At 66.9% G+C, this 57,409-nt stretch carries 48 protein-coding genes and 1 tRNA gene; 22 read left to right on the plus strand and 27 right to left on the minus strand.

What is annotated here, in order from left to right:
* Both KOF26_RS13035 and KOF26_RS13040 read right to left on the minus strand, forming a co-directional pair.
* A partial coding sequence (locus tag KOF26_RS13035) for a pyridoxal-phosphate dependent enzyme (protein ID WP_216325673.1) occupies positions 1-301 on the minus strand: 301 nt, incomplete at its 3' end.
* A gap of 3 nt (positions 302-304) precedes the next feature.
* A complete protein-coding gene (locus tag KOF26_RS13040) occupies positions 305-571 on the minus strand; it encodes a DUF6356 family protein (RefSeq protein ID WP_216325675.1) in 267 nt (88 codons plus the stop codon).
* Between the two features lie 145 nt (positions 572-716).
* Here KOF26_RS13040 and KOF26_RS13045 point away from each other — a divergent pair, with 145 nt between their 5' ends.
* Genes KOF26_RS13045 through KOF26_RS13055 form a run of 3 tightly spaced genes read left to right on the plus strand, consistent with a single transcriptional unit; the run spans position 717 to position 9,015 of the window.
* Positions 717-2,744, plus strand: a complete 2,028-nt coding sequence (locus KOF26_RS13045) for a M13 family metallopeptidase (protein WP_216325678.1) — start codon at positions 717-719, stop codon at positions 2,742-2,744.
* A gap of 59 nt (positions 2,745-2,803) precedes the next feature.
* Positions 2,804-4,849 carry an autotransporter assembly complex protein TamA gene (locus KOF26_RS13050; protein WP_253201431.1) on the plus strand — a complete coding sequence of 682 codons (2,046 nt, stop codon included), beginning with the start codon at positions 2,804-2,806 and terminating at the stop codon, positions 4,847-4,849.
* Positions 4,849-9,015, plus strand: coding sequence for a translocation/assembly module TamB domain-containing protein (locus KOF26_RS13055; protein WP_216325681.1), 4,167 nt, complete (start codon positions 4,849-4,851; stop codon positions 9,013-9,015). Before KOF26_RS13050 ends, KOF26_RS13055 begins: the two co-directional genes overlap by 1 nt.
* A 30-nt stretch (positions 9,016-9,045) precedes the next feature.
* Here the strand turns inward: KOF26_RS13055 and KOF26_RS13060 are convergent, their stop codons facing one another.
* Both KOF26_RS13060 and KOF26_RS13065 read right to left on the minus strand, forming a co-directional pair.
* Positions 9,046-9,795 (minus strand): Crp/Fnr family transcriptional regulator, encoded by a 750-nt coding sequence (locus tag KOF26_RS13060; protein ID WP_253201432.1) that lies wholly within the window; start codon positions 9,793-9,795, stop codon positions 9,046-9,048.
* Between the two features lie 20 nt (positions 9,796-9,815).
* On the minus strand, positions 9,816-11,213 hold the full coding sequence (locus KOF26_RS13065; protein WP_216325683.1) for a helix-turn-helix domain-containing protein: 1,398 nt from the start codon (positions 11,211-11,213) through the stop codon (positions 9,816-9,818).
* Between the two features lie 113 nt (positions 11,214-11,326).
* Here KOF26_RS13065 and KOF26_RS13070 point away from each other — a divergent pair, with 113 nt between their 5' ends.
* Genes KOF26_RS13070 through KOF26_RS13095 form a run of 6 tightly spaced genes read left to right on the plus strand, consistent with a single transcriptional unit; the run spans position 11,327 to position 19,572 of the window.
* Entirely contained in the window at positions 11,327-12,853 is a 1,527-nt protein-coding gene (locus tag KOF26_RS13070; protein WP_216325687.1) for an acyl-CoA carboxylase subunit beta, read from the plus strand.
* A gap of 19 nt (positions 12,854-12,872) precedes the next feature.
* Positions 12,873-14,057 carry an acetyl-CoA C-acyltransferase gene (locus KOF26_RS13075; RefSeq protein WP_216325691.1) on the plus strand — a complete coding sequence of 395 codons (1,185 nt, stop codon included), beginning with the start codon at positions 12,873-12,875 and terminating at the stop codon, positions 14,055-14,057.
* Complete coding sequence (gene mce / locus KOF26_RS13080; protein ID WP_216325694.1) at positions 14,057-14,479, plus strand: methylmalonyl-CoA epimerase; 423 nt, start codon at positions 14,057-14,059, stop codon at positions 14,477-14,479. Before KOF26_RS13075 ends, mce begins: the two co-directional genes overlap by 1 nt.
* On the plus strand, positions 14,466-16,601 hold the full coding sequence (gene scpA / locus KOF26_RS13085) for a methylmalonyl-CoA mutase (protein WP_216325697.1): 2,136 nt from the start codon (positions 14,466-14,468) through the stop codon (positions 16,599-16,601). The genes mce and scpA overlap by 14 nt, the downstream gene beginning before the upstream one ends.
* Entirely contained in the window at positions 16,601-17,590 is a 990-nt protein-coding gene (gene bioB / locus KOF26_RS13090) for a biotin synthase BioB (RefSeq protein WP_216325700.1), read from the plus strand. The genes scpA and bioB overlap by 1 nt, the downstream gene beginning before the upstream one ends.
* Before the next feature lie 11 nt (positions 17,591-17,601).
* Positions 17,602-19,572, plus strand: a complete 1,971-nt coding sequence (locus KOF26_RS13095) for an acetyl-CoA carboxylase biotin carboxylase subunit (RefSeq protein WP_216325702.1) — start codon at positions 17,602-17,604, stop codon at positions 19,570-19,572.
* A gap of 76 nt (positions 19,573-19,648) precedes the next feature.
* On the opposite strand, the gene KOF26_RS13100 is transcribed toward KOF26_RS13095, so the two are convergent.
* On the minus strand, positions 19,649-20,275 hold the full coding sequence (locus KOF26_RS13100; protein WP_216325706.1) for a LysE family translocator: 627 nt from the start codon (positions 20,273-20,275) through the stop codon (positions 19,649-19,651).
* An 83-nt stretch (positions 20,276-20,358) separates the two neighbouring features.
* On the opposite strand from KOF26_RS13100, the gene KOF26_RS13105 reads away from it, so the two are divergent.
* The 4 genes from KOF26_RS13105 to KOF26_RS13120 are packed head-to-tail and all read left to right on the plus strand — an operon-like array spanning position 20,359 to position 25,061.
* Entirely contained in the window at positions 20,359-22,620 is a 2,262-nt protein-coding gene (locus tag KOF26_RS13105; protein ID WP_216325709.1) for a ribonuclease R family protein, read from the plus strand.
* A 44-nt stretch (positions 22,621-22,664) separates the two neighbouring features.
* Positions 22,665-23,201 carry a sigma-70 family RNA polymerase sigma factor gene (locus KOF26_RS13110; protein WP_216325712.1) on the plus strand — a complete coding sequence of 179 codons (537 nt, stop codon included), beginning with the start codon at positions 22,665-22,667 and terminating at the stop codon, positions 23,199-23,201.
* Complete coding sequence (locus tag KOF26_RS13115; protein WP_216325715.1) at positions 23,194-23,949, plus strand: anti-sigma factor family protein; 756 nt, start codon at positions 23,194-23,196, stop codon at positions 23,947-23,949. Before KOF26_RS13110 ends, KOF26_RS13115 begins: the two co-directional genes overlap by 8 nt.
* Positions 23,950-23,978: 29 nt before the next feature.
* A complete protein-coding gene (locus tag KOF26_RS13120; protein WP_216325718.1) occupies positions 23,979-25,061 on the plus strand; it encodes a 2OG-Fe(II) oxygenase in 1,083 nt (360 codons plus the stop codon).
* Here the strand turns inward: KOF26_RS13120 and KOF26_RS13125 are convergent.
* The 3 genes from KOF26_RS13125 to KOF26_RS13135 all read right to left on the minus strand — a co-directional run bounded on the left by KOF26_RS13125 (position 25,058) and on the right by KOF26_RS13135 (position 28,506).
* Positions 25,058-25,798, minus strand: a complete 741-nt coding sequence (locus KOF26_RS13125; RefSeq protein ID WP_216326295.1) for a phosphocholine cytidylyltransferase family protein — start codon at positions 25,796-25,798, stop codon at positions 25,058-25,060. The two genes, KOF26_RS13120 and KOF26_RS13125, sit on opposite strands and share 4 nt — an antisense overlap.
* A 47-nt stretch (positions 25,799-25,845) precedes the next feature.
* Positions 25,846-27,480 carry an FAD-dependent oxidoreductase gene (locus KOF26_RS13130; RefSeq protein ID WP_216325721.1) on the minus strand — a complete coding sequence of 545 codons (1,635 nt, stop codon included), beginning with the start codon at positions 27,478-27,480 and terminating at the stop codon, positions 25,846-25,848.
* 180 nt (positions 27,481-27,660) lie between these two features.
* Positions 27,661-28,506, minus strand: a complete 846-nt coding sequence (locus tag KOF26_RS13135) for a dienelactone hydrolase family protein (RefSeq protein ID WP_216325723.1) — start codon at positions 28,504-28,506, stop codon at positions 27,661-27,663.
* A 148-nt stretch (positions 28,507-28,654) separates the two neighbouring features.
* On the opposite strand from KOF26_RS13135, the gene KOF26_RS13140 reads away from it, so the two are divergent.
* Positions 28,655-29,830, plus strand: a complete 1,176-nt coding sequence (locus KOF26_RS13140; protein ID WP_216325726.1) for a PepSY-associated TM helix domain-containing protein — start codon at positions 28,655-28,657, stop codon at positions 29,828-29,830.
* An 81-nt stretch (positions 29,831-29,911) separates the two neighbouring features.
* Here the strand turns inward: KOF26_RS13140 and KOF26_RS13145 are convergent, their stop codons facing one another.
* A complete protein-coding gene (locus tag KOF26_RS13145) occupies positions 29,912-34,537 on the minus strand; it encodes an NAD-glutamate dehydrogenase (protein ID WP_253201433.1) in 4,626 nt (1,541 codons plus the stop codon).
* Positions 34,538-34,690: 153 nt separating this feature from the next.
* Positions 34,691-35,479 (minus strand): PAS domain-containing protein, encoded by a 789-nt coding sequence (locus KOF26_RS13150; protein WP_216325732.1) that lies wholly within the window; start codon positions 35,477-35,479, stop codon positions 34,691-34,693.
* 135 nt (positions 35,480-35,614) lie between these two features.
* Here KOF26_RS13150 and KOF26_RS13155 point away from each other — a divergent pair.
* Positions 35,615-35,690, plus strand: a tRNA-Thr gene (locus KOF26_RS13155).
* A gap of 451 nt (positions 35,691-36,141) precedes the next feature.
* Entirely contained in the window at positions 36,142-36,834 is a 693-nt protein-coding gene (locus tag KOF26_RS13160) for a type 1 glutamine amidotransferase domain-containing protein (RefSeq protein ID WP_216325736.1), read from the plus strand.
* 177 nt (positions 36,835-37,011) lie between these two features.
* On the opposite strand, the gene KOF26_RS13165 is transcribed toward KOF26_RS13160, so the two are convergent.
* From KOF26_RS13165 to KOF26_RS13180, 4 genes are all read right to left on the minus strand, one after another.
* The gene (locus tag KOF26_RS13165; protein ID WP_216325739.1) at positions 37,012-37,488 is read right to left on the minus strand and encodes a cupin domain-containing protein; all 477 of its coding nucleotides are present in this window, start codon (positions 37,486-37,488) and stop codon (positions 37,012-37,014) included.
* 76 nt (positions 37,489-37,564) lie between these two features.
* Positions 37,565-37,774 carry a hypothetical protein gene (locus tag KOF26_RS13170; RefSeq protein WP_216325742.1) on the minus strand — a complete coding sequence of 70 codons (210 nt, stop codon included), beginning with the start codon at positions 37,772-37,774 and terminating at the stop codon, positions 37,565-37,567.
* 9 nt (positions 37,775-37,783) lie between these two features.
* Positions 37,784-38,581 (minus strand): SDR family NAD(P)-dependent oxidoreductase, encoded by a 798-nt coding sequence (locus tag KOF26_RS13175; protein ID WP_216325747.1) that lies wholly within the window; start codon positions 38,579-38,581, stop codon positions 37,784-37,786.
* 36 nt (positions 38,582-38,617) lie between these two features.
* Positions 38,618-39,586: an enoyl-CoA hydratase/isomerase family protein gene (locus tag KOF26_RS13180; protein WP_216325750.1), complete on the minus strand. Its 969-nt coding sequence runs from the start codon at positions 39,584-39,586 to the stop codon at positions 38,618-38,620.
* Positions 39,587-40,049: 463 nt separating this feature from the next.
* On the opposite strand from KOF26_RS13180, the gene KOF26_RS13185 reads away from it, so the two are divergent.
* Positions 40,050-41,198 (plus strand): carbohydrate porin, encoded by a 1,149-nt coding sequence (locus tag KOF26_RS13185; protein ID WP_253201434.1) that lies wholly within the window; start codon positions 40,050-40,052, stop codon positions 41,196-41,198.
* A gap of 66 nt (positions 41,199-41,264) precedes the next feature.
* On the opposite strand, the gene KOF26_RS13190 is transcribed toward KOF26_RS13185, so the two are convergent.
* Positions 41,265-41,897: a cysteine hydrolase family protein gene (locus KOF26_RS13190; protein WP_216325753.1), complete on the minus strand. Its 633-nt coding sequence runs from the start codon at positions 41,895-41,897 to the stop codon at positions 41,265-41,267.
* 23 nt (positions 41,898-41,920) lie between these two features.
* A complete protein-coding gene (locus tag KOF26_RS13195) occupies positions 41,921-42,445 on the minus strand; it encodes a hypothetical protein (RefSeq protein WP_216325756.1) in 525 nt (174 codons plus the stop codon).
* Positions 42,446-42,702: 257 nt separating this feature from the next.
* On the opposite strand from KOF26_RS13195, the gene KOF26_RS13200 reads away from it, so the two are divergent.
* Positions 42,703-44,013 (plus strand): epoxide hydrolase family protein, encoded by a 1,311-nt coding sequence (locus tag KOF26_RS13200; protein WP_216325759.1) that lies wholly within the window; start codon positions 42,703-42,705, stop codon positions 44,011-44,013.
* Positions 44,014-44,293: 280 nt separating this feature from the next.
* On the opposite strand, the gene KOF26_RS13205 is transcribed toward KOF26_RS13200, so the two are convergent.
* From KOF26_RS13205 to KOF26_RS17330, 6 genes are all read right to left on the minus strand, one after another.
* A complete protein-coding gene (locus KOF26_RS13205) occupies positions 44,294-45,226 on the minus strand; it encodes an alpha/beta fold hydrolase (RefSeq protein WP_216325763.1) in 933 nt (310 codons plus the stop codon).
* Positions 45,227-45,232: 6 nt separating this feature from the next.
* Positions 45,233-45,856, minus strand: coding sequence for a VOC family protein (locus KOF26_RS13210; RefSeq protein ID WP_216325766.1), 624 nt, complete (start codon positions 45,854-45,856; stop codon positions 45,233-45,235).
* Between the two features lie 37 nt (positions 45,857-45,893).
* Positions 45,894-46,370, minus strand: a complete 477-nt coding sequence (locus KOF26_RS13215) for a DUF3237 domain-containing protein (RefSeq protein ID WP_216325769.1) — start codon at positions 46,368-46,370, stop codon at positions 45,894-45,896.
* Positions 46,371-46,531: 161 nt separating this feature from the next.
* The gene (locus KOF26_RS13220; protein ID WP_216325772.1) at positions 46,532-46,780 is read right to left on the minus strand and encodes a tautomerase family protein; all 249 of its coding nucleotides are present in this window, start codon (positions 46,778-46,780) and stop codon (positions 46,532-46,534) included.
* Between the two features lie 18 nt (positions 46,781-46,798).
* Positions 46,799-47,509, minus strand: a complete 711-nt coding sequence (locus KOF26_RS13225) for an SDR family NAD(P)-dependent oxidoreductase (protein ID WP_216325775.1) — start codon at positions 47,507-47,509, stop codon at positions 46,799-46,801.
* Positions 47,510-47,843: 334 nt separating this feature from the next.
* On the minus strand, positions 47,844-48,512 hold the full coding sequence (locus KOF26_RS17330) for an ATP-binding protein (RefSeq protein ID WP_216325777.1): 669 nt from the start codon (positions 48,510-48,512) through the stop codon (positions 47,844-47,846).
* A 395-nt stretch (positions 48,513-48,907) separates the two neighbouring features.
* On the opposite strand from KOF26_RS17330, the gene KOF26_RS13235 reads away from it, so the two are divergent.
* A complete protein-coding gene (locus KOF26_RS13235; protein WP_216325780.1) occupies positions 48,908-49,948 on the plus strand; it encodes an alpha/beta fold hydrolase in 1,041 nt (346 codons plus the stop codon).
* 232 nt (positions 49,949-50,180) lie between these two features.
* Here the strand turns inward: KOF26_RS13235 and KOF26_RS13240 are convergent, their stop codons facing one another.
* From KOF26_RS13240 to KOF26_RS13255, 4 genes are all read right to left on the minus strand, one after another.
* Positions 50,181-51,662 carry an MASE4 domain-containing protein gene (locus KOF26_RS13240; protein WP_216325783.1) on the minus strand — a complete coding sequence of 494 codons (1,482 nt, stop codon included), beginning with the start codon at positions 51,660-51,662 and terminating at the stop codon, positions 50,181-50,183.
* 210 nt (positions 51,663-51,872) lie between these two features.
* The gene (locus KOF26_RS13245) at positions 51,873-52,253 is read right to left on the minus strand and encodes a response regulator transcription factor (RefSeq protein ID WP_216325786.1); all 381 of its coding nucleotides are present in this window, start codon (positions 52,251-52,253) and stop codon (positions 51,873-51,875) included.
* A gap of 86 nt (positions 52,254-52,339) precedes the next feature.
* Positions 52,340-52,993, minus strand: a complete 654-nt coding sequence (locus KOF26_RS13250) for a response regulator transcription factor (protein WP_216325790.1) — start codon at positions 52,991-52,993, stop codon at positions 52,340-52,342.
* Between the two features lie 141 nt (positions 52,994-53,134).
* Positions 53,135-53,722 (minus strand): GNAT family N-acetyltransferase, encoded by a 588-nt coding sequence (locus KOF26_RS13255; protein WP_216325792.1) that lies wholly within the window; start codon positions 53,720-53,722, stop codon positions 53,135-53,137.
* Between the two features lie 154 nt (positions 53,723-53,876).
* On the opposite strand from KOF26_RS13255, the gene KOF26_RS13260 reads away from it, so the two are divergent.
* Positions 53,877-54,905: an MBL fold metallo-hydrolase gene (locus KOF26_RS13260; RefSeq protein ID WP_216325796.1), complete on the plus strand. Its 1,029-nt coding sequence runs from the start codon at positions 53,877-53,879 to the stop codon at positions 54,903-54,905.
* Between the two features lie 80 nt (positions 54,906-54,985).
* Complete coding sequence (locus tag KOF26_RS13265) at positions 54,986-55,555, plus strand: DUF1543 domain-containing protein (protein WP_216325800.1); 570 nt, start codon at positions 54,986-54,988, stop codon at positions 55,553-55,555.
* A gap of 96 nt (positions 55,556-55,651) precedes the next feature.
* Here the strand turns inward: KOF26_RS13265 and KOF26_RS17190 are convergent, their stop codons facing one another.
* A complete protein-coding gene (locus KOF26_RS17190; protein ID WP_253201435.1) occupies positions 55,652-56,440 on the minus strand; it encodes a PEPxxWA-CTERM sorting domain-containing protein in 789 nt (262 codons plus the stop codon).
* 339 nt (positions 56,441-56,779) lie between these two features.
* Here KOF26_RS17190 and KOF26_RS13275 point away from each other — a divergent pair, with 339 nt between their 5' ends.
* Positions 56,780-57,337, plus strand: a complete 558-nt coding sequence (locus tag KOF26_RS13275; RefSeq protein ID WP_363182249.1) for a phosphatase PAP2 family protein — start codon at positions 56,780-56,782, stop codon at positions 57,335-57,337.
* Positions 57,338-57,409 lie beyond the last annotated feature (72 nt).

Here is a 57,409-nt window from a genome sequence, read left to right on the forward strand (position 1 = left end):
GCTCCTCCAGCACCAGCCGGCATTTCAGCCCCTCGCGCACCGCCGCGGCAGCGGTGAGGCGGCAATGGTTGGACTGGACGGCGCCGACCGTGATCAGCGTGTCGGCGCCCTGCGCCAGCGCATCGGCCACGAGATATTCGAGCTTGCGCGTCTTGTTGCCGCCACCGGTCAGCCCGGTCTGGTCGTCGCGCTTGATCCACAGCGTCGGCCCGCCGAGATGGGCAGAAAGGCGCTCCATGCGTTCGATCGCGGTCGGCGCCAGCGTGTAGCGGCGGCGGGGGAAACGGGACAGGCTGGCCATCGATCAGATCTCGTACTCAAGTTGCCACTGCGGTTCGCTGTAGGCCGGTGCGGCGTCGCGGAAAGCCGGCTGACGGGCCTTCATCCTGCCATAGAGGCGCTTGACCGTGTCGCTGCCCGTACGGACGCACAGCGCCGGCACGAAGGCGTGCGCGATGCACGCCAGGCCGCCCGCGACCATCGCCGTGCCGAAGCCCAGCGCGGTGCGGAAATGCGCGCCGTAGCTTTCGCCGACGGTGCGCGGGTGGGCGAGGAAGAGACGGTCGATCATTGTCGGAGCCCCATGGGAATCGCGTGCCGGCCTTGTGCCGCATGCAGGCCCGCCGCGCCAGTCATCGCTCGGGCGGGGCTTTACCGGGACCGTGTCATTGCCCTACCACACCGAGCATACACAGTTCATACGGATGGCTTTTGTCATGAAGACAGCAATTCTCCTCGGCGCCGGTCTGGCCGCGCTGATTGCCGGCACGGCGCAGGGGCAGACCGGCCGCCCGCAGCTCGGCAGCTTCGGCCTCGACGTGTCGGGCATGGACCGGTCGGTGAAGCCGGGCGACGACTTCTATCGCTTCGCCAATGGCGCATGGGCCGACAAGACCGAGATCCCCGCCGATCGCTCGGTCTACGGGATGTTCGTCGTGCTCGATGACCTGTCCCAGGCGCGCACCCGCGAGATCATCGAGCTCGCCGCCAACAACCCGGCGGGCAACGGCCAGAAGGTCGGCGATTATTTCGCCAGCTTCATGGACGAGGCCGGGATCGAGGCGAAGGGCGCCGCGCCGCTCAAGGCCGATCTCGCCCGCCTCGACGCGGTCACCGACAAGACCGGCTTCGTGCGCCTGCTTGGCCAGGAGATGCGCGCGCAGGGGCCGACCCTGTTCGACATGGGCGTGGACCAGGACATCAAGGCGCCCGATAGCTATATCGCCTATCTCGGCCAATCCGGCCTCGGCCTGCCGGATCGCGACTATTATGTCGTCGACAATCCCCGTTTCGCCGAGATCCGCGACAAATATATCGCCCATATCGCGCGCATGCTGGTGCTGGCCGGCACCCCGGAGGCGGCGGCCACCGCGAAGGCCCAGGGCATCTACGCCTTCGAGAAGAAGCTCGCCGAGGTGCAATGGTCGCGCGCGGACAGCCGCGACACCGACAAGATCTACAACAAGTGGACACCGGCCGAACTCGCCCAGAAGGCGCCCGGCTTCGACTGGGCGACGCTGTTCGCCACCACCGGGCTCAACGGCCAGAGCGCGTTCGTCGTCCAGCAGCCGAGCGCCTTCACGGGAATGGCCAGGATCTACGCCGATACCCCGCTCGACACGCTGAAGGACTGGCTGGCCTTTCACATTATCGTCGATCGCGCGCCGGTGCTGTCCAAGGCGTTCGTTGACGCCAATTTCGATTTCCGCGGCCGCACGCTGTCCGGCCAGCCGCAGATTCAGGAGCGGTGGAAGCGCGGCGTCAATCAGGTCAACAATGCGATGGGCGAGGCGGTCGGCCAGCTCTACGTCGCCAAATATTTCCCGCCCGAGGCGAAGGCGGCCGCCGACGAACTGGTGCGCAACCTGATCGCGGCGATGGACAATCGGCTCGCCAACCTCAGCTGGATGGCGCCCGAGACCAAGCAGAAGGCGCGCGAGAAGCTGGCCGCCTTCACTCCCAAGATCGGCTACCCGGACAAGTGGCGCGACTATGCGGCGCTGCGGGTCGTGCGTGGCGACGCCTATGGCAATGCCGAGCGCGCGGCGGCGTTCGAATATGATCGCAACATCGCCAAGCTCGGCCAGCCGGTGGATCGCGGCGAGTGGTTCATGACGCCGATGACGATCAACGCCTACGCCAACCCGCCGATGAACGAGATCGTGTTCCCGGCCGCGATCCTGCAGCCGCCCTTCTTCGATCCCAATGCCGATCCGGCGATCAACTATGGCGCGATCGGCGTCGTCATCGGCCACGAGATCAGCCATCATTTCGACGATCAGGGCCGCAAATATGACAAGACCGGCAAGCTCGCCGACTGGTGGACGCCGCAGGACGTGGCGCGCTTCAAGGCGTTCACCGACCGCGTCGTCAAGCAATATGCCGAATATATGCCGCTGCCGGGCCATCATGTGAACGGCGAGCTGACGCTCGGCGAGAACATGGCCGATCTCGCCGGCCTGTTCGTGGCGCACGATGCGTGGATCCGCTCGCTGAAAGGAAAGCCCGCGCCGGTCATTGACGGTTTCACCGGGGAGCAGCGCTTCTTCCTCGGCTTCGCGCAGGTGTGGCGGCAGAAGATGCGCGAGCCGGCCCTGCTGGAACGGCTGACCACCGATCCGCACACGCCGGGCGACTGGCGCCCCTATGTCGTGCGCAACAATGACGACTGGTACAAGGCGTTCGACGTGAAGCCCGGCACCAAATTCTACCTGCCGCCGGATCAGCGCATCAAAGTGTGGTGAGATGGGCACGGGCGGCTTGTGGCAGGCCGCCCTCCTATCGGGCCGAATAGCTGCAACCGATGCGGGGGCCTCGCGTTGGCATGGGCGTGAAGGGGGACATCTCAATTCTGTGCGCGGGTGCCGCGCTGCTCGCAATCGCGGGCGGCGCGCATGCGCAGGCGCAGCCGGCGCCGCAGGACGATCCGTTCGACGATCCGTTGTTCCAGCAGGCGCTGCCGCCGCTCGATCCCGTCCCGCCCGATCCGGCGGCGCCCCCGGCTGTGCCGGCCGCGCCGGCCGATCCCGCGCTGTCCGAGCCGTTGCCGCCGCTCGCCACCTTCGACACCGTGCCGCCGGAGGCGCCGCCGGAGGTGAAGGACGAGGCGGCGAGCCTGGTCCGTTACTCGGTGACGGTGAGCGGTCTCAAGCCGATCGGGCTGGAGGACGAGTTCCGCGACCTCGCCTCGCTCTACAAGGATCGCAAGGACACCACCAACGCCACCCAGGTGCAGGCCCGCGCCGACGAGGACGTGAAGCTCGCCGAGCGGATGATGCGCGCCGAGGGCTATTATGACGGCACCGCCTCGGCGACGATCACGCCGACGGCGAACAAGCCCGGCGAGGTCAGCGTCGCGATCGTTGCGGCGCCGGGCACGCGCTACTCCCTGGGCACCATTGCCGTCACCGGGCCGGACACGGCGCCCCCGGGTCTCGTCCTCAAGGCGCTGGCGCTGAAGAGCGGCGATCCGCTGCAGGCGCTGGCGGTGGAGAATGCCGAGGCCCAGGTGGCGCTGCACCTGCCGGAGCAAGGCTATCCCTTCATCCGGCTGGGCCCGCGCGACATCGCCCTCGACGAGGCCACGCACAGCGGCGATTACACGCTGCCCGTCGAGCCCGGTCCTCGCGCGAGCTATGGCGGTTTCCGCGTCGAGGGCGAGCCGATCCTCGATGCGCGGCGGGTTGCCCGCTTCGCCCGCTTCAAGTCCGGCGAGGTCTATGACAGCCGCGAGGTGGACGATCTGCGCCAGGCGCTGATCGCGACCAGCCTGTTCTCGACAGTTTCGGTGGAGCCGGTGCGCACCAACGCCCCCGGCCCGGACGGCACCGAGACTGTGGACCTGCTCGTCCGCGAAGTGCGCGGGCCGTGGCGCAGCCTGTCCGTGCTCGGCGGCTATGGCACCGGCGAGGGCCTGAAGATCACCGGCAGCTGGAGCCACCGCAACCTCTTCCCGCCCGAGGGGGCGCTGATCCTGGAAGGCGTCGCCGGCACCCAGCAGCAAAGCGTCAAGAGCACCTTCCGCCGCTCCGACCTCGGCAAGCGCGACCGCACTTTCCAGGCCTCGGCGGAGGTCGCCCGCCAGCGCTACGACGCCTATGATGCCGAGACGCTGACCCTTGGCGCCAGCCTGTCGCGGCAAAGCACGCCGCTGTGGCAGAAACGCTGGACCTATTCGCTTGGCGGCGAGCTGATCGCCAGCCGCGAGCGCGCCACCGGCAGCGACCTTCTGACCCGCGATCGCGGCACCTACATCATCGCGGCGCTTCCCTTGCAGGTGGGGTATGACCGCTCCGACAGCCTGCTCGACCCGACGCGAGGTTTTCGCCTGTCGGCGCGGATCAGCCCGGAGGCGCAGAAGCAGACCAGTGCCGGCTTCGACGGCTATGTCCGCATGCAGTTCGACGCCAGCACCTATCGCCCGTTGATGGACGGGCTGGTGCTGGCGGCGCGGGCGCGGCTGGGCATGATCAACGGCGCGAGCCGGGATTCGATCGCGCCTTCCCGGCGCCTCTACGCCGGCGGCGGCGGCTCGGTGCGCGGCTTCGGCTATCAGGAACTCGGCCCCAAGGATCTCGATGCCAATCCGATCGGCGGGCGCTCGCTCACCGAGTTCGCGGTCGAGGCGCGCTATCGCTTCGGCAATTTCGGCGTGGTGCCGTTCCTCGATGCCGGGCGGGTGGGCGAGGGGTCGACCCCGTCCATCTCGGGCATGCGCTACGGCGCGGGTATCGGCGCGCGCTACTATACCAATTTCGGGCCGATGCGCATCGATGTGGCGACGCCGCTCGCCCGGCAGCGCGGCGAGAGTCGGGTCGCCGTCTATATCTCGATCGGGCAGGCCTTCTGATGGCACGCCGCATCCTCAAATGGGGCGGCATCGCGGTGGGCTCGCTGGCGCTACTGGTGCTGGCGGTGGTGCTCGGGCTCAACACTTCGCCGGGGCGGCGCTTCGTCGCGGACCAGATCAACGGCTATGAGACGCAGTCCGGCCTGAAGCTGACGGTCGGGCGGATCGAAGGCTCCCTTTACGGGCGGATGACGCTGCGCAGCGTGGCGCTGCGTGATCCCAGGGGCATTTTCCTGACGGCGCCGGCAATCAACCTCGACTGGCGGCCCTTCGCCTATCTCCACAACAAGGTCGACGTGCGCGCGCTGTGGGCCGGGCAGATGACGCTGCTGCGCGTGCCCGAGACCAAGACGGTGCCGACCGATCCCAACGCGCCATTGCTGCCGGATATCGACATCGTCGTCGGCCGGCTGGCGATCGACCAGTTCGACATCGCCCCGGCGGTGACCGGGCGGCGGCACTCGTTGCGCATGCTGGGCTCGGCCGACATCGCCGACGGGCGCGCGCGGATCACTGCCGATGCCTTTGCCCGCAAGGCGCCGGGGCTGGCCGGGGGCGATCGGCTGACCCTGATGCTGGATGCCGTTCCAGAGCAAAACCGGCTGGTGATCAGCACCAAGCTCGATGCGCCGGCGGGCGGGCTGGTCGACAGCTATGCCGCACTCGGCAAGCCGCTCGGCCTGAGCATCAACGGAACCGGCGACTGGTCCAGCTGGCGCGGCCAGCTTCATGCCACGGCCGGCGGCGACGAGCTGGCGGCGCTGGCCGTGACCGGCCGCAACGGCGTTTTCACGGTGAAGGGTCCGCTGACGGCGGGCAGCCTGCTCAGCGGCCCGGCGGCGCGGCTGGCCCAGCCGAACGTCGATCTCGATCTGACTGCGGCGTTGGCCGATCGCAAGGTGGACCTCACCGCCGCCGCGCGGTCCGGCGCGGCGACGGTCAGCGCGCGCGGGCTGGTCGATCTTGGTGCCAGCCGCTTCGGCAACCTGCGGCTGGTGGCGAAGCTGCTCAGGCCCGGCGCCATCGCCGACGAGGCGCGTGGCCGCGACGTGACGCTGGACGCCGTGCTGGACGGGCCGATGGCGACGCCGACGATCGACTATACGCTGCGCGCAGCGGCCCTCGGTTTCGGCGCGACCGGGCTGGAGGAGGTGACGGCGCGCGGGCGGGCGACGATCGACGCCGACCGCATCCTGATCCCGGTGTCGATGACGGCGCGGCGGGTGACGGGGCTGAATGCGGCGGCGGGCGGCCTGCTCACCAATGTTCGCGCGGACGGGCATCTGGCATGGTCGGCGGGTCGGCTGTTGTCCGACGACCTCAAGCTGCGCTCGGACCGCATCGATGCGACCGCGATCCTCATCGCCGACATCGCCCATGGCAAATATACCGGCGCGCTGAAGGGCCGGGTCAACGACTATCAGGTCGACGGGCTCGGCCGCATCAACCTCGTCACCGACGCCAGGCTGGTGACCGGGCCGCGCGGGGGCTTCGGCATTCGCGGCCATGTCCGCGCGGTGACGCGGCGGCTCGACGATGCATCCGTGCAGGGCTTTCTCGGCGGGCAGGCGGTGACCACCGCCATCGTCGGCTATGACGAGAATGGCCGCGTCACCGTCGAGCGGCTGCGTCTCGACGCGCCGCAATTCCGGGTGACGCAGGGCCAGGGCAGCTATCGCCTGTCGGACGGCCGCATCGCCTTTTCCGCACAGGCGGTGTCGAAGCAATATGGCCCGCTCGCCGTCGTCGCGCGCGGCACGGTGGCAAGGCCGCTGGTGACGCTGAAGGCCGCACGGCCGGGCGTCGGCCTCGGCCTGCGCGATCTGGAGGCGGAGCTGCGCGGCGTGCCGAGCGGTTACGCGGTGAACGCGCGGGGCCAGTCCGACTATGGACCGTTCACCACCGCGCTGACCATCGGCACCGGCACGCCGCTCGCCATCGACATCGCCAATGTCCATGTCGCCGGCATCGACCTGAAAGGGCGGCTGACCCAGCTGCCGGCGGGGCCGTTCGCCGGCACGGTGACGATCGCCGGGCCGGGGCTGACCGGCGCGGTCGGTCTCTCCGCCGAGGGCCGGTATCAGCGCGCCGATGCCGATTTGCGTGCCAATGGCGCCAGCATCCCCGGTCAGCCGCCGATCACCATCGAGCGCGGCGCTATCCGCGGGACGATGGTCCTCAACGATACCGGACCGACCGTGAGCGGGGATGTCGCCCTCACCAATGTGCGGCGCGAGGGCAATCTGCTCAGCCGGCTGCGCGCGCGGCTGCGCTGGCAGGACGGGCGCGGTAACGTCGCCTTCGCCGGGCGCGGCGTCAGCGGGGTACCGTTCACGCTGGCCGGACAGGCGGAGATGACGCCGGAACTGGTGCGCGCCAATCTCCGCGGCTCGGCCAACGACGTCGCCTTCCGCCTCGCCGCCCCGGTGGAGGTGCGAAAGACCGGCGAAGACTGGCGGATGGCGCCGGCGACGATCGTGCTGCCGCAGGGCCAGGTGCGGATCGAGGGCAGCTATGGCGCCCGCACCACGGCCAAGGCGGTGCTCGACAATCTCGATCTGTCACTAAGCCAGGCGTTCGCGCCGGGGCTGCGGCTGGGCGGCAAGGCGTCCGGCAGCATTGATTATGCCGCCCAGGGGGATGCCGCGCCGCAGATGACCGCCCGGCTGACGCTGAAGGGCATCACCCGCTCCGGCATCGCCACCGTCTCGGCACCGGTCGACATGGCCGTGCTCGCCACGCTGGGCGAGGGCGGGGCGGACCTGCGGGCCGTAGCGCGGCGTGGTGGCGGCGTGGTCGGGCGCGTGCTCGCCCGCCTCGGCCCGGTGGCGCCGGGCGAGGCGCCGTGGAGCGAGCGGCTGATGGCGGCGCCGCTTTCCGGCGGCATCCGCTATAACGGCCCCTCCGAGCTGCTATGGTCGCTGACCGGGGTTGCCGGACAGACCGTCGCCGGGCCGATCGCGGTAGCGGCGGATTTCGCGGGCCGGCTCGATCAGCCGCAGCTGAACGGGGTCATCCGCGCCGACAGCCTGCGTTACGAGAATGAGGCCTATGGCACGACCCTGACCAACCTCGCCTTGCGCGGCCGCTTCACCCAGTCGCGGCTGGAGGTCAGCTCGCTGACCGCCAAGGCCGGCGAGGGCTCGATCGCGGCGCGCGGCAATATCGGGCTGGATGCGGCGAGCGGTTTCCCGATGGACATCAACGCCACGCTCAACCGCGCCCAGCTGGCGCGCTCCGACGCGCTTGGCGGCACGGTGTCGGGCACGCTTTCCGTGACCAGCCGGCGCGGCACCACCGCGCTCATCAAGGGCGACCTCAATATCCCCGAGGCGCGCTACCAGATCATCCGCCAGGGCGCCGCCGAGGTGCCGGAGCTGACCGGGGTCCACCGCAAGGGCGTGGAGCCGGTGGCCGAGGAAGCCTCGTCGCTGCCCTCGCGCTGGCGGCTCGACATCCGCGTGCGTGCCGACAACCAGCTGTTCGTCACCGGCATGGGCCTGGAATCCGAGTGGAAATCCAACCTGCAGGTGACGGGAACGTCGGACGACCCGCGGCTGGTCGGCCAGCTGGAGGTGATCCGCGGCACCTACAGCTTCGCCGGCCGCCGCTTCGATCTGACCCGCGGCATCATCCGGTTCGAAGGCGGGCCGATGACCGATCCGCTGCTCGACATCGAGGCCAACACCACGGTGAACAGCAACGCCAGCAGCATCACCGCCACCATCGTCATCGGCGGCCACGCGCTCGCGCCGCAGATCACGCTGACCTCGACCCCCGCGCTCCCGCAGGACGAGATCATGGCCCGGCTGCTGTTCGGCGGTCCGGTGACATCGCTGTCGCCGACCCAGGCGATCCAGCTCGCCGCGGCGCTCAACTCGCTGCGCGGCACCGGCGGCGGGCTCAACCCGCTCGGCAAGCTGCGCTCCGCCACCGGCATCGACCGGCTGCGCGTTCTCGGCGAGGACAAGACCGCGGGGCGGGGCACGGCGCTGGCGGCCGGCCAGTATCTCACCAACAATATCTATGTGGAGGTGATCACCGACGCGCGCGGCTATACCGCGACACAGCTGGAGATCGCGCTGAGCCGGGCGTTGTCCATCCTGTCCCAGACCGCGAGCTTCGGCGGATCGAGCGTGAACCTGCGTTACCGCAAGGATTATTAGCGCCCGACACCCTCCGGCATGACGAGAAGGTCAGCGCGGTTCGCTGTGCAGGTAGAGATAGGCCGGGTCGAACTCGGCGATGTCGGCCAGCGCGGGGCGGTTGGTGATCGTCACCCGGCCATCGCGGAAGGTCATCACGCCATCGTCGCGCAACACCCGCAACATGCGGTTGACGTGGATCGAGGTCAGGCCGGTGGCGTCGGCGATATCGGCCTGGGTGAACGGCAGGAAGAAGCTGTTCCCGTCGGAAAGCCCGGCGACGTCGAGCCTCGTATCCAGCTCGCACATCAGATGCGCGACACGGGCGATCGCCGAGCGGCGGCCGTTGGAGACGATCCACTGCCGGTGGATGGCGGCGTCGATCAGGGTCGTGAACCACAGCAGCCGGGTAAGGTGCGGCTCGTTCTCGGTGATGTGGCGCAACGTGGTGTGCGGCACCAGCGCCACCGTCACCGGCGAGACTGACGCCATATTATGCTCCAGCGATTTCAGCAGGAAGCCCTGCAGATCAATGAAATCGCCGGGCATATGGAATTCGAGGATCTGCCGCTTGCCGTCGGCCAGATCGATATAGCGGCAGACGAATCCGTCGAGCAGCAGCATCGACTGGGTGAGCGGCTCGCCCTGGCGGACGATGTTGCGGCGAGGCCCGAACTGCTTCGTGCCGGCGGGCGCGGCCATCAGCACCGCGCGCTCATGCTCATCCAGCATGTCGCGGCGGGCGAGCTTGTTCAACAGATTGACGATCATCGGCCTCACCCCCTCAACGCGGATTATCATGGCCGCAGCCGGACACAAGGTCAGCCCGTCCGATAGGGCACGACCGTGCGGACATCCGGATCGACGAGGATGCGCCGCCCGGCGGGCGGGAAGGCGCGCTGCTCGCAATCCTCGCGGGGGCAGATGCGGCACGATACGCCGATCGGCGTCACGCCGCGGGCGCCGGACAGGTCCAGCCCGTCGGCATAGATGAACGCGCCGGCATGGGCGACCTCGCAGCCGATCGCCACCGCATAGCGGCGCGGCGGCCGGGCGAAGCTGCCGGTCGGCTTCACCAGCCCCTTGGCCATGGAGACATAGCGCACCCCGTCCGGCGTCTCGGCCAGCTGGGTGAGGATGCGGTCCGGGATCGCCACCGCCTCGTGCACGATCCACAACGGGCAGGCGCCGCCATAGCGGGCGAATTGCAGGCGCGTGGCGGAATGGCGCTTGGTGATGTTGCCGGCCATGTCGACCCGGCAGAAATGGAAGGGCAGGCCGCGCGCGCCCGGCCGTTGCAGCGTCGACAGCCGATGGCATGCCTGCTCGAAGGAAACCCCGAAAATCTGGCACAGGCGATCAATGTCATGGCGGGTGGCGGTGGCGGCGGCGCGGAACGCCGCATAGGGCATGACCAGCGCCCCGGCCGCATAATTGGCGAGACCGACAGAGAGAAGCTGGCGGGCCTCCTCGGATTTGAGGCCGGCCCCGGCGACGATCGCGGCAATCTCGCCGGCCAGCTCAAGCCGGGTGAGCTGGTGGGCGAGATGGAAGGCGGCGCTCTCGCGCGGCAGCGCCCGATCCAGGGTCAGCACGCCGCGAACCGCGTCGAAGCGGCGCAGCGGCGTGCCCGGCTCCGACGTGTCCGACCACATCGTCTCGACGCCGTGCCGTTCGCGCAGGCGCCGCGCGATGTCGCCGCCGATGGTTCCGGCCAGCGCCTCGGCAGCGGTGTCCAGCGTGTCGATGTAGTTGCCGGCGTCGTGAAACCAGTCGCGCGCTTCCTCCCAGGGCAGGCGGGCGCTGCCGGTGGCACCGCTGTCGACCGCATCGTCGAGGATCATCAACTGCTCCTCGGCGCGCCGCCACGCGGCGTGGAGCGCGACGAGGCGGCGGGCCAGCGCGGGCTGCTGCTCGGCGGCACGGGCGAGCGCGGCGTCGTCGGGGATATCCGGGGAAAGCGGATCGGCCGCCGCCTCGGCCAGCGCGACGTGGAAGCGCGCGGCGTCTTCGGCATCGGGCAGCGACCAGTCGTGCGGGAAGGCGCGCGCGAGCGCGATGGCCACCGCGCTGGTCAGCGGACGATCGTCGGTCTCGATCTGCGAGAGATAGGAGACGGAGATGCCGGCGCGGCGCGCCATCTCCGCCTGGCCGAGGCGCAGGCTCAGCCGCAGCGCGCGCACACGGGCGCCGGCGAAGGTGCGGGCAGGAGGGTTCATCCCGCGCAGGCTATTTCACAAAGCTGCGGTTCGCAACTTCGCAAAACCACATTTGCCTCGGCATCGCCGGCGGGGAAGGGAGGAGCGGCAAGACCTTAGGGACGGCACGAGCTATGCAGACCATCCTCGACGATCTCGAGCGCCGCCGCGCCGCCGCCCGCCTCGGCGGCGGGCAGAAGCGCATCGACGCGCAGCACGCCAAGGGCCGCCTCACCGCGCGCGAGCGGCTCGACGTGCTGCTCGACGAGGGCAGCTTCGAGGAGCTCGACATGTTCGTCGAGCATAATTGCACCGACTTCGGCATGGACGCCCAGCATATTCCGGGCGACGGCGTCGTCACCGGCTCCGGCACGATCAACGGCCGGCTGGTGTTCGTGTTCAGCCAGGACTTCACCGTTTTCGGCGGCTCGCTGTCGGAGCGCCATGCGCAGAAGATCTGCAAGATCATGGACATGGCGCTGAAGGTCGGGGCGCCGGTGATCGGCCTCAACGACAGCGGCGGTGCGCGCATCCAGGAGGGCGTGGCGTCGCTCGGCGGTTATGCCGAGGTATTCCAGCGCAACGTGCTGGCGTCAGGGGTGGTGCCGCAGCTGAGCCTGATCATGGGGCCGTGCGCGGGCGGCGCCGTCTATTCCCCGGCGATGACCGACTTCATCTTCATGGTGAAGGATTCGTCCTACATGTTCGTCACCGGGCCGGACGTGGTGAAGACCGTCACCAACGAGGTGGTGACGCAGGAAGAGCTGGGCGGGGCCGTCACCCACACTACCCGCTCGGGCGTCGCCGACGTCGCCTTCGACAATGACATCGAGGCGCTGCTGGCGGCGCGGGACTTTTTCGACTTCCTGCCGCTGTCCAACCAGACCGGCGTGCCGGTGCGGCCGACCGAGGATGCGTGGGACCGGATCGAGCCGAGCCTCGACACGCTGATCCCGGACAGCGCCGCCAAGCCCTATGACATGCACGAACTGATCGCGAAGGTCGTCGACGAGGGCGATTTCTTCGAAACCCAGCCCGGCCATGCCGCCAATATCATCACCGGCTTCGGCCGCATCGAGGGGCGGACGGTGGGCATCGTCGCCAACCAGCCGCTCGTGCTGGCCGGCGTGCTCGACATCAATTCCGCGCGCAAGGCAGGCCGCTTCGTGCGCTTCTGCGACGCTTTCGAGATTCCGATCGTCACCTTCGTCGACGTGCCCGGCTTCCTGCCCGGCACCGCGCAGGAATATGGCGGCATCATCAAGCACGGCGCCAAGCTGCTGTTCGCCTATGCCGAGGCGACCGTGCCCAAGATCACCGTCATCACCCGCAAAGCCTATGGCGGCGCCTATGACGTGATGGCTTCGAAGCATCTGCGCGGCGACTTCAACTATGCCTGGCCGACCGCGGAGATCGCGGTGATGGGGGCCAAGGGCGCGGTCGAGATCATCTTCCGCGGCAAGACGCCGGAGGAGATCGCCGAACGCACCGCCGAATATGAGGCGCGCTTCGCCAACCCGTTCGTGGCCGCATCCAAGGGCTTCATCGACGAGGTGATCATGCCGCATTCGACGCGGCGGCGGATCGCGCTGGCGTTGCGCAAGCTGCGCAACAAGCACCTCGAAAATCCGTGGAAGAAGCACGACAATATCCCGCTCTGACCCAAGGCAGTCCAATCCCATGACCAGCGATCCGACCGTCATCCTCTCCTACGCGCGCACGCCGATGGGCGGCTTTCAGGGAAGTCTCGCCGGCGCCTCGGCCGTCGATCTCGGCGCCGCTGCCGTCCGGGCGGCGGTGGAGCGGGCTGGCCTCTCGGGCGATGCGGTCGAGCGCGTCTATATGGGCTGCGTGCTGCCCGCCGGCCTCGGCCAGGCGCCGGCGCGACAGGCGGCGATCCATGCCGGCCTGCCCCAGTCGGTCGAGGCGGTGACGGTCAACAAGATGTGCGGCTCCGGCATGGCCGCCGCGATGCTCGCCGCCGATGCGATCGCGGCCGGTTCTGCCGATATCATCGTCGCGGGCGGCATGGAGAGCATGACCAACGCGCCCTATCTGCTCAAGAAGCACCGCGCCGGCGCGCGCATCGGCCATGACGCGATCTACGACCACATGATGCTGGACGGGCTGGAGGACGCCTATGAGCCCGGCCGCGCCATGGGCACCTTCGCCGAGGATTCGGCGCGCGATTATCAGTTCACGCGCGAGGCGCAGGATGCCTATGCGGTCGAGAGCCTCTCGCGCGCCCGCAAGGCGCAGGAGACTGGAGCCTTCGCCGACGAGATCGTTCCCGTCGAGGTGAAGGGGCGCAAGGGCGCGGTCACCGTGAGCGAGGACGAGCAGCCGCCCAAGGGCGATCCAGCCAAGATCCCGACGCTACGCGCTGCCTTCGCCAAGGAGGGCACGATCACCGCGGCGAGCTCCGCCTCCATCTCGGATGGGGCGGCGGCGCTGGTGCTGACCCGCGCATCGCTGGCCGAGGCGAAGGGGCTGAAGCCGGTGGCGCGCATTGTCGCCCATGCAGCCCACGCCCGCGCGCCGGCGCAGTTCACCACCGCCCCGGTCGGCGCCGTCAGCCGCGTCCTCGAAAAGGCCGGCTGGACGGTGGATGACGTCGATCTGTTCGAGATCAACGAGGCGTTCGCCTGCGTGACGATGATCGCCATGCACGATCTCGGCATTCCCCATGACAAGACCAACATCAACGGCGGCGCCACCGCGCTCGGTCATCCGATCGGCGCGTCCGGCGCCCGCATCCTCGCCACCCTGATCGCGGCGCTGCGACGGACCGGCGGCAGGCGCGGCGTGGCTTCGCTCTGCATCGGTGGCGGCGAGGCGACGGCGATGGCTGTGGAGCTGATCTGATGGCGCGGCTCGGGCGGCTCAACCATGTCGGCATCGCCACGCCCAGCATCGCCGAGGGGCTGCGGCTCTATCGAGACCTGCTTGGCGGCACGGTGTCGCGCGAGCCGTTCGACCTGCCCGCGCAGGGCGTGCGCGTCTGCTTCGTAGACACGCCTAACTCTCAGGTCGAACTGCTTGAGCCGCTTGGTGAAAATTCCCCGATCCTGAAATTCCTGGAGAAGAATCCGGCGGGCGGGCAGCACCATGTCTGTTTCGAGGTCGCCGATATCCACGCCGCCAAGGCGGACATGGAGGCCAAGGGGTGCCGCGTGCTCGGCGAGCCGCGCATCGGCGCCCATGGCACGCCGGTGATCTTCGTCCACCCCAAGGACATGGGCGGCACGTTGATCGAGCTGATGGAGACGCCCCGTGGCGACCATTGATGATTGGGAGAAGGCCGCCGCCAGGGAGGTAAAGGGGCGCGACCTGACTTGGCATACGCCGGAAGGAATTCCCGTCAAGCCGCTCTATACGCAAGAGGATGTGGCCGGCGTCGATCCCGGGCTGCCCGGCTTCGCGCCATTTACCCGCGGCGTACGCGCGTCGATGTATGCCGGCCGGCCATGGACGATCCGGCAATATGCCGGCTTCTCGACGGCGGAGGAATCCAACGCCTTCTACCGGCGCAACCTCGCCGCCGGCCAGAAGGGCCTGTCGGTCGCCTTCGATCTCGCCACCCATCGCGGCTATGACAGCGATCATCCGCGCGTCGTCGGCGATGTCGGCAAGGCCGGCGTGGCGATCGACACGATCGACGACATGAAGATCCTGTTCGACAGCATCCCGCTCGACGAAATGTCGGTCAGCATGACGATGAACGGCGCGGTGATCCCGATCCTCGCCTTCTTCATCGTCGCGGGCGAGGAGCAGGGGGTCCCTCAGGCGAAGCTGGACGGCACCATCCAGAACGACATCCTGAAGGAGTTCATGGTCCGCAACACCTATATCTATCCGCCCGGGCCGAGCATGCGGATCATCTCCGACATCATCGCCTATACCTCGGCCAACATGCCGAAATTCAACAGCATTTCCATCTCCGGCTATCACATGCAGGAGGCCGGCGCGACGCAGGTGCAGGAACTGGCCTTCACCATCGCAGACGGCCGCGAATATGCCCGCGCGGCGATGGCCTCCGGGCTGGATATTGATGCGTTTGCAGGGCGTTTGAGCTTCTTCTTCGCAATTGGCATGAACTTCTTCATGGAGGTGGCGAAGCTGCGCGCGGCGCGGAAGCTCTGGCATCGGGTGATGACGGAGCTGGGCGCCCGGGATGAGCGCTCCAAGATGCTGCGCACGCATTGCCAGACGTCCGGCGTATCGCTGACCGAGCAGGACCCGTACAACAACGTCATCCGCACCACCGTCGAGGCGATGGCCGCGGCGCTGGGCGGCACGCAGAGCCTGCACACCAACGCCCTGGACGAGGCGATCGCGCTGCCGACCGACTTCTCCGCCCGCATCGCCCGCAACACCCAGATCGTGCTGCAGGAGGAAACGGGGATCACCAAGGTCGTCGATCCGCTGGGCGGCTCCTATTATGTTGAGGCGCTGACCGAGGAGCTGGCGGCAAGAGCCTGGGAAATCATCGAAAGGGTCGAGGCCGAGGGCGGCATGGCGCAGGCCGTCGCCGCCGGCTGGCCCAAGGCGATGATCGAGGAGGCCTCCGCCGCGCGTGCCGCCCGCGTCGACCGCGGCGAGGATGTGATCGTCGGCGTCAACAAATATCGGCTGGCGGACGAAGCGTCGATCGACATCCTCGATGTCGACAACCACAAGGTCCGCGAGGCGCAGATCGCCCGCATCCAGCGCGTGAAGGCGGGCCGGGACGAGCCGGCGTGCCAGGCCGCGCTCGACGCCTTGCGGGACGGCGCGCGGGGCAATGCCAACCTGCTCGCCCTCGCCGTGGACTGCGGGCGCGCACGCGCCACGCTCGGCGAGATCAGCCGGGCGATGGAGGATGTGTTCGGCCGCCACGATACCGTGCCGAAGCCGGTGCAGGGCATCTATGGCGGCGCCTATAAGGACGATGCGCGCTGGCTGCTGCTGGAGAATGGCGTGCTCGCAGTGGAGCGGATCAAGGGGCGTCGCCCCCGCATCCTCATCGCCAAGATGGGGCAGGACGGGCATGATCGCGGCGCCAACCTCGTGTCGTCGGCGTTCGGGGATCTCGGCTTCGATGTCGTCGCCGGACCCTTGTTCCAGACCCCGCAGGAGGCCGCCGAGCTGGCGCTGCGCGAGGATGTCGACGTGGTCGGCGCCTCCAGCCTCGCGGCGGGCCACAAGACCCTGATTCCGGAGCTGATCCGTCTGCTCAAGGCCGCCGGCCGCGAGGATATCCGGGTGGTGGCCGGCGGCGTCATTCCGGCGCAGGACTACGCCTTTCTCCGCGATGCCGGCGTGCAGGCGATCTTCGGGCCGGGTACCAATCTCATCGACGCGGCCGGCGAGGTGCTTCGCCTGCTGGGCCATAATATGCCGCCGCAAGGCGTGGAGGCTGCTGAATAATGCGTACCGACTGGAGCCGCGACGAGATCGCCGCGCTGTTCGACCTGCCGTTCCTCGATCTCCTGTGGCAGGCGCAGGGCGTCCATCGCGCGCATCATGCCCGCAACGAGGTGCAGCTTTCCACGCTGCTGTCGATCAAGACCGGCGGCTGCGCTGAGGATTGCGGCTATTGCAGCCAGTCCGTTCACGCCGAGACCGGCCTTCAGGCGAGCAAGCTGATGGATGTCGGCGCCGTGGTCGCAGCGGCGCGGGAGGCGGCGGACAATGGCTCGGATCGCTTCTGCATGGGCGCGGCGTGGCGCGAGCCCAAGGACCGCGACATGGACGCCTTGTGCGACATGGTGTCGCGGGTGAAGGCGCTCGGCCTCGAGACGTGCATGACCCTCGGGATGCTGAGCGAAGGGCAGGCGGCGCGGCTCGCCGAGGCCGGGCTCGATTACTACAACCATAATCTCGATACCTCGCCCGAGCATTACGGCAATGTCATCACCACCCGCGTCTGGCAGGATCGGCTGGACACGCTGGAACGGGTCCGCGACGCCGGCATTGCGGTGTGCTGCGGCGGCATTCTGGGCATGGGGGAGACGCGGTCGGACCGCATCGGCTTCGTCCATGCGCTCGCCACCCTGCCGCGCCATCCGGAGAGCGTGCCGATCAATGCCCTGGTGCCGATCGCCGGCACCGTCCTCGGCGACATGCTAAAGGATGTGCCCTCGGCGCGGGTCGACGATATCGAGTTCGTGCGCACGGTGGCGGTGGCGCGCATCACCATGCCGCTGTCGATCGTGCGCCTGTCGGCGGGCCGCGAAAGCATGTCGGACACGACACAGGCGCTGTGCTTCATGGCCGGCGCCAATTCGATCTTCACGGGCGATCGACTGCTCACCACCGGCAATGCCGGCGATGATGCCGACGCCGCCCTGTTCGCCAGGCTGGGTCTCAAGCCCATGCATCATGATGAGCCTGCCCGCATGGTGGCGGCCGAATAGCGGGACCGGGGATGTTCAAGAAAATCCTGATCGCCAATCGCGGCGAAATCGCCTGCCGCGTCATCCGCACCGCCCGGCGGATGGGTATCGCCACTGTCGCCGTCTATTCGGACGCGGACGCGCGGGCGCCGCATGTGCTGATGGCTGACGAGGCGGTGCGCCTCGGCCCGCCGCCGGCGGCGGAGAGCTATCTGCTTGCCGACGCGCTGCTCCTCGCCTGTAAGGAGACGGGGGCCGAAGCGGTCCACCCCGGCTATGGCTTCCTGTCGGAGCGGGAGAGCTTCGCCCGGCTGCTCGCCGACAACGGCATCGCCTTCATCGGCCCGCCGCCCGCCGCCATCGCCGCGATGGGCGACAAGATCGAGTCCAAGAAGCTGGCGCAGGCCGCCGGCGTGTCTGTGGTGCCCGGCTTCGTCGGCGAGATCCGCGACACCGAGCACGCCGTCGAGATCGCCGGCGGCATCGGCTACCCGGTGATGATGAAGGCGTCGGCCGGCGGCGGCGGCAAGGGCATGCGGCTGGCGTGGTCCGAGAAGGATGTCCGCGAGACGTTCCAGTCGGTCCGCAACGAAGCCAAGGCCAGTTTCGGCGACGACCGGGTGTTCATCGAGAAGTTCATCGAGAGCCCGCGCCATATCGAGATCCAGCTGCTCGGCGACGCGCAGGGCAACATCGTCTATCTGGGCGAGCGCGAATGCTCGATCCAGCGCCGCCACCAGAAGGTGGTGGAGGAGGCGCCGTCGCCCTTCGTCACGCCGGAGATGCGGCGCGCGATGGGCGAGCAGGCGGTCGGGCTGGCGCGCGCCGTCGGCTATACCTCGGCCGGCACCGTGGAGTTCATCGCCGGCGCCGATCGCGGCTTCTATTTTCTCGAGATGAACACGCGGCTGCAGGTCGAGCATCCCGTCACCGAATGCGTGACCGGCCTCGATCTCGTCGAGCAGATGATCCGGGTGGCGGCCGGCGAACCCCTCGGCTTCACGCAGGATGACGTGACGCTCAAGGGCTGGGCTGTAGAGACGCGCGTCTATGCCGAGGATCCCTATCGCAATTTCCTGCCGTCCACCGGCCGGCTGACCCGCTATCGCCCCCCGCACGAGGGCGGCGGCGTGCGCGTCGACACCGGCGTCGGCGAGGGATCGGACATCTCGATGTTCTATGATCCGATGGTTGCCAAGCTGATCACCTGGGGTGACAGCCGCGAGGAAGCGATTGACCGCCAGATCGCCGCCCTGGACAGCTATGAGGTGGAGGGCATCGGCCACAATATCGATTTCCTGTCGAGCGTGATGCAGCACCCGCGCTTTCGTGCCGGCGCGATCACCACCGGCTTCATCGCCGAGGAATATCCCGAGGGCTTTGCCGGGGCGCCCGCTGATGAGGGCCGGACCGAGGAACTGGCGGCGATCGCGGCGGCCATCGCTGCGGTGCGCGCCGAGCGGGCGGGGCTGATCGACGGCCAGCTCAACGGCGGCCAGCTGGTGCCGATCGAATGGGTGGTGGCGCTCGGCGGCGTCGAGCATCGCGTCGATTGTCAGGCCGGCACGGCTCTGGTCGACGGCAAGGGGCTGGCGATCGAGGTGCCCTATGTCCCCGGCCAAAGGCTGATCGAGGCGACGATCGACGGGCGGCCGCTGGCGGTGAAGCTCGCCGTCAGGCGCAGCCATTATGTGCTGACGACCCGCGGCCGCGCCTGGGAGGCCCGCGTGCGGCGTCCGTCTGTAGCGGCGCTGACCCGCCATATGATCGAGAAGGTGCCCCCGGACCTGTCGCGCTTCCTCGTCTCGCCGATGCCGGGGCTGCTGACGCGGCTTGAGGTCAAGGCCGGCGACCGCGTCGAGGCGGGCCAGCCGCTCGCCGCTGTCGAGGCGATGAAGATGGAGAATATCCTGCGCGCCGAGAAAGCGGGCATGGTCAAGTCGGTGTCGGCCGCGCCGGGGGCCAGCCTCGCGATCGACGAGGTGATCCTCGAGTTCGAGTGAGGTCACGGCGCCCGCGCGCCTGGGCTCGCGGTCCGCTCCGCGGCGGATGCCCGGGCGGGCAGCGACGGCGGGTCGCTCAGGCGCGCAGGCCGAGCAGCGCCGCGCCGAAACCGATGAAGATGGTGCCGGTCAGCCGGTTGAACCAGCGCGCCAGCGCCGGGCGGCGGAGCTGGTGTTGCAGGCTGTGCCCGCCGAGTCCGTAAAGGCCGTACCAGAAGGCTTCACAGGTCGTGAAGGTCGCGGCGAGGATCAGGAATTGCGGCCCCTCCGGCGCGCCGCGGTTGATGAACTGGGGAAAGAAGGCGGCGGCGAACAGCAGCAGCTTGGGATTGCTCAATCCGATCAGCAGCCCACCGCGGAACAGCTGGAGCGGCGACAGCGCCGGCGCCAGCCGGTCGGGGGCGACGTCGATCGGCGCGTCGTTCGCCCGAAATGCCTGCACGCCGAGATAAAGGAGATAAGCGACGCCGCCATAGCGCAGCACGTCGAACAGGCGCGGCCAGGCAGCGAGCAGGGCGGCCATCCCCGCCGCCGAGGCGGAGATGGCGAGCACCACCGCCAGCAGGCAACCGGCCATCGCCGGCACGCTGCGGCGGATGCCGAAGCGGGCGCTTCGCGTCATCACGTGCAGCATGTTCGGCCCCGGCGTCCCGCACAGCAGGAACACGGCGACGAGGAAGATCCACCAGTCATGCCATGTCATGCGCGGCCCTTATTCGCCGCGCCTTCCGGTCGCAATGGCGGCGGGCAGGTGACGCGGGCCGCAATCGGACCTATCTCCGGCACATGGCCCGCAAATCCCCCGGCTTGCCCTCGCGCGAGCAGATACTGAAGTTCATCGAGGAAAGCCGCGAGCCCGCCGGCAAGCGCGAGATCGCGCGCGCCTTCGCGCTGTCCGGCGCGGACAAGATCGCGCTCAAGGCGTTGTTGAAGGATATGACCGACGAGGGGCTGATCGATGTCGCCCCCGGCCGCGCCTTCCACAAGATGGGCGGCGTGCCGCGCGTCACCGTGCTGCGCATCGTCGACGTCGACGGCGATCAGCCGATCGCGGTGCCCGAGCGCTGGGAGGCCGAGGGCAAGCCGCCGCCACGCATGCGCGTGATCGAGCGGGGGCGGAAGGCCCCGGCGCTCAGCGTCGGCGATCGCATCCTTGCGCGCACGGAGGACGCCGGGCGGGGCATGATCGCCCATCCGATGAAGAAGCTGGCGCGCGGCGAGGAGTTGATCCTCGGCGTGCTCCACCGCGAGGGTGACCGGCTGTGGCTGAAGCCGGTCGACAAGCGCGAGCGGCGCGACCTCCTCGTTTCCGATGCCGGCGAGGCGGATGTCGGCGATCTCGTGCTGGCGGAGAAGGCCGGACGCCCGCCGCGCATCACCGCGCGGGTGACGGAGCGGCTGGGCGATCCCTTCGCGCCGCGCAGCTTCAGTCTCGTCGCCATCCACAAGTTCGGCATTCCCGACCAGTTTCGGGAGGAGACGCTGGCCGAGGCGGACGCCGCCGCCCAATTACCGTTGGTCGATCCGCAGGGCGAGGGGCGCGAGGATCTGCGCGCACTGCCGATCGTGGCGATCGACCCCGCTGACGCGCGCGACCATGACGACGCGGTGTGGGCCGAGCCGGACGGGCAGGGCGGCTGCCGCGCGATCGTCGCTATCGCCGACGTCAGCTATTATGTCCGTCCGGGCTCGGCACTGGACCGCGAGGCGCGGCGGCGCGGCAACAGCGTCTACTTCCCCGATCGCGTCGTGCCGATGTTGCCGGAGCGGCTTTCGGCGGATGTCTGCTCGCTGAAGGAGGGCGAGGATCGCGCGGCGCTGGCCTGCCACCTGGAGATCGGCGCCGACGGCGCGATCAAGGGCTGGCGCTTTACCCGCGCACTGGTCCGCATTGCCGCCAACATCGCCTATGAGGACGCGCAGGCCGCGATCGACGGCACGGCGGCCCACCCGCTCACCGATACCGCGCTCCGCCCGCTCTGGGATTGCTGGGCGGCGCTGGCCAAGGCGCGCGACCGCCGCGAGCCGCTCGACCTCGACCTTCCCGAGCGGCGCGTCATGCTCGACGAGAAGGGGCGCATCCTCTCCGTCGCGCCGCGCGAGCGGCTGGACGCCCATCGGCTGATCGAGGATTTCATGATCGCCGCCAACGTCGCCGCCGCCAAGGCGCTGGAGGCGAAGAAGGCGCCGGTGATGTATCGCGACCACGAGCCGCCGAGCCGCGAGAAGCTGGTCGCGCTCAAGGATTATCTGGCGACGTTCGGGATCGCCTTCGCGCTCGGCCAGGTGGTGAAGCCCGCCACCTTCAACCGACTGCTGGAGCAGGTCGGCGACGATGTCAGCCGGCCACAGGTGATGGAGCAGATCCTGCGTACCCAGACGCAGGCCTATTACGCGCCGCAGAACACCGGCCATTTCGGCCTGTCGCTGGCGAGCTACGCCCATTTCACCTCGCCGATCCGGCGCTATGCGGACCTGCTGGTGCATCGCGCGCTGGTCGGCGCCTACGGGCTGGAGGTGGCGCTGCCGGCCGCCACCTTGAAGGCGCTGCCGCGGTTCACGTCCTTGTCCGCCGAGGATGCGGACGCGATGGCGCGGCTTGGCGAGGCGATCAGCAATGCCGAGCGCCGCGCCATGGAGGCGGAGCGCGAAACGGTCGATCGCTATGTCGCTGCCTATCTGGCGATGCATCTCGGCGAGGTGATGGACACGCGCATCACCGGCGTGAAATCGTTCGGCTTCTTCGCGACCGTGGAGGGGCTGGGCGGCGACGGGCTGGTGCCGGTGTCGACGCTCGGCGCCGAACGTTTCAGCTTCGACGAAGGCGCGCAGCGTCTTGAAGGCGAGCAGAGCGGCGAGAGCTATGTGCCCGGCATGAAGCTCAAGCTGCGGCTGGTCGAGGCGGACCCGGTGTCCGGCTCGCTCCGCTTCGAGCTGCCGGAAGGGGCGAGCCATATGCCGCCGCCGCGCAAAGGCCCGGACCGCGGCCGCCGCATGGCCGGCCGGCGCGGCCGCCCGCCCGGCATCCGCCATCAGGGGCGGCGCTGACGACCGCGCTGGAATAAACCCGTCGGCTGGCGCGTAATTGCCGCGTGACGAGCTGGAAGACATCGGAGATCACGCAGCATCTGCCCGCGTTGCGCGGCTATGCGCGGGCGCTGACGCGGAACGAGGCGGCGGCGGACGATCTCGTGCAGGATGCGCTGCTGCGCGCCTATGAGCGGGCCGAGACATATCGGCCGGACCGCTCGCTCCGATCGTGGCTGTTCGCGATCCTGCACAATCTGTTCGTCGACGGCCGCCGGCGCGGCGCCAGCGAGGAGCGGGGCCATGCCGGGCTGGCCGGCCTGTGGGCCGATCGCATGGCCGAGGCGGGGCAGGAGCATGCCGTCGCGCTGGCCGAAATCGCGGCCCGGTTCGATGCGCTGCCGGACGAGCAACGCGCCGTGCTCGATCTCGTGGCGGTGCGCGGGCTCACCTATCAGGAGGCGGCCGACGCACTCGATGCGCCGATCGGGACGATCATGTCGCGGCTGAGCCGGGCGCGCGCCGCGCTCCGGGCGCACATGGTCTCAGCGAAGACGGAGGCCGGCGGAACCCTGCGTATCATCGGAGGCAAGGATGCATGATCCCGTGACCGAGCTGGACATCCAGGCCTATCTCGACGGCGAACTCGACCTGCCGCGGCGGCTCGCGGTGGAGGATCATCTCGCCGGCGATCCGGCGGCGGCGGCCCGCTACATGGCCGAGCTGCGTGCCCAGACCGCGCTGCGCCTGCTCGCCGAGCCGCGCGATCCGGCGCCGGCCGCGCTGATCGCGGCAGCCGGGCGGCTGGCGGCGCGAATGGCCCCGCCGCCGCGGCCGCTCCGCCACCGGACCTTCGGCGGCATGGCGGTCGGCGGACTGGCCGCGATCGCGGCGACGTTGCTGGTGTTCGTGGTGCCCGGCGTCAGCCCGGCGGCGCCGCCATCCTATGTCGGCGATGCGGTGATGGCCTATCGCACCGGCCTGTTGCGCGCCGAACTGCGCTCGCAACTGGAAAGCCCGCATTTCGACGCGGGCGAAATCCAGCGCAGCACCCATATCCGCGTGCCCCGTCTGCCCCGCGGCTGGCAGATCACCGACGCGCAGATCTTCCCGTCGGACGAAGGGCCGGCGCTGCAGCTGATGATCCGGACGCCGGCGGGCAAGAACCTGTCGGTGTTCGCGGTGCGCGCGCGCAGCGCCGCTCCGCGCTCGCCGCTGGCGATGCGGCATGACAATGCCTCGGTCGCCTACTGGCGGGCAGGCGACATGTCGTACGCGCTGATCGGCATGGAGGCGCCCGAGGCGCTCGACCTCGCCGCCGAGAACCTCGCCACCGAGGGGGTTTTCTGAGCCGCTTGTCCTGAACCCATCCGACAGGAATGACGATGCTGTTGCCCGGTGACGCGGCGCCCTGGTTCCGCGCGCCCGCCTTGAGCGGAAACCCCAATTATAATTTCGATCAGGCGGCAGGCCGCGCGATCGTCATGCTGTTCCTCGGCAGGGCGGCCTGGCCGCCCTGCGCCGCCGCGCTTGCGCTCGTCGAGCGCCACCGCCACCTGTTCGATGACGAGAACGCCTGCTTCTTCGGTGTCAGCCTCGATCCGGCGGACGCGGCGCAAGGGCGCATCCGTCAGCAATTGCCCGGCATCCGCTGGTTCCTCGATCATGACGGCGTCATCGCGCGCGTCTACGGCGCATGCCGCGCTACCGGAGAGGCGCAGAATTACCAGCCGCACTGGCTGTTGCTCGATCCGATGCTGCGCGTCGTGCGGCGCGCGCCGATCGATCGGGGCGCCGAAATATTCGCCGCGCTCGACGCGCTGCGCGCCGCCCCCAACCCGGATATGAGCGCGCCGGTGCTGATCCTGCCACGGGTATTCGAGCCGGCGATGTGCCGCCGCCTGATCGAGCTTTATGAAACGCATGGCGGCGAGGAGAGCGGCTTCATGCAGGAGGTGGCCGGCCGGACGATCGGCAAGCTCGATCACCGCTCCAAGCGCCGCTCGGACTATGTGATCGAGGACGAGGGGCTGCGCGAGCAGATCGCCCGCCGTCTCTCCCGCTTCCTGCTGCCCCAGCTCGCCCGCGCCTTCCAGTTCAAGGCGACGCGGATCGAGCGTTACCTCGTCGCCTGTTATGACGGGGACAATGGCGGCGGCTATTTCCGCGCCCATCGCGACAATACCACCAAGGGCACCGCGCATCGCCGCTTCGCCTGTACGATCAACCTCAATGCCGAGGACTTCGAGGGCGGCGAGCTGTGCTTCCCGGAATTCGGGCCGCGTACCTATCGCGCCCCGACGGGAGGAGCGGTGGTCTTCTCCTGCTCGCTGCTGCACGAGGCGCGCCCGGTGGTGCGCGGCCGGCGCTTCGCCTTCCTGCCGTTCTTCTATGACGAGGAGAGCGCACGGCTTCGCGAGGCGAATGCGGTGTTCATCGGCCCGGCCGGGGCGGGGGGCTAGCGCCCCTCGTCGCGCCAGACGGCGGTGAGCGCGCGGGCGACGTCGAGATCGGCGGGGAAATCCACCTCGCACCAGTCGAACCCGTTGACGGAGACAGTACCGATCTCGCTCTCGTCGGCGAGCATGTCGATGACCTTGAGATACCAGCTCGCCGTGCCGAGCGGAGTATGCATGATGCGATCGACGGCGCTGATGAAGGCGTCGCGCCCCTCGCCCCGGAAGGCGAGCAGGCCGATCGATTCCGCGTTGGTTTCCTGCGCCGACAGCGTCTTGCCGATGCGCCGCAGCCGATCGCCCTCGCGACGGACCTTCATGTCGTCATCGTCATAGGCCGGCTTCTCGTCGACGGTGACGGTGATCGGGGCGGCGGCCGCGGCGGTGATCACCCGCTGCACCAGTTCGTACGGAACCAGCGTGTCGCCGTTGAGCAGCAGGGTGTCGCGGTCGAACAGATCGCGCGCCATCCACACCGAGCCGAGATTGTCGGCGACATGGTAAAAAGGATTGAACAGCGTGCTGGCGCCGGCGCGCGGCGCCACCACCGCGTCGACAAGGTCGGCACGAAAGCCCGATACCACGGTCACTTCCTCGATCCCGGCGGCGTCGAGCGCGTCGAGCTGCCATTCGAGCAGCGTCCGGCCCGACAGCTCGATCAGGCATTTCGGCCGATCCTCGGTCAGCGGCAGCAGGCGTGAACCCTTGCCCGCGCTGAGCACGATCGCCCGGCGAATCATCATCTCGGCCGTGTCCCCGGCGTGCCGTTCGGAGGCCTCCGCCAATTTCATCAAGAGGCCTTCGCGATGGGAACGGACGTCATGGAAATGCTCTTTGATCTCTGGGCGATGATCCGATCGGCCGTACGCATCGCCAGCGCGACGATGGTCAATGTCGGATTGGCCCAGCCGGATGTCGGGAAAAGCGAACTGCCGGCGATATACAAATTGCCCAGCCCATGCACCAGACCATAACCGTCCGCGACGCCGTGGCGCGGGCTCGCCGACATGCGCGTGGTGCCCATATGATGATAGCCGCCGATCGGATGAGCGCTGATCAGCGCGTCGGTGCGCCACGCGCGTGACGGGTCCGACAGCCACTCCGCAGGCTCCACCTTGCCGAGACCGAGCCGCGCCGTCTCGCGGCCGAGCGCGGCCACCAGCCCCTCCACGCTGGCCGCGTCGAGCGCGCTGGTCCGCCAGTCGAGGGCGAGGCGCGGCATGCCGAGAGGGTCGCGCTCCTGCGACAGATAGACGCGGCTGTCGGGATTGGGCGCCTGCTCGCCGCGGACGACCAGCGCCACCTCCAGCCGGCCGAGCCGATTGAGCAGCCAGGGGCGCAGCGGATCGGTGTGCTGCTGCAACCAGCCGACGGTGCGCTTGGTGGCCTTCCACAGGCCACGCCCGAAGCGGGTCGGCGACGCATCGTGCTTGGCGCGCAGATAGAGGCGCATCGCCCACGCTTCGCTGTCGCTGGCGGCACGGCGCGGCGCCAGCGTGAGCGAGGTGTTGAGCAGCCCGAGCCGCCGCTGCAGTTCGCTCCCGGGCGCGATCAGCGGCGCGACCGTCTGCGCGCCGATGCGACGCTTGGCGAAGGCCGAAAGCAACGCCCAGACCCGGCCATGGACGATCCGTCCGCCGCGGGCATGGGGATGTTCCATGAAGTAACGGCCGACCTGGTCGTGACCATTGCCCAGCCCCTGCGGCATCACCGAGCGCGAGGCGAGCAGCAGTCGCGGATTTTCCAGTCCGCCCGCCGCCAGCACGTAATCGTCGGCGACCACCGTCAGGCGCCGCCCGCCGATGCTGGTCACGTCGAGCCGCGCAACGCCGCGCCCGGAGCGTTCGGCGACGATCTCGCGAACGGTGGCGTGGGTGACGACGATGCAATGGGGGTGATCGAGCACGTCCCGGCAGCGATCGAAGGTGAAGCGATCGAACTGGTCGTCAAAGGCCCAGAGCGGGGTCGCCAGCTCCCCCTCGGCGAAACGGGGCAGGGGCACGCCGGCGTCGCGCAGCAGTTCCGGCTGCGGTGCGCCGGGCAGATCGAACGTCGCCCATGCCTCGGCATAATGGTTCTTCAGATCGGCGTGGGCGATCGGCCAGCCGGAATGCGCCACCCAGGGGCGGCGCTCGAAATCGATCGGGTCCAGCTCGGCGCAGCGGCCGCCCCAGATCGCCGTGGTGCCTCCGAAGAAGCGCAAGCGGGCGTGATCGAGGGGATAATAATCCTGTCCGGTGACCTCGCCCGCGTTCAGCGCGGCAGTCGCCGCCTCGAAATCCCGGCCGCCGCTTTCCAGAAGAACGACGTGCAGACCCTGGGCCAGCAGCCGGCGGGCAAGGGTGATTCCCGCCACGCCGGCACCGATGACGGCGACGTCGCCGCTCAGCCGGGCGGGTGATCCCTTGTCGAGATCGAGGTACATGGCACTGGCCCCTTTACGCACGCCGGTCGCCCGGCGCCTTGCAAACGCCCATCACGACCGGACTTCCCGTTCCCGGGACGTCCTAGATGGGCTCATGCCTCTCATACGCAACAGGCAGGTGTGTTATTCCACAACAACAGTGAGCAGCAAGCGCGCGCGGGGGGTCGGCCGCTATGCGGGTCAGGCGATGCCGTGGGCCTTGAAGAAGGCGATCAGCCGACTCCAGCCGTCCGCTGCCGCCGTCGCGTCATAGCTGGCACGATAATCGGCGTGGAAACCATGGCCGGCATCCGGATAGACGACGATCTCCGCATTGGTCTTGCCCGCCGCCTTGAGCGCGGCGCGCATCGCCTCGACATCGGCAAGGGGGATGCCCTGGTCCTTGCCGGCATAAAGGCCCAGCACGGGCGCCTTGAGTTCGCCCGCGCGGGCGATCAGTTGCTTGAGCTGGCCGTACCACGCGACGCCCGCGCCGACGTTCGGATCGATCATCGCGGCGCGCCACACCACGTTGCCGCCCCAGCAGAAGCCGGTGATGCCGACCTTGCCGGGCCTCGCGAACGGGCGGGAGACGATCCAGCGCGTCGCTGCCTGGACATCGCCGTCGACCTGCGCCTCGGATGCCTGGCGCACAGTGGCCATGATCGCCTGCATGTCCGTCTGGGCGGGGAGGTTGACGCCGGAGCGGTAGAAGAAATCGGGCGCCACCGCGACATAGCCGAGCTTGGCCAGGCGACGGCATATGTCCTTGATATAGTCGTGGATGCCGAACACCTCGTTGACCACCAGGATCGCCGGGTGGCGGCCGGCGCCCGATGGGCGCGCGACATAGGCCGGCAGGCCGCCCGGCCCCGCATTGGCGATGGTCACCTCCTCGATCGTCAGCCCTTCTGACGAGGTGGTGATCGGCGCGGCGTCGGCGGACACGGCGGCCAGCGCATAGCCGGCGAAGAACATGCCGGTCACGGCGCGTCGGCTGAGGTGGAAGTCCTCGGGCATCGAACCGTCGGGGCGGGTGAGTTCCATCAGGCTGCTCCTTCTACCCGGCTTGCTGGCGAGGCTAGCGGAGATTGCGCCCGCCGCAAGGGATTTCGGTGTCGCCTGAGCCGCAATCGCGATTGACTTGCAATAGCGCCAATGTCAGGGAGACGGGACGAAAAGGGGACTGGGAACGATGACCAAGGTCGGCATGCGCAACGCATGGTTTCAGGTGCACAAGTGGATCGGCCTGATCCTGGCGATCGCGATCATTCCGATCTGTGTCACCGGCGCCGCTCTGGTATGGGACGAGCCGCTGGGCGAGATGCTCAACCCGCAGCGCGTGGCGCATGGCGCGGCGACGCTGGCGCCCGAGGCCTATGTCGCCGCCGCCACCGCCGCGCTGCGGCCGGGGGAGAGGCTGATCGACCTGCGCTTCCCGGATCCGAAGAAGGGTGGTGCGGTGGTCGCGTCCGCGGCCCAGCCCTCGAAGGGGCAGGGCGGACGGCCGTCGCGCACCACATTGTGGCTCGATCCGACGACGGGCGTGATCCTCGACCGCGCCGGCTCGAACGAGGGCGCCATCCGCGTCATGCACATGATCCACGGCAGCCTGATGATCCCCGGCATGGGCCGGCCGATCGTCGGCTGGATCGGCGTGGCGATGACGGTGTCGTGCATTTCCGGCCTGTGGCTGTGGTGGCCGACCGTGGGCCGTTGGGCGCGCGGGCTGCGCTGGCGCCGGCATCGCAATTTCGACACCAACCTTCACCATCTGTTCGGCTTCTGGATCGTGCTGCCGCTGGCGGTGCTGTCGATCACCGGCGTGTGGATCAGCTTCCCGCAGGTGTTCGGCGGCGGCCCCGGCGGCGCGCCCCAGGCGCAGCAGCGCGGCGGCGCGGGCGCCGCGGCGCGTCCGCAGCGTGCCCAGCCGGACCGCGCCGCGATGATGCGCGCCCAGCCGCTCCCCGATCCGGCGACCGACCTCGCCACCGCGATCACCCTCGCCGAGGCCCGGCCGGATCAGCTTGCCGCCATCTCCTGGCCGACCGACGTGCAGCCGGTGTGGACGATTTCGGTGCGCGGCAAGGGCGAGCGCCCGACCCAGATCAAGGTCGACGACGCCACGCGGCAGGTCGACCGTCCGCGCCGCGAGGCCCGCGCCGGGCCCGAGCGCGAAACGACCAGCCGGCTGATGCGCCGCATCCATGACGGCACCAACACCGGCGTCATCTGGAAGGTGATCATCACGCTGGGCGGCATCCTGCCGGCGATCCTCGCGGTGACCGGCATCATCATGTGGTGGCGCGCCCGCGGCTGGCGCGGGGACGTCGCGCGGCGCAAGAAGGCGAAGCTGGTCGCAGCGGAATGACGCCAGCGACAATGGCCCGCGAACAGACCCCGTCACCCTGAACCAGGGTTCAGGGTGACGGCATCGGCGAGGTCGGGGGGGCTATCGCGCCAACAGCAATCGCGCCTGCGCGGCGATCTGGGCGAGCATCGCTGCGGACGGCGTCGCCGTCACCCGGCCACGGGCGACCAGCGCGTTGAACTGGGTGACGCGGGCGGCATGCGCGCCAAGCCACTCCTCGACGCCGGCGACAGGGTCCCCCGATTGGCCGGCAAGGAAGACGAGGCGGAGCTGCTCGAACTCGCTGACCAGCCCGGCGACGAGCAGCCGCTCCCACGGATCGGCCGAGCGGAAGCGGATCGCCGCCGCCTTGGCCCAGTCCAGCCCCAACGCCTCGCCGAGGCGAGTATAGGCGGACGTCGCCTCCACCTCGCTCAGGCCCATCCGGGCGGAGAGGGTGGCAATGCCGATCGCGCCGTCCAGCTCGTAAAGCCGCACCAGTCGCGCAATCAGCTCGGCGGAGGCGCCAGTCTGGGCGAGGCGTTCGCGCAGGGAGCCGGCCTGCAGCCGCGCCTCATCCTTCAGCAGCCCCTCCGTCGCGTCGTCGAGCCGGGCGATGCCGGGGCGCAGCCGCTCGGCGATCGCGCCTGGCAGCGCATCCGTCTCGCTGGACTGGATGATGTCGGAGATGTGGAGGCGCACGCCGCCCGCCGCGATGGCGAACAGCGCGAGCCGTTCCGTCTCGACCACCGGCGCCTGCTCGATCGCGGTCCACAAAAGCGCCAGGTCGAAGATGGTGTCGGCCGCGGCATAGGCCCCCGCCACCCGCGCCAGCGAACAGCCCTCTTCCTCGGCCAGTTCGAACGGCATCACCGGCCCGAGCCGGTTGACGACGAGGTTGGCGAGCTTGGTGGCGACGATCTCGCGGCGCAGGCGATGCGCGTCGATCGCCTCCGACTGCCGTTCCTGCATGGCCGGCGGGAAGGCGGCGTGGAGCATCGGCCGGAACAGCGCGTCGTCCGGGATCGCCGAAGCCTCGATGCCGGCCTGTAGCGCCAGCTTGCCATGGGCGAGCAGCACCGACAGCTCCGGCCGGGTGAGGCCGCGATCTTCCTGGCCACGCCGCAACAACACGTCATTGGCCTCCAGCCCTTCGACCTTGCGGTCGATGCGGCCCGACGCTTCCAATATCTCCAGCACGCGCACCTGGGAGGGCAGCGCCGTCGCCCCGCCATGCTCGGCGAGCGACAGGGCCAACGTCTGGAGACGGTTATCTTCCAGCACGATGGCGGCGACGTCGTCGGTCATCTCGGCGAGGAGGCTGTTGCGATCCTCGAACGATAGCCGCCCTTCCACCATCTCGCGATTGAGCGGGATCTTGATGTTGACCTCATTGTCCGAACAGTCGACGCCGGCCGAATTGTCGATGAAGTCGGTGTTGATGCGTCCGCCCCGCGCCGCGAAGGCGATGCGGCCGGCCTGCGTCACCGCGAGGTTGGCGCCTTCGCCGATGACCTTGGCGCGCACCTCCTCGCCGGTGACGCGGTGCGCGTCGTTGGGGGGATCGCCGACGGCGCCTTCCAGCGGGCCCTTCACATAGGTGCCGATGCCGCCGAACCACAGCAGGTCGGCCGGCGCCTTCAGGATCGCCGAGATCAGGCCCGACGGGTCGAGCGCCTCGGCATCGATGCCGAGCACGGCGCGCACCTCCGGCGTCAGCGGGATCGACTTTTGCGAGCGGGGGAAGATGCCGCCGCCGGTTGAGATCAGCGCAGCGTCGTAATCCCCCCAGGAGGAGGCCGGCAGCCGGAACATGCGATCGCGCTCGGCCCAGCTTGCCGCCGGATCGGGATCGGGATCGAGGAAGATGTGCCGGTGATCGAAGGCGGCGACCAGCTTCAGCGATTTGGACAGCAGCATGCCGTTACCGAACACGTCGCCAGACATGTCGCCGCAGCCGACCACCGTCACCGGATCGTTGGCGACATCGACGCCCATTTCGGCGAAATGGCGGGTGACGGAAATCCACGCGCCCCGCGCGGTGATGCCCATCGCCTTGTGGTCATAGCCGTGTGAGCCGCCGGAGGCGAACGCATCGCCCAGCCAGAACCCGCGCTCCACCGCGATCGCGTTGGCGACATCGGAAAAGGCGGCCGTGCCCTTGTCGGCGGCGACGACGAAATAGGGATCGTCGCCGTCCCGGATCGCCACGCCCTCGGGATGGACCACCGCGCCCTCGACGAGATTGTCGGTGACGGAAAGCAAGGCGCGGATGAAGACACGATAGCTTTCCGTGCCCTCGGCATACCAGGCAGCGCGATCGGAGGCGGGGGGCAGCTGCTTGGCGTAGAAGCCGCCCTTGGCGCCGGTCGGGACGATCACCGCGTTCTTGACCACCTGCGCCTTCATCAGGCCGAGGATTTCGGTGCGGAAATCGTCACGCCGGTCGGACCAGCGCAGGCCGCCGCGGGCGATCGGGCCGCCGCGCAGATGGATGCCCTCGACGCGCGGCGAATAGACCCAGATCTCCCGCCATGGCAACGGCTTGGGCAGATCGGGCACGCGCGCGGAATCCAGCTTGAAGGCGAGCGCCTCCGTGGCGGCGGGCGAGAATGCGTTGGTGCGCAGCGTCGCCTCGACGACCGCGCGCAGGCGCCGCAGGATGCGGTCGTCGTCGATCGCGGCGACCTGGGCGAGGCCCGCATCGAGCGCCCGCCCGGCCTCGGCGGCGGCCTTATCCGAAGCGTGGCGCGGATGATGCAGCGCGTGGAACAGGGCAATCAGGCCGCGCGTGATCTCCGGCGCGCGGCGGGCGGCGTCGACCACCGTCTGGATGCCATAGGGCAGGCCGGTCTGGCGCAGATAGCGGAACCACGCCCGCAACAGCACCACCGCGTCCGGATCGAGCCCGGCGGCGACGAGCAGCTGGTTGAACGCATCATTCTCGGCCCGCCCTTCGAGCACAGCGGCAATGGCGCCTTCCACCGTCGCGGCACGATCCATCACTCCACGCGCGCCCTCAGGAAGCTCAAGGGTGAATTCGTGGATATGGCCGAGCCCGCCCTCGAGCGCGGTGGGAATCTCCTCCATCACGCGGAAGCCGAAATTCTCCAGCACCGGCACCGCGTCCGATAGGGGCACCACGCCGCCGGTGCGATAGATCTTAAGATGGAGGCGGCTGTCGGGCTCGTCCTCCTGGGCGTAGAGGCGCGCGGCACGGCTGGCGTCGCCGTCCAGGCCCTGAAGGCGCAGCACGTCGGATGCCGCGCCGGCCGGGCCGTAGCGCAGGCGATAGGCGGCCGGGAAGGCGGCGGCATAGGTGATGTTGAGGCGGGTGGCGCGCGATCCGGCCCCTGCATCCGCAAGCGCGGCCTCGAGCGCCGGGGCCCAGCCGCGCACCATCTGCTCCAGCCGTCTGTCCAGCGCGTCGGCGTCGGGCGCCGCGCTGCCGGGGCCGGTGTCGAGCGTAAAGCGCAGGAAGGCGAGGTCGCCGTCGCCCAGCTCGAACGACCAGCTCGATACCGGGGCGCCGGCCGCTTCCTCGAGCATCCGGCCGATCTGGACGCGCCTCGCGGTGGTCAGCTCGTCACGGGGCAGCCAGACGAAGGCGAAGAGATGGATGCCAAGCGCCCCCTCGGCAAGCAGCAGCTTCGAGCGGGGCCGGTCGGTCAGCGACATGGCGGTGAGAGCCACGGCCTCCAGCGTCTGCGGCGCGAAGCCGATCAGCAGATCGTGCGGCAGCACCGACAGCGTGTGGCGCAGCGCCTTGCCGGCATGGCCACGCGGATCGAAGCCGAACTTTTCCTCAAGCGCCGCCAGCCGCTGGCGCAGCACGGGCACGCGATCGGCTTTGGTGGACAGCGCCGCCGAAGTCCACAGGCCGGCATGGATGGAAAGCGCGACGACGCTGCCGTCTCGGCGCACCGGCGCCACGACGAGGTCGAGGGGCACGCGGCGGTGGACGGTGGCCACCCGATCGGCCTTGACGAGCAGCGGCGCCGTGCCGCCCTGATCGAAATAGGCGAAGGCAGCTGCGCGGGCCGGCTCGCTCCACAGGGCGACGCTGGCGGTGCGGCAAATGCCCAGCGCGTCATGCGCGGCGCCGTCGCGGCCCTGCGTCTCGGCGCCGAGCAGCGTCATATTGCCTTCCAGGAACCAGCGCATCAGCGCCGCGCCTTCGCCATCGGGCAGCGTATCGGCGGTGTCGCGCAAGGCCAGCTGCATGCGCTGCCAATCCTGCACTGAGGCGCGGACATCGGCGAGCACGGCGTGAAGCTCGTCGACCAGCGCGCGCCGATCCCGGGCATCGGCGCGGTCGATCTCCATATAGATCAGGGATTCGCGCCGCTCGCCCGCCTCGCCGGCCGGCAGCAGGGCAACGAGCTGGCCGGCGCCGTCGCGCCGCACCGTGATCACCGGATGGAGCAGGCGGACCACGCCGAGATTGCGCGCCGAAAACACTGAGGCCACCGAATCGACCAGGAACGGCATGTCGTCGTTGACGACGGCCAGCCGCATCAGCCGGCGCGGCCCATCCGTGCCAAGCGATTCCAGCGCAATGGCGGGCTCGCCGGCCGGACGGGAAAGGGCGGCGGCAGCGGAGAACTCGGCGGCGGCGGCCAGCGCCTCACCCTCCAGCCCCAGCGTCTCGCCGGGCAGCGCGCCCTCCGTCAGCACGCGCGCGAGATCCTCGCCCAAACCCGGAAGCTGTTCCGCCTTCGCCGCCATCATTCTCTCCTGTCCGAGCCATCTCCGGCGCGTCACATCCGCGGATATGCGCGCCTATTCCGGGCTACTCAAGGCTAGGGAGAGGGGGTTTCCAAAGGGTGTCGGAATGCTGGCGGGTAAGACATTTTCTGTCGGCGCGCCGCCGAGCGGCGATCAGAGTGTGCGTGCGACGCTCTCGATCAGGCGCGGGTCGGCGGGAAGCGTCGAGAGCACGGACAGGCCGCCTGAAGCCTCACGCCGCGCCAGCAGCACCACGAACTCCTCGGACGCGGCCAGCGCGACATGGGCCAGCGCCGGCGCGGCGCGCGCGGCTTCCAGCGGATCGATCCCGTCGTGACGGGGGAGCGGCTGGGCCACCGGCAGCGGCAATTCGTCGAGCCCGGCGTCCCGTAGCGCACGATCGACCTCAAGCACCAGCTCGGCGGTGGTCTCGTGGTCGGCCAGTTCCTTCCAGTTGATGACACCGTAGATATAGTCGATCGTGACATCGTCGGACGAACAGGGCATCAATATGCCGCGATAAAGCGTGTTCAGCCCGCGCTGCGACACGAATTCGGCCTCGAATCCAATCGGCGCACGATTGGCGATGATCTGCAGATAATGGTCGGTGAGGCGCGAGAGCAGCGAGCGGCTGGGAATATCCGCCACCGAGCGGACATCGGCGACACCGCATTCCGCACGCAGCGCCTCGCCGAGATAGACGATATGGGGGTTTGCGGGCCCTGCCGAGAAATCGAGCACGACGCCGCGATCGCCGAAGCCGCCCTCGTCCTCGCGCAGATCGTCGATCGAGGGATAGGCGCGACCGCGCAGCAGCGCGACCCAGCGATTATAGGCGCGGACCTGCAACCGGCGCTCGTCGCTGGCGACGGACGGCGGACGATCGACGCCCTGCTCCTCGCCATCGAGCCACCACAGATCATCGAGCGCGCGCGCGTCCATATCTACCCGTCTCCACCGGACTTTCCCGCCCGCCCGAGACCTTGGCGCCGGGTGCGTTAGCATCGGGTTAAGACCTGTCAGGCAAAGACGCTTGTGCCCGGGCGGCAGCGCTGATAGAGGCGCGCCACCTTTTGGGCCGCCTTAGCTCAGCTGGTAGAGCATCGCATTCGTAATGCGAGGGTCACAGGTTCGAGTCCTGTAGGCGGCACCACCCGTTCCAAACGATTGTATGGGCCGGGAAAATATCGGAAAATAAAGGCTTTTTGCAGGCGTCTGTTACAGATGTAACAGGAGCGGTGAACCCTGTGTGCCTTCCTGCGTCAGCGGTCGACCTCCTACCTCAGGCGTGGTCCCGGCCGAGCGCGGTGATGCGCCCTGGCTCCCCGGAATGGAGCCACACACTTCCGGTGACATTGGTAATCGCGCGCTGGCGGCAAGGTTAACCGATTCCTATTGGTGAGTCGCTATTCTCGGGCATGTAGAGTGAGCCGAGTGACTCACCGCAGGCCCCCTTAAGGGCCATTGAGCAAGATGAATAACCGGTTAGGATCGTTTGCGTCCGACACCAATGTACAATTGAGAAGGGGGATACCCAGAGGCACGCTGGCGGAGCGACGAAGCGCTAGGCAAGGCTGCTTCGCGCCAATTGCGAAAGGCCTCCCATGAAAATCCTGATGATCCTCACCTCGCACGATCAGCTGGGGACAACCGGCCGGAAGACTGGCTTTTGGCTGGAGGAGTTCGCAGCCCCCTATTTCACTTTCAAGGATGCAGGCGCCGAGGTCACTATCGCCTCACCCAATGGCGGGCAGCCACCGCTTGATCCCAAGAGCAACGAGCCTGAATTCCAGACCGACCTTACCCATCGTTTCGAGCGGGATGCGGATGCTCAGCGGGCCCTGGCAAACACGGTCGAGCTGCGAACTGTTTCGCAAGCCGATTTCGACACTGTCTTCTACACCGGCGGCCACGGCCCCATGTGGGATCTGGCGGAAGACGAGGACTCGATCCGGTTGATCGAGACCACGTTGGCGGCGAACAAGCCGCTGGCCCTTGTCTGCCATGCACCGGCCGCGCTGCATCGTGCCCGCGCCCCTGATGGCAACCCGCTTGTGAAAGGCAAGCGGGTCACCGGCTTCACCAACACCGAGGAGGAGGCGGTGCAGCTCACACACGTCGTCCCGTTCCTCGTCGAGACCGAACTTCGCCGCCTGGGCGGCATTTTCTCCAAGGCAGACGACTGGCAACCCCATGTCGTGCGCGACGGGTTGCTGCTGACGGGCCAGAATCCGGCCTCTTCCGGACCAGCAGCGCAAGCGCTCCTCGACCTGTTCAAACCGATGATCAGCGTCTGAAACGATCGACGCGAGCCGCGGACCTGTTCCCGCGGCTCGCGCGTCGGCCGCTTGCATTGATAGCGCGATTACGCTCGGCACCGACACTGACGGCTCGCATCATGCAAGGATGCATCGAGATCGGCAGAGTGGGGTGCCGCCTCCGACCAACATAATTGACCGTTGCGTGACGTGCCCTCAGTGGTTGCGCGGATCATCGGCAGGGTCGACATAGGCGATGCCGAGCGGGCCGCTACCGCTGACCTGGGTCACATAAGCACCCGACTTTGCCCAGTGAAAATGTGGCGTATCCTTTGGAAGGACAACGATGCTGCCGGGCCCGAACGCCTGAAGCTTCATGGGATCGAAGGTCTGGCCGAAGCCAATATAGAAGACTCCCGAGATCACCGTGTAAATCCTGTCCCCGGGATGAATATGGGGTTGCAATCTGACACCCTTGCCGACCCGCACGCGCACCACATAAGGACCGGGCCGGCTGGGATTACCCACGACCGTAGCAATCTCGGCTCCTTTCGGGAATGCTGCGAAAGGCGCGAACGCGATCTCTTCACTATGGGCGCAGGCGACGCGATGAGCCGAAAGCCCTTGCGGCGACGCCGGGCCCGGCGCGAGTGCGAGCGAGGACAGGCATAGGAAGGCAGTTTTACTATGCATTTCGTCCGTCCTTTGACCGATGTTGGGGAAGCGCGGGTCGTGTGGCCGCTTGGTTCAGTCGACAACGCCAACCGCATCAGTCGGTCCGTGCCGTGTGCCGCGTTCGGGCGAGGGCGGCGGCATTGACGAGGGCGAGCCCGGTGACGGCAATGGCGACGAGGGCGTCGCCGAGATAATGAGCAAGCCATTTCACCTCGAGCGCGACCAGCGCTGCCGAGGTCACGGCGCTGATCAGCTTGATCGCCGAGCATCGCACCACCGCGGCCTTCGTCTGGCCCTTTCGCACGGCACGCTTCTACAGCCCGCGGTAGCGCGGAGCGGGGATGGCGTGCGAAAGACCGGGGAACAGGTTTTTCCGGGCGTCCTCCAGCGCTTGCCAGTCGGCGAGATCGGGGAGTGAGGGGATGGTGACGACTTCACCGGCATCAAGGCCGGCAAGTGCCGCATCCACCGCGTCTTCCGCAGACATGACGATGTCAGCCGGCAGGTGCTCGACTGAGGTCCCAGCGGTTCCCCAGAAGGCTGTGGCGACCGCACCCGGCAAGACCACCTGGATCCGAATGCCCTTGTCGGACAGCTCGTGGTGCAGCGATTGGCTGAATGCCAGCACGAACGCCTTTGCCGCCCCATAGACGCCGTTCAGCAGCTCCGGTGCGACGGCGACGATCGACGCCATGTTGACGATCGTCCCGCTCCCGCGAGAGGCGAAGGCGGCCGCGGCTGCATAAGCGAGCCGCACCGGCGCAATCACGTCGAGCCGGATCAAGGCGTCCAATTGGTTGATATCCGACTGCAGGAGCGGGCCGACCGCGCCAATCCCCGCATTGTTGACGAGCATGGATATGGCGCGCTCCGAACAAAGAATTTGCTCGACAGAGTTCAGACCCTGAGCGGTCTGAAGGTCAGCAGCCACGATGCGGATGGTGCGGTCTTCGCGTTTGGCGAGACTTGCTGCGCATTGCTCCAGCCGCTCGCGATCACGCCCAGCAAGGATGAGGTCATAGCCGCGCCGCGCGAGCCGATCTGCATAGATCGCCCCCATTCCGGACGACGCGCCGGTGACAAGAGCAGTTCCGGGATGAAAGGATGCCATTCCTTGTCTCCTCAAGGATTTGCGATAGCGATTGACCTATTTGCGGGCGGCGCGCTGCTCGACGTCGCGGCTGGCCTGCCCGGTATATTGCGGAAGATCGACCTCGACTTCCGGCCTTGTCTGCAGGCCGAGCTTCATCAGCAGCTCAATTCGTTCTTGGGCGGCGGGGCGCTGCACCGAGCCGATGAAGCTACTCCATTCGGCTGCAAGGTCCTGGTCGGCGGGCAGGGTTGAGCGGTTTACCAACGCCTTGATCTCGCCGATCACCGTCCGGTCATAGGACGCGATGCGGCGCGCGAGATTGTCGATGAAGCCGTCGAGCTCGGTGTCCGGAAGCGCGCGGTTCACATAACCGTAGCGCTCGGCAAGGTCGCCGCTGATATCGTCGCCGCCGAGCAGGATCTCGAGTGCACGGCCCCGCCCCACCAAGCGGGGCAGGCGCGCCATCGGTCCACCACCCGGTACGAAGCCCGCGCCGACCTCGAACTGGGACAATCTCGCGTTCTCGCGGCTGGCGAAGCGCATGTCGCTGGCGAGCGACAGCTCGCTGCCGACGCCTGACGCGCGTCCCCGGATTTCTACGATCGAAACGACCGGGGCCTTGCTCAGGCGCACGAGAATGTCGGTGAGCGCCGGGAGGCCGGTTCGCCCCGAGGGAATGCTCGTCGTGCGCGCCAGCGGCGGCGTGAAGTCATAATGGGTCAGGAAAAACCCGGGCACGTTGCTTGCGAACACGACCACTTTGAGTTGAGGATCCTGTTCGATCGCGCGGATCACCTCCTCGAGCTGCGGAATCGACTCCGGCCCGAAAATGTTGAACGGCGGATGATCGATCGAGACCCGCCAATAGGCGGGACTAACGCGCGTGATCCGGAATTGAACCCGGCCCGCTGCGTTGTCACCTTGCGCTGCCGAACCCGCCAGCCCGGCGCCGTTTCCCGGAGCGGCGCTCGCGGCAATCGGCATGACCCACAGCAGCGCGGCAGCAAAACGTTTCGAGAGCATTGCGAATCTCCGATAAACTTGACGAAGAATTGTACAAGTCGGAGCGCGGACAAATTATACATTGGTATGGCGAGCGTCGCGCGGCGATCATCGGGAAGTCTTACGCCAACGTATAATCAAACTATCGTTCAATGGGTAATGATCAATCTCGCATTACTATGGTCTTGTTGCACGATATGTTCAGGAGAGGATTTGGCCGGTGCCCGGGATGCCGACGAGATGGTGTGGCCCCCGCCGGTGCCATCTGCTGCTCACCGCGAGCTTTGTGCTCATACAGGCGCCCGTGCGGGAGGCATGCACGCAACCTGGCCCCATTTCTGCGTCCGTTCTCAGGGAGGTCGAGGTTCCGGACCGCGCATTGCGACGTCGGAGCGGGGATCTCTCTCCCGCCAGCGAGCAAGGTGGTGCGCAACTTCCGCCGCCTCCCGGGGCGGCCGGGAACTGGTTCGGGCTGAAGCAATGGTTGGCGCAGGCTGGTGTCGGCCTAAGCGGACGCTACGTCTCGGAAGCCGCCTGGAACCCGACAGGTGGCCAGCGCCATGATGTAACGGAAGCCGGCCAGGTCGATCTAGGCCTGCACCTGGACCTCGGCCGGATCGCCCACACCGACGGGACTTTCCAGGCCACGATTACCTCGCGCCGTGGGCATCAGCTGGATCGCCGGGCCGGACTAGGCACCCTGCAGGAGGTGCAGGAGATATATGGGCGAGGCCAGACATGGCGGCTTACGCAGTTCTGGTATGAGCAGCGACTTCTTTCGGGTACCGTCGACCTTAGGGCCGGGCGCACCTCACCGGGCGAGGATTTCGCCGCCTTCTCCTGCTCTTTCCAGAATTTGAGCTTCTGCGGCTCGCAACCGGGCAATGTGGCAGGTGCCTACTGGTACAATTGGCCGATAAGCCAATGGGGTGCGCGCTTGCGCGTCAGCTCAACGCGTGCCTACGTACAAATTGCAGTCTTCGAGGAAAACCCGCGCAATCTCGAGAAAGGCTTTAGCCTCGGCCATTTCGGCGGCGCGACCGGCGCGCTGATTCCCGCTGAGGTGGGCGTGACCACCGGCCGCAAGGAAGGGGGCCCGGTTGGATCGTACAAGGTCGGCGCGTGGCTGAGCACGTCCGACAAACCGGACCTCTACTATGATCGCGACCGCCAACCCCAGGTGCTTACTCGGCAGCCGGCGTTGCTCCATCGGGCAGGCTACGGCTTCTGGATCAACGCCCAGCAGCAACTGACCGGCAGGTCTGCGGCTGGCGAATCCGTATCGGGGCTGACGGTTTTCCTCAACGCGACGATCACCGACAGGCGGACATCCTTGATCGACAATCAGGTCGCGGTCGGCGTCTTCGAGAAGCGAATCCTACCCTGGTTCACCGACGATGTGCTCGGCTTCGGTGTCGTGCGCACACACGTTGCAGGCAGGGTCGGCCGCTTAGAACGGTTGAAGGGCAAAGAGAAACAGTCTGCCGAATATGGGGCTGAACTCTATTACGGCTTTCATCCCTTTGGCTGGCTCGAGGTTCGTCCAAACCTGCAGTGGATTCACCACGCCGGCGGCTTCCGGAGCGCACGCGAGGTGGGCGTGATCGGCCTGAAGAGTGCGGTTAGGCTCTAGAGAGGCACCACACGTCCCGATCAGAATGCAAGCGACGAGGCAGGGGGGGGCTGCGACCAACCGCGCTCAACGCTTGGAGGGTGATAGCGCGCTGAGAATATCGGCCGTGGTCAGAATTGCATGGGCGAAAGTGGGCGCGCTCAGCTCGTGCGCTGCGTGCATCAGCTCCTGGCTATAAGCCGCCGTAGCATCGCGAACCAGCGTCACGTGATAGCCGAGTTCCATCGCATAGCGAGCGGTTGAATCGACGCAGGTGTTAGCGAGCAAACCGACGATGATCAGGTGCGTGATCCCATGCTGCCGCAATTGCTGATCGAGGTCGGTGTTGGCAAAGCCGCTCTGCGCCCAATGCTCCTTGGCCACGATATCGCCCGCCTGAGGCGCAAAGTCGGGATGCCAATCTCCGCCCCATTCTCCTCGCGCAAAGGTATGGCGCTGCATGATCCCCTGTTGCGTCGGGTTGGGATGAGCCCAGCTTTCATAATCGCCCGCCTCCCATCGTCTATGAGGGGCGATGAACAGCCTGATCCCCGCCGCCCGCACGGTTGCGACGATCGCGCGGAGATGGTCGAGCAGGTTGACCTGCTCAGCGACGGTTTTGACTCTCGGCCAGGCCTTGCCGCCTTCCGACAGAAAGTCGTTATACGGATCGACGAACAGCAGCGCGGTCGATCGCGGCTCGTAGCTCGAAACGCCCATGCAATCCTCCTGCAGATCGTGAGTCAGGCGCGGAGCGCGAAGCGTTCGATGCTGGCGGCGAAAAGGGGGGTTTCGCCCTGATTGTGCGCGATCGACATCGGCTGACGCTGGGCGCGGAAAACCTCGAACGGAATCCCTTGCCGATCAAGCAGCGCCAGCATCTCACTGGTCGCGCTGGATCGCACATGATTGGTGAATTCACATCGGTGCGCGTCGAGTTGTGCCACGCGCAGTTCCCATACAACGTTGATCGTGGTGCGCCCGTTCGGTGTGAAAACGTCCGAGACCGATTCGAGGATAAGATGGTCGCGCTCTGCGAGCCTCTCGACATAATGTTGAACCATCGGGCTCCCGCCGATTACCTCGACGTTGATCGACATGCGCTTGCCGTCGGGCGAAGTTGTGGCGCCGGCCGCGACATGGGCAGGGGAGCAACCCTGATATTCGGCATCCGGGAGCGAGAAGGCCCAGGCGGGCAGGTCGATCCTCTCGATCGGCGCCTGGATGATGGCGCTGAAGCTGGAATCGACAATCTGTGCATCGCTCATCTCAGGCTCCTGTTCGCTTCGAATGGCAAACAGCTAATTTTAGTGGTCAGATGAGACAATTCAACTAATGTATAAGACTCTCGAATATTTAACAAAGACGGCAGCTATACCATAGTATACCGATACTATTGATCAGTTTCGTTTATCTATCATCTGCGGCAAGTCTCATGATCAGCGCATCTAGGGCGTCCAGCTTGGTCCGGCCGCAGCCGCGAGCTGGCACCCGGCTCCCTACAATTATCCATGAGGAGGCAGATATGGCATCGACGCAAGCAGCGATGGATCGTCGTGATTTTCTGAGTTCGAGTGCCATCGGCTCGGCAGGCCTGCTGCTACCGGTCGCCCCGGCGCGCGCCGCTGCCTATGGTCAAATCGCCACTGCGGTGGGCGGGGCGGGTGAAGTTCGTTCCTTCCGATATCGTGCGTCGGACGAGGACCTCTCCGATCTCAGACGTCGCATCGCGGCCACGCGCTGGCCGTCACAGGAGCTGGTCGACGACGCCTCCCAGGGGGTGCGGCTCAGGACAATGCGTCAGCTCGCTGAATATTGGGCGGTCGATTACGATTGGCGCAAGCTTGAGACGCGGCTCAATCGCTATCCACAGTTCGTCACCAATATCGATGGTGTCGACATTCACTTCATACACGTTCGTTCGAAGCATGAGAAGGCGCTGCCAGTGATCATCACCCATGGCTGGCCAGGTTCGATCATCGAGCAGATGAAGGTGATCGGGCCGTTGAGCGATCCTACCGCATTCGGCGGCACGCCGTCCGATGCCTTCGACGTCGTGATCCCGTCGCTGCCGGGCCACGGTTTTTCGGCCAAACCTGACCAGCTCGGCTGGGATCCAATCCGGATCGCCAAGGCGTGGGCCGAGCTCATGAGCAGGCTGGGATACAGAGCCTATGTTGCGCAGGGCGGTGATTGGGGCAACGCGGTGACTGAGCAGATGGCATTGCTGACCCCGCCCGGCCTGATCGCGGTTCACACCAATATGCCCGCCACCGTACCGACGGAGATCGCGACCGCGCTTTCCTCCGGCGGGGCGGCGCCGGTCGGGCTCTCCGCTGAGGAGAAGAATGCGTATGACCAGCTCGACACCTTCTACAAGCACGGCCTCGGCTACGCTCAGGAAATGGCGAACCGCCCTCAAACGCTGTACGCACTGGACGATTCCCCGATTGGTCTCGCAGCCTGGATGCTGGATCACGACGCGCGTAGTGAGGAGCTGATCGCGCGCGTGTTCGGCGGCCAGAGCGAGGGGCTCACGCGCGACGACATTCTCGACAATATCACCCTCTATTGGCTGACGCGCAGCGCCGTGTCCTCGGCGCGGCTCTATTGGGAAAGCAAGCTTGCTTTCTTCGCGCCAAAGGGTGTCACGTTGCCGATCGGTGTGAGCGCCTTCCCAGACGAAATCTACACCGCGCCGCGGAGCTGGGCCGAAAAGGCTTACCCAAAACTTATCCACTATAATCGTCTTCAAAAAGGCGGGCATTTTGCCGCCTGGGAACAACCTCGCATTTTTGCCGAGGAACTGCGCGCCACGTTTCGTTCCGTTCGCTGAGGCGATCGGCGGGCCGCGACGATCTCTCCCCCCGTCGTCCGGCTCCAGACCTGGAGGGCGCTCCGGCGCCCTTCATTTTTGTGGATTGTCGTTTGCCACTGATGCGGCGCAGCGGCGGGGCGATGTCCGTCAGCGGCATTGTGCCTCGCGACACCTGCACGCACGTTCCAACCAGCTGAGGAAAGTCTTCAGACCCGGACGCACTGATCCTCTCTCGCGCTGCATGCGAAGGGCATTGACCCGGTGATGTCTCGCCGTCCGCCGGCCCGGCGGTATTTGATTAGTCCAAGGGAAGACGACCGAGAAAGTCGAGCATTAACCTCGCGACCTCGTCCTTTTGCTCGTCGAGCGCAAAATGCCCAGCGTCGAGAATGTGCAGCTCTGCCTCCGGCAGATCGCGCAGATAGGCGTGCGCACCCGGAACAATGAACGACGGGTCATATTTGCCCCAGAGGATCAACGCGGGGGGACGATAACGTCGCATCCAGTCCTGCCATTTCGGATAGGAGGCTACATTGTGCCGATAGTCGCGGAGCAAAGCGGCCTGGATCGCGCGTTCCCCCGGGCGCGAGAGAAAGGCGAACTCATCGGTCCAGCTGTCGGGGTCATATCTGTCGATGTGAGGGCTGAGGCCGAGGTGGCGCTGCTTGGCGCCCGCGAGGGAGACGAAGGCGTCGACCTGGTCCTGGTGCTTGGTCGGATCCGACCAATAACCTGCGATGCCGGCCCACTTCGGACCGAGCCCCTCACGGTAGGCATTGGCATTCTGCACGATGATCGCGCGAACCGCGGATGGGTGGGCGATCGCGAGCCGGAAACCGACCGGTCCGCCATAATCCTGCATGACGAGGACGTAGCGGGAGATTGCCAGCCTTGCGAGCAGCCGGTTGATCGTCTCCGCGAGACGGTCAAATGTGTAGATATATGCGCCCGGCGGCGGCGCATCGCTGTGTCCGAAACCCGGATAATCCGGCGCGATCACATGGTATTTGCGGGCGAGGAGCGGAAGCAGGGGCCCCCACATGCGCGACGAGGAGGGATAGCCATGCAGCAGCACGACTGCCGGCGCGGCCGGATTGCCGGCTTCGCGATAGAAAACCCCCACGCCGTCTACATCGACGCGATGGTAACGGACGGCCGTGACGGGAGCCGGGTGATCAGACGGTCCGGCTGCAGCGAGAGCAGCGGCGAGCGCGAGGGCGGAGAGTGGCATCTGGCGTCAACGCGGCAGCGATGCGCCAGACTGCTCGGTAGCAAGATAGGCTGCATACCAGTCCGGCCAGTCGGGGTCATTTTGTCCGGAGCGCTGCTCATGGTCGCCATGCGCCGCAGCCGCACGGCGTAGTGCAGCGGCAAGTTCCGCTGCCGAGCCAAAGCTGGTCACACCGCTGTCGATCCTTCCGGGGAATCGCTGCGTGATCTCCTGCAGCACCCATCCGTTCCCGTCAGGATCGGTAAAGGTGAGGAATGAGGCATAGCTTCGCCGCTTTGGATCCGGCCCGTCGACGCGCACCGCCGGGTTGAAGCGATTATAGCCGCCACCGCCATCGTGGAAGACCTTGCCGGCCTCGATGCCACGCGCGATCAATTCTGCGCGTGCCTTTACGATATCGCCGACGACCAGATGGATGAACTGCGAGGAGCCGGGCGGGGACGGTGTCAACCCGCTGCCGATCAGCACGGAGCATGGCGATCCGGAGGGAGTGAACTGGACGATTCGGCCGCCGGCCTCGTTCGAGATATCCGCATCGATCCGCCAGCCGAGCCTGCTGTAAAAGGCGTAGGCGCGATCGACGTCCGCCACGGGGAGCACGATCGCTTCCAGCTTCATGTCCATGCTCATCCTGTTGTCTCCCAAAATGACGGACGCCAGCCGGCGCCTAAATGATTTCGTGGACGTCGTAGATCGGCCCGGCGGGGGTGCGATGGCCGATGCCAATGGCGAGTGCGCGGTTGAGCCATTCGTACCGCGGATCGGAGGTCGCGAAGGCGGGCAGGATCCGGAAGTAATATTCGGACGGCGCCACCGCCGCGCCACGGGCCAGCCGCTCCATCACTGCCGCGGGGCCGTAGCGAAGGCCGCTATAGCTCATCGCGATGAGTGCGTCGTCGTCTGTTCGCAGCACGATCCGCGCATCGAGCACGATAGCGCCGTCGCCACGTTCGGTCTGCCAGTCGGCGCCGCCCGGAAGGATTGCACCACGCAAGCGCCTTCCCTCGAAGCGACCGCCGGGCAACGTGCCGATCCGCCGCGCTGCACCCACGGGACCTCCCACGATCTGAAGGGGATCGACCAGCACTTCCGCGACGAAGAGCGGTCGCGTCCGCATTGCCGGCAGCCTGACACTCTCAACCATGCGACCACCTCCCCCCGGCGAGCCGTGGCCGAATTGTGCGGCCAAGAGTGCAACCACGCCTGCAGCGCGAGGGGCGCGCGTGAACCCCCGCCACCGGTGCCCGATTAATCGGCAACGCGATGCCGAGGAAAGCGAGGTAGTCGGCGAACGCCATGCCCGCTCTAGCTCGCGGAGCTAGCCGCATGTTCGGCGAGCTGCTTGCGGTATTCGAGGACTGGCAAGCCGCCCCAGCCCCAGTCCTCAAGTGCCACCTCGCGGATCACGACCCAGGTCCAGTCGGCAGGCTTGCCGAGCACATCTGACAGGACCTGACTGACGCCCTTGAAGATTGCCGCCTTCTGCTCAGGGGTCACGCCGGCGACGTCCGGCTCGGTGCCCTCGCGGGTAAGTTCGACCGTAACAAATGGCATGGTTCGTCTCCCCGCCTTTTAGTGACCGGCCGCCTGGCCGCCGTCGACGTGAAGCGTCTCGCCAGTGACAAAAGGCGCGCCCTCGAGATAGAGCACTGCCTCGACGACGTCGCCGATCTCTCCCATATGCCCAAGGGGGTGGAGTGCACCGAGCGCCTCATGAGTGTCGGCCGGATGCATCGGCGTCTTGATCACGCCCGGCGCCACGGCATTCACCCTGATGCCACGACTGGCATACTCGATCGCAAGGCTGCGCGTGGATGCGTCAATGCCGCCTTTTGAAAGAGCCGCGAGCGCCGAGGGCACCGCTGACAATGATTGGCGCACGAGCGCGGTCGTGATGCTCACGACATGGCCGGCTCCCTGCTTTTCCATTGCGTGGATCGCCGCCTGGGTGATGAAAAAGAAGCCGTTCAGGTTGGTGGCGATCACCTGTGCGTATTGCTCGGCGCTGTAGCGGGTAAAAGGTGAGGCAACAAAGATGCCGGCGTTGTTGATCAGCGTGTCCACCCTGCCGAACTTGTCCAGCGCCTCGGTGATCACTTTGGCGCCGGTTGCTGGGTCGCCAATATCGCCTGCTATTGCCAGCATGTCGGGATTGTCGGTCGGCTGAATCGATCGCGACGTGGCAACCACGCGAAACCCGCGCGCGAGATAGGCGTCGCGCAGACCCGCGCCGATGCCCTGCGAAGCCCCCGTGATGACGGCGACCTTCTTGTCGTTGTTCATGAGCGAATCCTTTGCTGTTCTGAGCGAGAAGGGCGGCGTTGAAAGTTCAGCGCCGGGTCAGATGAGTTGGCGCAGGGAGCATCGCCGCCCGCGCTGGTTGGGCAGGGCAGGCCGCGCGATGTGCCAGGCGGCGCAGAGCCGCCGTCGGCATCACACCCCGCTTGGCTTACGACGCGCGCCCTGGAGACTCCCGAGAAGCCGATGTTGAATAGCTGCCGGTTGGCATGCAGGTTTCTCCTCGAGAGCGGGCGGGGCCGAACGGTCTGAAGATGACGTGGGCCGCTGTCGGTCGAAATTGCACTTTCGTATGGTGATACTTTGGTGTGGACCCAGGCTATTCGGATGGCCCGGAAGACAGTTGTCCGCAAATCGGCGTCGCCAGGGGCAGATCGACGCGTGCCTGGCTCCCTGCCGGGCCTAGGCGCCAAGTCGCGTGTCCCCCCAATTCTGCGGCAAGGGACTGAACCAAATGACGCCCCCGGCCCGGTCTGGCCGCGGGCGAGGCCTGGCCGCTATCGCAGACGCTGCAGGTAAGGCCGCCGTCCGCGAGCGTGAGGTCCACGGTGATCAGGCCGCCCGGCTTGAGTTGTGCGTGTCGTGCAGCATTCCGGACCAGCTCCATGACGATCAGAGCCACACGCCACGCCTCGCCGCTTGCCAGCTGGACCTCGTCCGAGCGCAGCAACAACCGCACCCCGCGCCGCGCCAGCACGGTGGCCGAAAAGCTTTGGCAGATGCGCGCGAGATACCCCGGCAGGCTGACTGGATGGGCGGACGTTGGAGGAAGCAAGGCCCGGTGTAATTCCGCGTGACCTGACAGGCCCAGGGCGGCTCGCTCGATGCTGGCCCGCTCCGCGCTCGACGGGGCGGTCCTGGCGGCGAGCGAGAGTGTCGAAATGGCCTCTGCGAATTCGTTGATCACGCGGTGGCCGATTTCCTCGACGAGCATCAGTGCAAGCGGCCCGCATTCCCGCCTCGATGATATTTGCATTCCCTCGCTCACGGCAGTCCTCCTCTGGCGCGATTGCAAGCAGCGCTTGATGGGCCTGCCTTGGCGGACACCCGCGATCCATTGCTCCAAGGTATGACTATACCAAGGTGATAAGAGTTCTGGTTCGAGCCGGCCGACGTTTGCCGCGGTCGTCTGAAGCACCGGCCGACACGATGGTTTAATGGACCAGCCGCCGGCCCACGTTTAAGTCGCGTTCGTCAGGCCGCACAGCCGCTACCCCCGACGAGACCGGATGCTGATTCCATGCATCTCATTTTGTTGATTGGCATGCTCAGCCTAGGCGCAAATTGTGCTTGGCCGGCCCGCTGGCTGCTGGCGGACGCCGACGGCGTCTGCCATTCGCGCTGGTGGAGGCGGGCTTGCCGTATCTAGCGAGGAGCAGGAGCATGATACAGCCGAACGGGCGCGACACGATTGATAGCTCCAGGCGGGCGTTGGTGGCTGGTGGCGCCGCCAGCCTGTTCCTACCTTTTGCAGGCTCAGTTCTGGCGGCAGCGCCCGCTCAAGGCGAAGGCAATGATGCGCACCTCGGCAGCCTGCCGTTGCGGCAAATCGCTGCGGGGGATCTCGATTGTGGCTATGCGGACCTTGGGCCTCGGCGCGGCCCGGTTGCGCTTCTACTCCACGGCTGGCCCTATGACATTCACAGCTTCGCCGAGGTGGCACCGCTGCTGGTGACCGCCGGATACCGCGTGATCATCCCGTATTTGCGGGGCTACGGCACCACCCGCTTCCGCTCCGCTGATATCTTGCGCAATGGCCAGCAGGCCGCGCTGGCCGCGGACGTTGTCGCTTTGCTCGACGCTTTAGGCATTGGGGAGGCGGTCGTCGCAGGGTTCGACTGGGGCGCGCGCACCGCGAACATCCTCGCGGCGCTCTGGCCGGACCGGTGCCGCGCGCACGTCTCGGTGAGTGGCTATCTGATCGGTAGCCAAAAGGTGAACGCGCTGCCGCTTGCGCCGGAGGCTGAGCTGGCTTGGTGGTATCAATTCTACTTTGCGACGGAGCGCGGCCGCCTGGGCTATGACCGCAACCGCGTCACCTTCAATCGGCTGATCTGGCGGCTCGCTTCACCGCGTTGGGATTTTTCAGATGCGGTCTATCAGCGTACTGCCGCGGCCTTCGATAATCCTGATCACGTCGCGATCGTGATCGACAACTATCGTTGGCGGCTCGGCCTTGCCGCCGGCGAGGCGCGATACGACCGCCTCGAGCAGCGTCTCGCCGAGGCGCCGCCGATCGCGGTGCCTACGATCACGCTTGAGGGCGACGCCAACGGTGCGCCCCATCCTCCAGCGGCGGCTTATGCCGCCAAATTTACCGGGCGGTACGCTCATCGTGAAATCACCGGGGGCATTGGCCATAATCTCCCTCAGGAGGCGCCGCGCGCCTTCGCGGAGGCGATTGTGGACGTGACACGCCTTTGATGCAGCGCCGCTGGCCGGCTCGGCGGCTTGTCGAACACGCGGAAGTCCGTGCTCCCGCCGGGTGGCAGGCCGTACAAGTGAGGTGCGGCTGCGCGTCCGTTCGCATGCTCGCGCAACTCATTCATCGTTGGCGCAGCCTTACCGCCGCACGCCAAGTCACTGCTTGGCACCCGATGCCGTTACGATCGGGTATCCTGGCAGCAGGCGCTGAGCCCTCCGTTTTGCCGCCGGCTCATGCCAGCGGGAGAGCGAATTCCAAGACCGCGCCCTTGCTTTGATTACGCAACACGGAGATCCGCCCGTCATGGGCCTCAATGATCGACCGGCAAATCGAGAGCCCCATGCCCATACCGTCGGCCTTGGTTGAGAACAGCGGATTGAAGATGTGCTCTATATCTTGTGGCGCCACGCCTTTTCCGGTGTCCGACACTGTCACCACCAGCTCGCCTGTGTCCCGGGTCGCGGAGCCGATCGTGAGTTTTCGTGGAGGCGGCTCGTCGAGCATCGCGTCGATGGCATTGGTGCAGAGGTTCAGCACGACCTGCTGCAACTGCGTCCGATCGCCATATACCGTTGCCGCGCGGGCTCGCATCTCGTCCTCAACGATGACACCGTGGCGCTGAAGGTCGTCACGCAGCAGGGCGACCGTCTCGCGTACCAGGGCATTGAGATCCAGCAATGTCCGGATTCTCGCCCCTTTCTTGAAGTTCGCCCGGATGCTGTCGATTACCTCCGCCGCGCGATGCCCATCGGCAGCCACTTGCTTGATGTCCGCTTTGGCCTTTTCGAGATCGGGCGTATCTCGTTCAAGGCGACGGAGGCCTGCCTCGGCGCGGGTTATCATCGCGGAAAGCGGCTGTTTGACGTCATGCGAGATCATCGCCGCCACGGCGTCGCCGGTGACAAGACGTGCCTCCCGCTCGAGATATTGGGCCCGCACCGCTTGCATGACCCGCGCATATAGCTTCGAGAATTCAAACAGCAGCACCACCAGAACCAGGGTGTTGGCTGCAAGGTTCATGAGGATGACTGTGTACCAACCAACGCTGAAGCGGGCGGGGGCCGGGTGAAAGCCGAGTGGCACGCCGGTGAGGTGGACAAGCGCCACAACCATCAGCCACAGGCCGAGAATGGTGTTCCGCCTGAACCAGAGCAAGGCGAGTGCCACGGCGTAGGAGCAAGCGATCGGGATGCCGGCGTACAGCGGCCATGTCATCGAGAACCGACGGGTGTCGTCAATCACGATCGGGAGCGCACCGCGATGGTGAATGCAAACGAAGGCCGCGAGGAGCACCAGTCCGGTGGTCACCAGCATGCTTACGGGCATCACAGTACGGGCCATTCGCTGAGCGAAGGGAGGCTGCTCGCTTCGGTCGGCGAGCGCAAATGCGGACAGGAAGAGCGCGAGTCCGCAATGACGCACTATGTACAGCCAGGGTGTGCTTTGCAGATTACCCGCCAGGCTCCCGGATGAGAAAACATCCGGAAACGACAATGTGTAGGGTATCAGCATCAACGCGGCGAACAGATAGCCGTTCGCTACGATCAGCATCGCACGCGTCCGCAGAATGGAGAATTGTGCGAACAGCAAGCACGCCGTGATGAGATCGTTTAGGAAAATCGCGGTCACGTAGAACGGGATGAACGGCTGGAGAGGGTAGAGTTGAAGGCCCGAAAGAGGTTTCGCACAGACGAATATGACGAGCAAAATCAAGGGTACGACGCGCGTTGCTAGTAAGACTTGCATGGGCGTCGGCGACGCCCGTGTGAGCGTCAGGAAATCATCGTTAGATCCAGAAGGGGAGCCTCTCTGCATCGCGGGGCTGTTCAAACTTGGCCAGGGCGGACGCAGGACAGGACGAATTTTTTCGGCTGAAAGGCCCAAACAGGCGTGCCATGCGATTGACTGTATCTCACGGTCATCTCAAGATCCTTGCCCACCGGAGGTCGCCCTCTCCAAACAGCGGATCAAAGCGCCGGCCTCGAAGGGCTTCCTAAGCAGGCAAACCGCGCCCATCGCCGCCACCCGTGCCTCAAGCCCCGGCTCCGCGCGCGCCGTAATCAAGATCACAGAAGCTCGATAGTCTTCGAATCGAAGCTTCTGTATCAAATCGACACCGCTCATTCCGGGCATATGAATATCAGTAATGATGCAATCGAGAGATCGCGCGCCGTCAAATCCGAGGAACGCCTCCGCCGACGCGAAGCCATAGGCCTCATAGTCCAGCGAGCTGAGTAGTTCTAGGAGCGCGGCACGAAAAAGCCCATCATCGTCTATAACTGCTATAACCGCGTCTCGTGACACCGAACTTCCTTAGGTTTGCGCGAATGCCCGTCAGTAGCCTGACCAGTGGCTCCGGCACTCGTTATCTATCGCGAGAAGCGACGCGGCTAGACCCACTTCGCCGCCGGTTCAACCGCCTGCCTTTGCCTTAGCTTGTCCGCCATTCTGACAAGTTCGGGGAGCGTGCGCGCACCCATTTTGCGCATCGCCGCACCACGGTGGACCTTGACCGTGATCTCGCTGATGCCAAGATCGCCTGCCGCTTGCTTGTTCAGCTTGCCGGCAGTGACGAGTAGCATCACCTCCTTCTCACGCGGAGACAGGCGCGCGAACCTTGCCTCAAGTGCGCTTTCGCCCTCATCGAGCGCTCGCCGGCGTTGGTCCCGCTCGATTGCGGCCGCTACAGCGTCCAGCAGTTCCTGATCGCGGAAAGGCTTCGGCAGAAAGTCGAGCGCGCCATGCTTCATCGCTTTCACCGACATGGGTATATCTCCATAGCCGGTCATGACGATTACGGGCAGGCGCACGCCCAGCTCCCCGAGCGCAGCCTGGAATTCGATCCCGTCGGCATCGGGCAAGCGGACGTCGATCAGGATACAGCCCGGCGGATGGTCGCGCTCTGACTGAAGGAACTCGCTCGCCGAACCATAGGTCTTCGCGGTCAGCCCGACCGAATCGAACAGGCTCTCGAGCGCGCCGCGAATCGACGGATCATCGTCGATCACGTGAATGACCGATGTGTCATGGGGTTGAACGGCCATGCGCGGATCCTGCTACCTCTTGGCGCAGCCTAGCACCTCAAGGCAATGCTTGTGGATGACACCAACGTATAATTGCCGTTTCCCGGGCGCCTGCTCGGCGGGCCGTCGATGAGCAGCGATCGACCGGCCGTAGCACCTCTGTCAGCGCAGGTGGGCGCTGCTTGACCTCCGGCGGAAACGGTTATTCCGTTGCCGCGAGTCCTCCCACGCCTGCCGGCTTATGGCCCAGTCGACTTCGCGCCAGCCGCGTTGAACCATCCATGGCGTTCCGTCGCGCTCGGCGACGATATCGGCACCGAACCACCGGGCAAGCCTAGCCACCCGCTTGTTGCCGCTCGCCGTGTCACCGAGGATCGTTTCGAGGCGCAGTTCGGAGAAACCGAAGTCGGCTAGCGCCGCGGCGGCATCGAGGGCAAGCGCGAAGCAGCCCCATTTCGCCGGGGCGAGCTCGATCCCGAGAACACCCGTGCCGTCCGCCCCCTTACGAATTCCGCCACAGCCGCATAGCGCTCCGGTTCGCCTGTCGAAAATACCGAGTTGGAAGTTCCTGCGCGGCATCTCGCCGCTCCACCGGGTGAAAAGATCAAAAAGATCGTTCGGCCGCCGAACGTCGGACGCATCGAAATCATATAGTGCGAGGTAACGTGGATCCAGCTGATAGGCGAGGAACGCGGGTCGGTCTGCCTCAGTGAAATCACGCAAGAGGATGCGGCGATCTTCTATGAGCATAAGGTCTTGCGAGCTGGCGCCCCGCTATCTGGTCCAGGAAGCGGACATATCGCAGGTTCAAACGCCCTTGGCGAGCGACAGCTGACCAGTCGGGGCTGGCAATCGGTCTAGCCAGTTCCCAACTGGGGCATCCCTGGACGAGGCCCCCCGACGGATGACTGCGCGCAATCGCTACTATGACGGCCCGGTTTCGGATCATTTTGACGGCGTCCGCTTCTTCAATCCGAACCATCCTGACACCGACCGGTCGCTTCGTCAGTTGCTGCAATGGAAGTTCGGCGAGAAGCAGCAGAGATGGCCCCGGCTCGTCCCCGGGCGGCAGGTCAAGCCGGATGCCCGCGTCGAAGGGCTGCGGATCACCATGGTGGGCCATGCAACGCTGTTGATCCAGGCGGACGGGCTCAACGTGCTCACCGACCCTGTATGGTCTGAGCGGGCAAGTCCGCTCAGCTTTGCCGGGCCGCAACGCGTGTCGCCGCCGGGCATTGCCTTTGGCGACCTGCCGCCGATCGACGCCGTCCTCCTTTCCCACAATCATTATGATCATCTGGATATGGCCACCCTGCGGCGTTTGCAGGCTGTCCACCAGCCGCTCATCGTCACACCGCTCGGCAACGACAAAATTGTGCGTGACGCAGTCCCCGATGCCCGGGTCGCCGCCGGAGACTGGGGCAGCTGCACGGGCCTCGAAGGCGGCGCCGAGGTTCACATCGTGCCCGCCTATCACTGGTCGGCGCGCGGCATTGGTGATCGGCGCATGGCCCTGTGGGGCGGCTTCATGCTTCGTACGCCATCCGGGCAGGTCTATTTTGCTGGCGATACCGGCTATGGCGATGGCGCGATTTTCCGGTCGATGCGCGCATCCTATGGCCCGAGCGATGTCGCGCTGCTGCCGATCGGCGCCTATGCGCCTCGCTGGTTCATGGCTACCCAGCACACCGACCCGGACGAAGCCGTTCGCATCATGCTGGACCTTGAGACGCGACAGGCCATTGGCATCCACTGGGGGGGCTTCCAACTGACGGACGAGGCGTGGGACGAGCCAGCCCTTCTTCTCAGCCGCGCGCTCAGCGAGAGAGGGATCGACGAAGCGCGGTTCCCTGCGGCCGTGCCTGGCGACGTGTTCGACAATAACCGGCGGATCATCCGCGGCTGGTTGTCGCGCGAGCGTCCACCCAATTGACGCCGTGGCCTGCGACGGGCACGCGAGCCGGGCGCGTCGCGGGCAACCGCCCGGGCGCGCGCCGGACGTCGGGGAGCCATATGGTCGAATCCAGAGATGACCGCGAGACGATGGCTGCCGGCGTCGCCGCCGGCAGCTGCAAGCTTTACATGTTCTATGTCGGCGGCAACGCTGGGCGATCCAATATCGAAGTCCATGATGTCCAGTTCGTCGCCGTGGCGCGGGTCGAGGATGCGTACCCGGCGCTGCGGGAGGCATGGTTCGGCGATGCGGACAAGCTTCATCTCGATGGCTACATGGCGATCGACTGGGCCGATGGATATGATGTGGAGCTTGCTGCCGCCCCGTGTGAAGGCGGACAGACTCTGTTCTTCGTCAATATGGGCGGGTACAGCCGCGATACGCTGGCGGAACTCCATGAATTCGGCTTGTTCGTGGCGGCAAGCGCCGACGAGGCCCGGTCCAGGGCGAAGCGGGCGCTGCTGATCGGCGCCGATCTGCTCCACAAGGACAATCTCAAAGATGTCGACAATTGCCTGGCGTTGACCAGCGTCGGCGGCTTCCATCTGCGCCTGACCGCCAACCCCGGCGGCGTCCCGAGCCGGCCCGAATGGCAAGGCTATCGGCCGATCGGCATCGAAGCCGCCTAGCCCGGCCTTCCGGTCGGGCGATGAAGCCCGTCATGCCCGGTGCGGAAGGCCGGCGGCTGTGATCAGCCGCCGGCCTTCCTCACGCGTGGAGCGAGGTCAGGCGAGCTGGGCCAGGGCAGGGCGGCGCCGCATCGCCGCACCGATCAGGCCGAAGCCGCCGATGAACATCGCCCAGGTCGCAGGCTCCGGCACACCCGGGATCACGACCTGACCGGCGACGCCGAAGCGCAGGTTGTCGATCGCGAAGCCCGCCGGCTCACTCCCGACGAGCGTGAGCTGCACGCCGGCGATGCGAGCGAGGCCGTCGGTGGTCGCGAGGCCCAGGAATTCAATGCCTTCCTGGAGGTTCGCGACGGTGCCGAGGATATTGCCCTGACGGTCGAACGCGCGGATGCCGGTGCTGCCGACGGCGTTGAAGAAGCCGCCGTCAAAGCCCACCGCCAGCTGGTCGACGCTGAACAGCACGCTGATCGGGCCGTCGAATTGCGGCGAGCCCGACAACACCGGCGAGGTGGGATTCGAGCCGTCACTGGTGATGAATGTCGCCGGCGCATTGCCGTCCAGCGCCAGACCGGCGCTCGGATTGCCGGACAGGCAGGCCGACGCAGCCGCGCCCGGACAATCGACCCCCGGATTGGCGCTCAGCGACTGCCCGACGAACCAGCCGCCGAAGGTGACGTTTGGCGCACTCACCGGATCGCCGCCATATTGGGCTGGCGCATAGCTCGGATTCTCGGTCCCGCCGGCATATTCCGAGAAGGTGATGACGCCGGCGCTGGCGTTGAAATTGCCCGAAGAAACGCGCGTTATCTGCGCGCTGGCGGCGCCCGCGCCCATTGCGCCGGCGACGATTGCAATCGACGCCGCGAATAAGATCCGTCGCATGGAAATCCCTCCTCTCATTTGAAAAACGAAAAGAGTCGGCAGAGCCCCGGCCCGACCATGTTTAACGTTAATCCTAAAAGGTAATGAGTCAAGCTTTATGCTCCCAAGAAGCCTGATGGTTCTGGTGCATTTGGCCTAAATACCTTGGGCTGATTATTCGTCGCATGAATATCGGCGTTCGTCGCAAAGTTAAGCGGTAGCCGGGTCATCGCGCGACGGTTGCCGGTGACGGCCCCGGGGGCCGCCGACCGACCGGCAACGCCGCGGGAGCGCCGTTTCCAGGCCACGCGCTACCGTGGTACGGAGGGGGGTGAGCCACGTGTCCAATGGAACGCCGCCGTGAGGCGAGCCGCCAGATGCTGCCTGCGATCGGTCGCGGGCGGCGCAAGCGCGCTCGTGCTGGCGGTTTCCCCGGTCGCGGCTGCCGGCCATGGCTGGGACAAGGCCAGCGACGTAGGCCGCAACCTGCTGGTCGTTGCCGCGCTCGGCGTCCCCGCCATTCAGGGGGACTGGACCGGGGACCTGCAGGCCGGCGGAAGCCTTCTCCTCGCGCACGGCACGGCCTATGGCCTCAAGCGCATCTTTCCGGAAGAGCGACCCGATCGGAGCGACCGCCACAGCTTTCCATCGGGCCATAGCAGCGTATCGTTCGCGGCAGCCGCGACGTTGGAGAACCGCTATGGCTGGAAGGCCGGTTTGCCCGCCTTGCTGGTGGCGAGTTTCGTCGGCGTCAGCCGCATCGAGGCCAACAAGCACCATTGGTACGATGTCGTCGCCGGCGCTGCGATCGGCACCGGAAGCGGCCTGTTGTTGACCTCGAAGCGAACCAACGGCGTCAGGCTCATTCCCTTCGTGGACAGCCGGGGCGGCGGCTTCTCATTCGCCACGCGCTTCTGATCGCCGGTCTGCGCGTAACGCGACGTGATGCCCGGCAGCGCACGCCGGCACGATTTTAGCCAAGCTCTTCAT

Source organism: Sphingomonas quercus, from assembly GCF_018863195.1.
Lineage (GTDB): Bacteria > Pseudomonadota > Alphaproteobacteria > Sphingomonadales > Sphingomonadaceae > Solisphingomonas > Solisphingomonas quercus.

What these genes read in the sequence shown, in the direction of transcription:
- KOF26_RS13040 (WP_216325675.1), bottom strand. Translation starts at nt 571, where the DNA reads ATGATCGACCGTCTCTTCCTCGCCCACCCGCGCACCGTCGGCGAAAGC.
- KOF26_RS13045 (WP_216325678.1), top strand. Translation starts at nt 717, where the DNA reads ATGAAGACAGCAATTCTCCTCGGCGCCGGTCTGGCCGCGCTGATTGCC.
- KOF26_RS13050 (WP_253201431.1), top strand. Translation starts at nt 2,804, where the DNA reads ATGCGGGGGCCTCGCGTTGGCATGGGCGTGAAGGGGGACATCTCAATT.
- KOF26_RS13055 (WP_216325681.1), top strand. Translation starts at nt 4,849, where the DNA reads ATGGCACGCCGCATCCTCAAATGGGGCGGCATCGCGGTGGGCTCGCTG.
- KOF26_RS13060 (WP_253201432.1), bottom strand. Translation starts at nt 9,795, where the DNA reads ATGATAATCCGCGTTGAGGGGGTGAGGCCGATGATCGTCAATCTGTTG.
- KOF26_RS13065 (WP_216325683.1), bottom strand. Translation starts at nt 11,213, where the DNA reads ATGAACCCTCCTGCCCGCACCTTCGCCGGCGCCCGTGTGCGCGCGCTG.
- KOF26_RS13070 (WP_216325687.1), top strand. Translation starts at nt 11,327, where the DNA reads ATGCAGACCATCCTCGACGATCTCGAGCGCCGCCGCGCCGCCGCCCGC.
- KOF26_RS13075 (WP_216325691.1), top strand. Translation starts at nt 12,873, where the DNA reads ATGACCAGCGATCCGACCGTCATCCTCTCCTACGCGCGCACGCCGATG.
- mce (WP_216325694.1), top strand. Translation starts at nt 14,057, where the DNA reads ATGGCGCGGCTCGGGCGGCTCAACCATGTCGGCATCGCCACGCCCAGC.
- bioB (WP_216325700.1), top strand. Translation starts at nt 16,601, where the DNA reads ATGCGTACCGACTGGAGCCGCGACGAGATCGCCGCGCTGTTCGACCTG.
- KOF26_RS13095 (WP_216325702.1), top strand. Translation starts at nt 17,602, where the DNA reads ATGTTCAAGAAAATCCTGATCGCCAATCGCGGCGAAATCGCCTGCCGC.
- KOF26_RS13100 (WP_216325706.1), bottom strand. Translation starts at nt 20,275, where the DNA reads ATGACATGGCATGACTGGTGGATCTTCCTCGTCGCCGTGTTCCTGCTG.
- KOF26_RS13105 (WP_216325709.1), top strand. Translation starts at nt 20,359, where the DNA reads ATGGCCCGCAAATCCCCCGGCTTGCCCTCGCGCGAGCAGATACTGAAG.
- KOF26_RS13115 (WP_216325715.1), top strand. Translation starts at nt 23,194, where the DNA reads ATGCATGATCCCGTGACCGAGCTGGACATCCAGGCCTATCTCGACGGC.
- KOF26_RS13120 (WP_216325718.1), top strand. Translation starts at nt 23,979, where the DNA reads ATGACGATGCTGTTGCCCGGTGACGCGGCGCCCTGGTTCCGCGCGCCC.
- KOF26_RS13125 (WP_216326295.1), bottom strand. Translation starts at nt 25,798, where the DNA reads ATGATGATTCGCCGGGCGATCGTGCTCAGCGCGGGCAAGGGTTCACGC.
- KOF26_RS13130 (WP_216325721.1), bottom strand. Translation starts at nt 27,480, where the DNA reads ATGTACCTCGATCTCGACAAGGGATCACCCGCCCGGCTGAGCGGCGAC.
- KOF26_RS13135 (WP_216325723.1), bottom strand. Translation starts at nt 28,506, where the DNA reads ATGGAACTCACCCGCCCCGACGGTTCGATGCCCGAGGACTTCCACCTC.
- KOF26_RS13140 (WP_216325726.1), top strand. Translation starts at nt 28,655, where the DNA reads ATGACCAAGGTCGGCATGCGCAACGCATGGTTTCAGGTGCACAAGTGG.
- KOF26_RS13145 (WP_253201433.1), bottom strand. Translation starts at nt 34,537, where the DNA reads ATGGCGGCGAAGGCGGAACAGCTTCCGGGTTTGGGCGAGGATCTCGCG.
- KOF26_RS13150 (WP_216325732.1), bottom strand. Translation starts at nt 35,479, where the DNA reads ATGGACGCGCGCGCGCTCGATGATCTGTGGTGGCTCGATGGCGAGGAG.
- KOF26_RS13160 (WP_216325736.1), top strand. Translation starts at nt 36,142, where the DNA reads ATGAAAATCCTGATGATCCTCACCTCGCACGATCAGCTGGGGACAACC.
- KOF26_RS13165 (WP_216325739.1), bottom strand. Translation starts at nt 37,488, where the DNA reads ATGCATAGTAAAACTGCCTTCCTATGCCTGTCCTCGCTCGCACTCGCG.
- KOF26_RS13175 (WP_216325747.1), bottom strand. Translation starts at nt 38,581, where the DNA reads ATGGCATCCTTTCATCCCGGAACTGCTCTTGTCACCGGCGCGTCGTCC.
- KOF26_RS13180 (WP_216325750.1), bottom strand. Translation starts at nt 39,586, where the DNA reads ATGCTCTCGAAACGTTTTGCTGCCGCGCTGCTGTGGGTCATGCCGATT.
- KOF26_RS13190 (WP_216325753.1), bottom strand. Translation starts at nt 41,897, where the DNA reads ATGGGCGTTTCGAGCTACGAGCCGCGATCGACCGCGCTGCTGTTCGTC.
- KOF26_RS13195 (WP_216325756.1), bottom strand. Translation starts at nt 42,445, where the DNA reads ATGAGCGATGCACAGATTGTCGATTCCAGCTTCAGCGCCATCATCCAG.
- KOF26_RS13200 (WP_216325759.1), top strand. Translation starts at nt 42,703, where the DNA reads ATGGCATCGACGCAAGCAGCGATGGATCGTCGTGATTTTCTGAGTTCG.
- KOF26_RS13205 (WP_216325763.1), bottom strand. Translation starts at nt 45,226, where the DNA reads ATGCCACTCTCCGCCCTCGCGCTCGCCGCTGCTCTCGCTGCAGCCGGA.
- KOF26_RS13210 (WP_216325766.1), bottom strand. Translation starts at nt 45,856, where the DNA reads ATGAGCATGGACATGAAGCTGGAAGCGATCGTGCTCCCCGTGGCGGAC.
- KOF26_RS13215 (WP_216325769.1), bottom strand. Translation starts at nt 46,370, where the DNA reads ATGGTTGAGAGTGTCAGGCTGCCGGCAATGCGGACGCGACCGCTCTTC.
- KOF26_RS13220 (WP_216325772.1), bottom strand. Translation starts at nt 46,780, where the DNA reads ATGCCATTTGTTACGGTCGAACTTACCCGCGAGGGCACCGAGCCGGAC.
- KOF26_RS13225 (WP_216325775.1), bottom strand. Translation starts at nt 47,509, where the DNA reads ATGAACAACGACAAGAAGGTCGCCGTCATCACGGGGGCTTCGCAGGGC.
- KOF26_RS13235 (WP_216325780.1), top strand. Translation starts at nt 48,908, where the DNA reads ATGATACAGCCGAACGGGCGCGACACGATTGATAGCTCCAGGCGGGCG.
- KOF26_RS13250 (WP_216325790.1), bottom strand. Translation starts at nt 52,993, where the DNA reads ATGGCCGTTCAACCCCATGACACATCGGTCATTCACGTGATCGACGAT.
- KOF26_RS13255 (WP_216325792.1), bottom strand. Translation starts at nt 53,722, where the DNA reads ATGCTCATAGAAGATCGCCGCATCCTCTTGCGTGATTTCACTGAGGCA.
- KOF26_RS13260 (WP_216325796.1), top strand. Translation starts at nt 53,877, where the DNA reads ATGACTGCGCGCAATCGCTACTATGACGGCCCGGTTTCGGATCATTTT.
- KOF26_RS13265 (WP_216325800.1), top strand. Translation starts at nt 54,986, where the DNA reads ATGGTCGAATCCAGAGATGACCGCGAGACGATGGCTGCCGGCGTCGCC.
- KOF26_RS17190 (WP_253201435.1), bottom strand. Translation starts at nt 56,440, where the DNA reads ATGCGACGGATCTTATTCGCGGCGTCGATTGCAATCGTCGCCGGCGCA.